The sequence below is a fragment of the Ruminococcus sp. RTP21484sp1_RTP21281st1_A8_RTP21281_210402 genome (assembly GCF_040914025.1).
GTDB lineage: Bacteria > Bacillota > Clostridia > Lachnospirales > Lachnospiraceae > Blautia_A > Blautia_A faecis.
Genome location: NZ_JBCPGE010000004.1, coordinates 1 through 57,506 on the forward strand (window position 1 = coordinate 1; position 57,506 = coordinate 57,506).

General features: G+C 44.5%; 52 protein-coding genes, 9 tRNA genes, 1 rRNA gene, 2 pseudogenes and 1 riboswitch (1 of these 65 running past the window's edge). Of the genes and pseudogenes, 50 read left to right on the forward strand and 14 right to left on the reverse strand.

Annotation, left to right across the window (positions count from 1 at the left end; translation table 11 throughout):
* Both AB5170_RS02475 and AB5170_RS02480 read left to right on the forward strand, forming a co-directional pair.
* Window positions 1-126 (forward strand): 23S ribosomal RNA (locus AB5170_RS02475); the annotation flags it as partial.
* 283 nt (window positions 127-409) lie between these two features.
* Window positions 410-1,822, forward strand: a complete 1,413-nt coding sequence (locus AB5170_RS02480; protein ID WP_243252137.1) for an MATE family efflux transporter — start codon at window positions 410-412, stop codon at window positions 1,820-1,822.
* A gap of 183 nt (window positions 1,823-2,005) precedes the next feature.
* Here AB5170_RS02480 and AB5170_RS02485 read toward each other — a convergent pair whose 3' ends face one another.
* Window positions 2,006-2,968 (reverse strand): helix-turn-helix transcriptional regulator, encoded by a 963-nt coding sequence (locus tag AB5170_RS02485; protein ID WP_173772151.1) that lies wholly within the window; start codon window positions 2,966-2,968, stop codon window positions 2,006-2,008.
* A complete protein-coding gene (locus AB5170_RS02490; protein WP_118579240.1) occupies window positions 2,961-3,173 on the reverse strand; it encodes a molybdopterin-binding protein in 213 nt (70 codons plus the stop codon). The genes AB5170_RS02485 and AB5170_RS02490 overlap by 8 nt, the downstream gene beginning before the upstream one ends.
* Window positions 3,174-3,560: 387 nt before the next feature.
* On the opposite strand from AB5170_RS02490, the gene modA reads away from it, so the two are divergent.
* The 3 genes from modA to AB5170_RS02505 are packed head-to-tail and all read left to right on the forward strand — an operon-like array spanning window position 3,561 to window position 6,207.
* Entirely contained in the window at window positions 3,561-4,448 is an 888-nt protein-coding gene (gene modA / locus AB5170_RS02495) for a molybdate ABC transporter substrate-binding protein (protein WP_173772149.1), read from the forward strand.
* An 11-nt stretch (window positions 4,449-4,459) separates the two neighbouring features.
* A complete protein-coding gene (modB, locus tag AB5170_RS02500) occupies window positions 4,460-5,155 on the forward strand; it encodes a molybdate ABC transporter permease subunit (protein WP_118579234.1) in 696 nt (231 codons plus the stop codon).
* Complete coding sequence (locus tag AB5170_RS02505; protein ID WP_173719644.1) at window positions 5,155-6,207, forward strand: sulfate/molybdate ABC transporter ATP-binding protein; 1,053 nt, start codon at window positions 5,155-5,157, stop codon at window positions 6,205-6,207. The genes modB and AB5170_RS02505 overlap by 1 nt, the downstream gene beginning before the upstream one ends.
* Before the next feature lie 219 nt (window positions 6,208-6,426).
* On the opposite strand, the gene AB5170_RS02510 is transcribed toward AB5170_RS02505, so the two are convergent.
* Window positions 6,427-6,497, reverse strand: a tRNA-Trp gene (locus AB5170_RS02510).
* An 87-nt stretch (window positions 6,498-6,584) separates the two neighbouring features.
* A tRNA-Ser gene (locus AB5170_RS02515) sits at window positions 6,585-6,672 on the reverse strand.
* A gap of 112 nt (window positions 6,673-6,784) precedes the next feature.
* Here AB5170_RS02515 and epsC point away from each other — a divergent pair.
* Both epsC and AB5170_RS02525 read left to right on the forward strand, forming a co-directional pair.
* Complete coding sequence (gene epsC / locus AB5170_RS02520; protein WP_173716423.1) at window positions 6,785-7,711, forward strand: serine O-acetyltransferase EpsC; 927 nt, start codon at window positions 6,785-6,787, stop codon at window positions 7,709-7,711.
* 151 nt (window positions 7,712-7,862) lie between these two features.
* A pseudogene (locus tag AB5170_RS02525) lies at window positions 7,863-7,970 on the forward strand (DUF6783 domain-containing protein); the annotation flags it as partial.
* Here AB5170_RS02525 and AB5170_RS02530 read toward each other — a convergent pair.
* Window positions 7,923-8,039, reverse strand: coding sequence for a DUF6783 domain-containing protein (locus tag AB5170_RS02530; RefSeq protein WP_306467823.1), 117 nt, complete (start codon window positions 8,037-8,039; stop codon window positions 7,923-7,925). The pseudogene AB5170_RS02525 and the gene AB5170_RS02530 overlap by 48 nt on opposite strands.
* A gap of 106 nt (window positions 8,040-8,145) precedes the next feature.
* On the opposite strand from AB5170_RS02530, the gene AB5170_RS02535 reads away from it, so the two are divergent.
* From AB5170_RS02535 to AB5170_RS02560, 6 genes are all read left to right on the forward strand, one after another.
* Window positions 8,146-8,216: transfer RNA gene (locus AB5170_RS02535), tRNA-Gly, on the forward strand.
* 3 nt (window positions 8,217-8,219) lie between these two features.
* Window positions 8,220-8,292, forward strand: a tRNA-Gly gene (locus AB5170_RS02540).
* 40 nt (window positions 8,293-8,332) lie between these two features.
* A tRNA-Gly gene (locus tag AB5170_RS02545) sits at window positions 8,333-8,403 on the forward strand.
* Between the two features lie 3 nt (window positions 8,404-8,406).
* Window positions 8,407-8,479 (forward strand) — tRNA-Gly (locus tag AB5170_RS02550).
* 40 nt (window positions 8,480-8,519) lie between these two features.
* Window positions 8,520-8,590, forward strand: a tRNA-Gly gene (locus AB5170_RS02555).
* Window positions 8,591-8,593: 3 nt separating this feature from the next.
* A tRNA-Gly gene (locus tag AB5170_RS02560) sits at window positions 8,594-8,666 on the forward strand.
* Between the two features lie 39 nt (window positions 8,667-8,705).
* Here the strand turns inward: AB5170_RS02560 and AB5170_RS02565 are convergent.
* From AB5170_RS02565 to AB5170_RS02575, 3 genes are all read right to left on the reverse strand, one after another.
* Window positions 8,706-8,924, reverse strand: a complete 219-nt coding sequence (locus AB5170_RS02565; RefSeq protein WP_148462795.1) for a DUF378 domain-containing protein — start codon at window positions 8,922-8,924, stop codon at window positions 8,706-8,708.
* Window positions 8,925-9,148: 224 nt separating this feature from the next.
* A complete protein-coding gene (locus AB5170_RS02570; protein WP_368361860.1) occupies window positions 9,149-10,258 on the reverse strand; it encodes a DUF5067 domain-containing protein in 1,110 nt (369 codons plus the stop codon).
* On the reverse strand, window positions 10,240-10,314 hold the full coding sequence (locus AB5170_RS02575; protein ID WP_334297762.1) for a hypothetical protein: 75 nt from the start codon (window positions 10,312-10,314) through the stop codon (window positions 10,240-10,242). The genes AB5170_RS02570 and AB5170_RS02575 overlap by 19 nt, the downstream gene beginning before the upstream one ends.
* A gap of 85 nt (window positions 10,315-10,399) precedes the next feature.
* Here AB5170_RS02575 and AB5170_RS02580 point away from each other — a divergent pair.
* The 12 genes and pseudogenes from AB5170_RS02580 to AB5170_RS02635 form a co-directional block, all read left to right on the forward strand.
* Window positions 10,400-10,471: pseudogene (locus AB5170_RS02580) on the forward strand (hypothetical protein); the annotation flags it as partial.
* 186 nt (window positions 10,472-10,657) lie between these two features.
* Entirely contained in the window at window positions 10,658-11,587 is a 930-nt protein-coding gene (locus tag AB5170_RS02585) for an alpha/beta fold hydrolase (protein ID WP_118579222.1), read from the forward strand.
* Between the two features lie 76 nt (window positions 11,588-11,663).
* Window positions 11,664-11,813, forward strand: coding sequence for a hypothetical protein (locus AB5170_RS02590; protein ID WP_173716424.1), 150 nt, complete (start codon window positions 11,664-11,666; stop codon window positions 11,811-11,813).
* A gap of 380 nt (window positions 11,814-12,193) precedes the next feature.
* Entirely contained in the window at window positions 12,194-13,138 is a 945-nt protein-coding gene (locus AB5170_RS02595; protein ID WP_118579219.1) for an ABC transporter permease, read from the forward strand.
* Between the two features lie 2 nt (window positions 13,139-13,140).
* Window positions 13,141-14,499 (forward strand): ABC transporter permease, encoded by a 1,359-nt coding sequence (locus AB5170_RS02600; RefSeq protein ID WP_118579270.1) that lies wholly within the window; start codon window positions 13,141-13,143, stop codon window positions 14,497-14,499.
* Window positions 14,500-14,514: 15 nt separating this feature from the next.
* A complete protein-coding gene (locus AB5170_RS02605; protein WP_118579216.1) occupies window positions 14,515-15,522 on the forward strand; it encodes an ABC transporter ATP-binding protein in 1,008 nt (335 codons plus the stop codon).
* The gene (locus tag AB5170_RS02610) at window positions 15,523-16,533 is read left to right on the forward strand and encodes an ABC transporter ATP-binding protein (RefSeq protein ID WP_118579213.1); all 1,011 of its coding nucleotides are present in this window, start codon (window positions 15,523-15,525) and stop codon (window positions 16,531-16,533) included.
* A gap of 103 nt (window positions 16,534-16,636) precedes the next feature.
* On the forward strand, window positions 16,637-18,292 hold the full coding sequence (locus AB5170_RS02615; RefSeq protein WP_118579210.1) for a peptide ABC transporter substrate-binding protein: 1,656 nt from the start codon (window positions 16,637-16,639) through the stop codon (window positions 18,290-18,292).
* 209 nt (window positions 18,293-18,501) lie between these two features.
* Window positions 18,502-20,028, forward strand: a complete 1,527-nt coding sequence (gene malQ, locus AB5170_RS02620) for a 4-alpha-glucanotransferase (protein WP_330590200.1) — start codon at window positions 18,502-18,504, stop codon at window positions 20,026-20,028.
* A 1-nt stretch (window position 20,029) separates the two neighbouring features.
* Complete coding sequence (locus AB5170_RS02625) at window positions 20,030-21,763, forward strand: ABC transporter ATP-binding protein (RefSeq protein WP_148462791.1); 1,734 nt, start codon at window positions 20,030-20,032, stop codon at window positions 21,761-21,763.
* Window positions 21,763-23,505, forward strand: coding sequence for an ABC transporter ATP-binding protein (locus AB5170_RS02630; RefSeq protein WP_173718254.1), 1,743 nt, complete (start codon window positions 21,763-21,765; stop codon window positions 23,503-23,505). The genes AB5170_RS02625 and AB5170_RS02630 overlap by 1 nt, the downstream gene beginning before the upstream one ends.
* An 11-nt stretch (window positions 23,506-23,516) precedes the next feature.
* The gene (locus AB5170_RS02635; protein ID WP_173718255.1) at window positions 23,517-23,951 is read left to right on the forward strand and encodes a hypothetical protein; all 435 of its coding nucleotides are present in this window, start codon (window positions 23,517-23,519) and stop codon (window positions 23,949-23,951) included.
* Window positions 23,952-24,190: 239 nt separating this feature from the next.
* Here the strand turns inward: AB5170_RS02635 and AB5170_RS02640 are convergent, their stop codons facing one another.
* Window positions 24,191-24,706, reverse strand: coding sequence for a VanZ family protein (locus tag AB5170_RS02640; protein WP_118579198.1), 516 nt, complete (start codon window positions 24,704-24,706; stop codon window positions 24,191-24,193).
* A gap of 251 nt (window positions 24,707-24,957) precedes the next feature.
* On the opposite strand from AB5170_RS02640, the gene thyA reads away from it, so the two are divergent.
* On the forward strand, window positions 24,958-25,806 hold the full coding sequence (gene thyA, locus AB5170_RS02645) for a thymidylate synthase (RefSeq protein WP_118579195.1): 849 nt from the start codon (window positions 24,958-24,960) through the stop codon (window positions 25,804-25,806).
* Here the strand turns inward: thyA and AB5170_RS02650 are convergent.
* On the reverse strand, window positions 25,781-25,924 hold the full coding sequence (locus AB5170_RS02650; RefSeq protein ID WP_306797087.1) for a DUF6783 domain-containing protein: 144 nt from the start codon (window positions 25,922-25,924) through the stop codon (window positions 25,781-25,783). The two genes, thyA and AB5170_RS02650, sit on opposite strands and share 26 nt — an antisense overlap.
* Here AB5170_RS02650 and AB5170_RS02655 point away from each other — a divergent pair.
* Together AB5170_RS02655 and AB5170_RS02660 are read left to right on the forward strand one after the other, a co-directional pair.
* A complete protein-coding gene (locus AB5170_RS02655) occupies window positions 25,889-26,005 on the forward strand; it encodes a DUF6783 domain-containing protein (RefSeq protein WP_334285858.1) in 117 nt (38 codons plus the stop codon). The genes AB5170_RS02650 and AB5170_RS02655 overlap by 36 nt on opposite strands.
* Window positions 25,983-26,474, forward strand: a complete 492-nt coding sequence (locus AB5170_RS02660) for a dihydrofolate reductase (protein ID WP_148462787.1) — start codon at window positions 25,983-25,985, stop codon at window positions 26,472-26,474. The genes AB5170_RS02655 and AB5170_RS02660 overlap by 23 nt, the downstream gene beginning before the upstream one ends.
* 119 nt (window positions 26,475-26,593) lie before the next feature.
* Here AB5170_RS02660 and AB5170_RS02665 read toward each other — a convergent pair whose 3' ends face one another.
* Window positions 26,594-27,619, reverse strand: coding sequence for a branched-chain amino acid aminotransferase (locus AB5170_RS02665; RefSeq protein ID WP_148462786.1), 1,026 nt, complete (start codon window positions 27,617-27,619; stop codon window positions 26,594-26,596).
* Between the two features lie 243 nt (window positions 27,620-27,862).
* On the opposite strand from AB5170_RS02665, the gene AB5170_RS02670 reads away from it, so the two are divergent.
* From AB5170_RS02670 to AB5170_RS02685, 4 genes are all read left to right on the forward strand, one after another.
* Window positions 27,863-29,329 carry a 5-bromo-4-chloroindolyl phosphate hydrolysis family protein gene (locus AB5170_RS02670; protein WP_173718257.1) on the forward strand — a complete coding sequence of 489 codons (1,467 nt, stop codon included), beginning with the start codon at window positions 27,863-27,865 and terminating at the stop codon, window positions 29,327-29,329.
* Window positions 29,330-29,461: 132 nt separating this feature from the next.
* Window positions 29,462-30,613: a toxic anion resistance protein gene (locus AB5170_RS02675; protein WP_173772145.1), complete on the forward strand. Its 1,152-nt coding sequence runs from the start codon at window positions 29,462-29,464 to the stop codon at window positions 30,611-30,613.
* Between the two features lie 215 nt (window positions 30,614-30,828).
* Window positions 30,829-31,899: a flavodoxin-dependent (E)-4-hydroxy-3-methylbut-2-enyl-diphosphate synthase gene (ispG, locus tag AB5170_RS02680; protein ID WP_173772143.1), complete on the forward strand. Its 1,071-nt coding sequence runs from the start codon at window positions 30,829-30,831 to the stop codon at window positions 31,897-31,899.
* 21 nt (window positions 31,900-31,920) lie between these two features.
* Window positions 31,921-36,432, forward strand: coding sequence for a PolC-type DNA polymerase III (locus tag AB5170_RS02685; RefSeq protein ID WP_368361414.1), 4,512 nt, complete (start codon window positions 31,921-31,923; stop codon window positions 36,430-36,432).
* Here AB5170_RS02685 and AB5170_RS02690 read toward each other — a convergent pair.
* Window positions 36,344-36,529 (reverse strand): DUF6783 domain-containing protein, encoded by a 186-nt coding sequence (locus AB5170_RS02690; protein WP_368361417.1) that lies wholly within the window; start codon window positions 36,527-36,529, stop codon window positions 36,344-36,346. The two genes, AB5170_RS02685 and AB5170_RS02690, sit on opposite strands and share 89 nt — an antisense overlap.
* Between AB5170_RS02690 and AB5170_RS02695 the strand changes: the two genes are divergently transcribed.
* Genes AB5170_RS02695 through AB5170_RS02705 form a run of 3 tightly spaced genes read left to right on the forward strand, consistent with a single transcriptional unit; the run spans window position 36,502 to window position 40,862 of the window.
* Window positions 36,502-38,478, forward strand: a complete 1,977-nt coding sequence (locus AB5170_RS02695) for a fructose-1,6-bisphosphatase (protein ID WP_368361413.1) — start codon at window positions 36,502-36,504, stop codon at window positions 38,476-38,478. The genes AB5170_RS02690 and AB5170_RS02695 overlap by 28 nt on opposite strands.
* Window positions 38,479-38,493: 15 nt before the next feature.
* On the forward strand, window positions 38,494-39,909 hold the full coding sequence (locus AB5170_RS02700; RefSeq protein WP_148462780.1) for an amidophosphoribosyltransferase: 1,416 nt from the start codon (window positions 38,494-38,496) through the stop codon (window positions 39,907-39,909).
* A 17-nt stretch (window positions 39,910-39,926) separates the two neighbouring features.
* On the forward strand, window positions 39,927-40,862 hold the full coding sequence (locus AB5170_RS02705) for a YARHG domain-containing protein (protein ID WP_227198876.1): 936 nt from the start codon (window positions 39,927-39,929) through the stop codon (window positions 40,860-40,862).
* 122 nt (window positions 40,863-40,984) lie between these two features.
* Here AB5170_RS02705 and AB5170_RS02710 read toward each other — a convergent pair whose 3' ends face one another.
* Window positions 40,985-41,197: a helix-turn-helix domain-containing protein gene (locus AB5170_RS02710; protein WP_118579180.1), complete on the reverse strand. Its 213-nt coding sequence runs from the start codon at window positions 41,195-41,197 to the stop codon at window positions 40,985-40,987.
* A 204-nt stretch (window positions 41,198-41,401) separates the two neighbouring features.
* Between AB5170_RS02710 and AB5170_RS02715 the strand changes: the two genes are divergently transcribed.
* The 12 genes from AB5170_RS02715 to AB5170_RS02770 all read left to right on the forward strand — a co-directional run bounded on the left by AB5170_RS02715 (window position 41,402) and on the right by AB5170_RS02770 (window position 54,980).
* On the forward strand, window positions 41,402-42,997 hold the full coding sequence (locus tag AB5170_RS02715) for a YifB family Mg chelatase-like AAA ATPase (RefSeq protein WP_313720640.1): 1,596 nt from the start codon (window positions 41,402-41,404) through the stop codon (window positions 42,995-42,997).
* Window positions 42,998-43,039: 42 nt separating this feature from the next.
* The gene (dprA, locus tag AB5170_RS02720; RefSeq protein ID WP_118579174.1) at window positions 43,040-43,924 is read left to right on the forward strand and encodes a DNA-processing protein DprA; all 885 of its coding nucleotides are present in this window, start codon (window positions 43,040-43,042) and stop codon (window positions 43,922-43,924) included.
* A 42-nt stretch (window positions 43,925-43,966) separates the two neighbouring features.
* Entirely contained in the window at window positions 43,967-46,045 is a 2,079-nt protein-coding gene (topA, locus tag AB5170_RS02725; protein WP_195983261.1) for a type I DNA topoisomerase, read from the forward strand.
* 257 nt (window positions 46,046-46,302) lie between these two features.
* Window positions 46,303-46,419, forward strand: a complete 117-nt coding sequence (locus AB5170_RS02730) for a DUF6783 domain-containing protein (RefSeq protein WP_368361412.1) — start codon at window positions 46,303-46,305, stop codon at window positions 46,417-46,419.
* Complete coding sequence (gene codY / locus AB5170_RS02735; protein WP_118579172.1) at window positions 46,400-47,185, forward strand: GTP-sensing pleiotropic transcriptional regulator CodY; 786 nt, start codon at window positions 46,400-46,402, stop codon at window positions 47,183-47,185. Before AB5170_RS02730 ends, codY begins: the two co-directional genes overlap by 20 nt.
* A 427-nt stretch (window positions 47,186-47,612) precedes the next feature.
* The gene (gene groES / locus AB5170_RS02740) at window positions 47,613-47,897 is read left to right on the forward strand and encodes a co-chaperone GroES (protein ID WP_118579169.1); all 285 of its coding nucleotides are present in this window, start codon (window positions 47,613-47,615) and stop codon (window positions 47,895-47,897) included.
* A 44-nt stretch (window positions 47,898-47,941) separates the two neighbouring features.
* Window positions 47,942-49,564 (forward strand): chaperonin GroEL, encoded by a 1,623-nt coding sequence (gene groL / locus AB5170_RS02745; RefSeq protein ID WP_118579166.1) that lies wholly within the window; start codon window positions 47,942-47,944, stop codon window positions 49,562-49,564.
* A gap of 244 nt (window positions 49,565-49,808) precedes the next feature.
* Window positions 49,809-50,315, forward strand: a complete 507-nt coding sequence (locus AB5170_RS02750; protein ID WP_368361411.1) for a DUF6106 family protein — start codon at window positions 49,809-49,811, stop codon at window positions 50,313-50,315.
* Window positions 50,316-50,396: 81 nt separating this feature from the next.
* Complete coding sequence (guaB, locus tag AB5170_RS02755) at window positions 50,397-51,854, forward strand: IMP dehydrogenase (protein ID WP_118579160.1); 1,458 nt, start codon at window positions 50,397-50,399, stop codon at window positions 51,852-51,854.
* The gene (locus AB5170_RS02760; protein ID WP_227198875.1) at window positions 51,854-52,627 is read left to right on the forward strand and encodes an N-acetylmuramoyl-L-alanine amidase family protein; all 774 of its coding nucleotides are present in this window, start codon (window positions 51,854-51,856) and stop codon (window positions 52,625-52,627) included. The genes guaB and AB5170_RS02760 overlap by 1 nt, the downstream gene beginning before the upstream one ends.
* Window positions 52,628-52,779: 152 nt before the next feature.
* Window positions 52,780-52,862: riboswitch (ZMP/ZTP riboswitch) on the forward strand.
* Window positions 52,863-52,975: 113 nt separating this feature from the next.
* Window positions 52,976-53,689, forward strand: coding sequence for an IMP cyclohydrolase (locus AB5170_RS02765; protein WP_148462774.1), 714 nt, complete (start codon window positions 52,976-52,978; stop codon window positions 53,687-53,689).
* A 106-nt stretch (window positions 53,690-53,795) separates the two neighbouring features.
* Window positions 53,796-54,980, forward strand: a complete 1,185-nt coding sequence (locus AB5170_RS02770; protein ID WP_148462773.1) for a phosphoribosylaminoimidazolecarboxamide formyltransferase — start codon at window positions 53,796-53,798, stop codon at window positions 54,978-54,980.
* Window positions 54,981-55,327: 347 nt separating this feature from the next.
* On the opposite strand, the gene AB5170_RS02775 is transcribed toward AB5170_RS02770, so the two are convergent.
* A tRNA-Gly gene (locus tag AB5170_RS02775) sits at window positions 55,328-55,400 on the reverse strand.
* A 243-nt stretch (window positions 55,401-55,643) separates the two neighbouring features.
* Between AB5170_RS02775 and AB5170_RS02780 the strand changes: the two genes are divergently transcribed.
* From AB5170_RS02780 to AB5170_RS02790, 3 genes are all read left to right on the forward strand, one after another.
* A complete protein-coding gene (locus AB5170_RS02780; protein WP_227198874.1) occupies window positions 55,644-56,564 on the forward strand; it encodes a 3D domain-containing protein in 921 nt (306 codons plus the stop codon).
* 173 nt (window positions 56,565-56,737) lie between these two features.
* Complete coding sequence (locus AB5170_RS02785) at window positions 56,738-57,436, forward strand: CpsD/CapB family tyrosine-protein kinase (RefSeq protein ID WP_195699912.1); 699 nt, start codon at window positions 56,738-56,740, stop codon at window positions 57,434-57,436.
* A gap of 52 nt (window positions 57,437-57,488) precedes the next feature.
* Window positions 57,489-57,506 carry the start of a CpsB/CapC family capsule biosynthesis tyrosine phosphatase gene (locus AB5170_RS02790; protein ID WP_195699911.1) on the forward strand. The gene runs 714 nt beyond the window's last position, so only the first 18 of its 732 coding nucleotides appear in the window; it begins with the start codon at window positions 57,489-57,491; its stop codon lies off the right edge, out of view.

Below are 57,506 nucleotides of genomic sequence, written 5' to 3' on the forward strand. Positions count from 1 at the left end.
CTCAAGATGAGATGTCCCATTCGAAAGAAGTAAACCCCCTTGAAGACGACGAGGTAGATAGGGCAGGGGTGGAAGTGCAGTAATGCATGGAGCTGACTGTTACTAATAGGGTGAGGGCTTGACCAAGAAATGAGAAAGGCGGCTGTAAAGTGGCTGCCGGACTCACGCAAAGGTAAAATGATTCCATTAGGATGTAACATGTATGTAGTTTTGAAGGTACAGAACGGAAACGGTAGCCGGTTGGTTATCGTTTTTTTTGTGTGTAGGTTCCTATTGCAAAATTTTCTCATTTGTTTACATTTACCTATTGCATTATTTCCCAATATGTAGTAACTTAGTATCTACCACGCTGTAATCACAGAACAAATATTCTGTTTTACAGTTTGGAAATGAAGGGGGAAATTGATAAATGGAAAACACAGTAACTAAGGCTGGATTCCGGAAGAAATTTCTGGGAGATAAGGCCTTTTACAAAATGGTACTTGCAATTGCAATACCCATTATGATACAGAATGGTATCACTAATTTTGTCAGCCTTCTGGACAATATTATGATCGGAAGGATTGGCACAGAGCAGATGTCAGGGGCAGCCATTGTAAATCAGCTTCTTTTTGTATACAATCTTTGTCTGTTTGGAGGCGTGTCCGGTGCTGGAATTTTTACAGCTCAGTACGCAGGCCAGAAGGATCATGAAGGTGTACGCCAGACATTTCGCTACAAATTATGGCTGGTAATTGCGCTTACAGTTATAACAATACTGATTTTAATGTGGTCAGGAGAAAACCTGATTGGCATGTATCTGAAAGGCGAAGGAAGTGCGGCTGCACTGGAGGCTACGAGCAGATATGGAATGCAGTATCTGTGGATCATGTTTATTGGATTACCGCCATTTATGATCAGCCAGGCATATTCCAGTACTCTTCGCGAATGTGGAGAGACTGTTCAGCCTATGAAGGCGGGGGTTACTGCAGTACTTGTGAATCTTGTATTCAACTATCTTCTTATTTATGGTAAATTTGGTTTTCCAGAGCTGGGGGTACGAGGAGCTGCTATTGCGACTGTTCTTTCACGCTATGTGGAGGCTGCAATTATAATTGTCTGGTCACATACCCACACAGAAAAAATGCCTTTTGCCAAAGGTCTTTACAGTACTTTGAAGGTACCAGCTAATTTAACAAAGAAGATTTTGATCAAAGGAACTCCGCTGCTGCTTAATGAGACTCTCTGGGCAGCCGGAATGGCAATTCTTACCCAGTGCTATTCTATTCGGGGATTAAACGTAGTAGCTGCACAGAATATTGCAAATACCATTAATAATGTTTTTAATGTTGTATTCATCGCTTTGGGAGATTCAGTTGCCATTGTAGTTGGACAGCTGTTAGGCGCGGGAGATATGAAGAAGGCCCGAGATACAGATAATAAGATGATTGCATTTTCTGTTATGTGCTGTACTGGAGTGGCATTAGTCATGCTGATTGTCGCACCATTTTTCCCAAAGCTGTATAACACCAATCTGGATGCGCAGGAACTGGCGAAATACTTTATTATGATCATGGCAATTTTTATGCCTCAGAATGCATTCCTGCATGCTTCATATTTTACCTTGCGTTCCGGTGGAAAAACGATCATTACATTTTTATTTGACAGTGTATTTGTGTGGTGTGTCAGTGTACCCATTGCGTATTGTCTCAGTCGTTTCACAGGTTTACACGTGTTGGCTGTTTTTGCCATGGTACAGGTGGGAGATATTTTGAAATGTATTGTGGGTTTTGTACTGGTTAAGAAAGGTGTATGGATGCAGAATATTGTTTCCGGAAAATAGGCGGGGAATGCCTGACAATTATTTTTCAAATAGAGTTTTTTGTTAACCGAATGACTTATCTGGAGCGTGTTTGAAAAAGGCTTTTTCAAATGTGCTCTAAGAAAAAATGCTTTTAATTTATTCAAACAGCAGTTCAGAAGCTGCGTAAATAAATTGAAAGCATTTTTATTATCCATGGGTATTTTAAAGAGAAAGCAGTTCTCCGGTCCGTGTCACATCATATCCGGTCTGTCCCTGAAGAATAGTTCGGAAATCTTCAGACCGTACAATTTCAAGAAGAGCAGAGAATCCAGGCTGGGAAAGGGCTTCCGTTTCCATGACCAGATACATAGGAAGTGTCTGAAGCGGAATAAAATCCAGAAGTCCGGACTGGTGTGCTGCGTATTCTTCTCCAAGAGCTGAATCTGCCTTGTGCGTAGCAATAGCTGCGGCAGTGGAAATATCGGATACCAGTTCAGTATGGTAACCAGATATGCTGGCTGGCGAAATTTTTTCTGAGAAAAGAAACTGGTCCAGGTAAATCCGTGGTGTACTTCCTTTTTCCCGATTGGCAATCTTTATGTCTTTACAGGCGAAATCCATCAGACCTGAAAGCTTCAAAGGGTTTCCAGAAGGAACATAAAGCCCTATGGAATACTCATAAAGGCATAAAAGAGAAAGCTGTACACCTGGGACAAGACTGCGGATATGTTCCAGATCCAGACTTGCACATGCTATGTGAGCCTTTTTGAAATAAAGAGAATACAGGCCGTTGTAGCTGTTCATAAAGGATTGAAGGACTGGGATCCCCTGAGGGTGAATGGACATCTGGCTGACCAGAAGTTCGAGAGCCGGGGAAAACTGTCCGCAAAGGATCAGTCCGCTGGAGTGGAGAAGATAATCCCGCTTCAAAAGGGAACTTTCCGGAGGAAGTTCCGGAATCTGCAGATTTCCGTCAGGGGTACTGGAAGAAGCGGCTTTCTGATCTGGCATGTTATTGCCGGAACCGGAACGCTCCAGGTATTGTTTCAGCTGCTGCTCGCTGATGCGAAGCTGCTTTCCTACTTTGGAAGAATATAATTCTCCACGTTTGATCAATTCATAAACAGTGGTCTTTTTAATTTGAAGCTTGTCTGCAATTTCCTGAGCAGTATAAAGTTTATTCATCAATTCCCACCATAACGTTGGTTGCTTTAATGACTGCGTAAGCGTCAGAGCCAACTTCAAGTCCAAGTTCTTCTACGGCTGCACAGGAAATAGTAGCTGTGATAATGTTGCCTCCTCCGATATCAATTGTGACGATGGAGTTTACGGCTCCCTTATTGATATTGATAACTTTTCCCTTTAACTGATTGCGTGCACTTAATTTCATAGTTAAATCCTCTTTTCACTATTTACTACAAAACTCCTGAAAGACAGCCGTGTATTTATTATGTCTATATGCTGAATGGATGGATATCAGACAGATCGGAACATATGAGCAAGTAGGAGATTAGACAGGAGTATGAACGTGTTCCATAGCTGAGAAGCAGCTGCCTTTTGTATTTATTATTGGTAGTATTTAAATATCATAGCATGTTGGAAAGAAAATAACAAGGGCTGTTTCGTTGGAGAAAAAATGAAAAATAAAAAAATTTGTGCGAACTAATAAAAATTGTACAAACAATGCAGGTTCAAATTGACATGTTAAATAAAATTAAGTATAATGAATAAAACTAAACAAAACACAACAAAACATAACAAAAACGGAGGGCGAGAAATGAAAAAAAGAGTTTTTGCAGCACTTATGGCTGGTGTTATGGGAACTATGATGTTTGGAACTACTTTCGTATCTGCTGAAGCAGAGACTCCGGAACTGAAAGGTGAGGTTTATGCATTTATTGCAGCCAGCCTGAATAATGCTATGGAAGAAATTCAGAAGAATTTTAATGAGACTTATCCGGATGTTGAGATTCTTTATAATGCGGACAGTTCAGGAACTTTGCAGACTCAGATTGAGGAAGGCGCCCGCTGCGATATTTTCTTCTCAGCAGCTACGAAACAGATGGATGCATTGGTTGACGAGGGACTTGCTGACAAGGATTCTGTAGTGAATCTTCTCGAGAATAAAGTTGTTCTCATTAAACCAAAGGATGGGGAGACCAAGGTAACCGGATTTGAGAACATCACAGATGCTGCAAACCTTGCCCTTGCCGGAGAGGATGTTCCGGTTGGACAGTATTCCCGCGAGATTTTTGATAATCTCGGAATTACAGATGAAGTAAACAAGATGGAGATCAACGAAGGTAAGAACGTTACCGATGTACTTGCATCTGTAAGTGAGGGCAGCAATGAGGTTGGTATCGTATATGCTACGGATGCGGCTTCTGTGGCAGATTCTGTTGAGGTTATTGCAGAGGCACCGGAGGAAAGCCTTAAAACACCTGTACTTTACCCTGCCGGAATGGTAGAAGATAAAGAAGCAAGTGATGATGATAAAGCAGCAGCAGAAGCATTTCTTGAGTACCTTCAGTCTGATGAAGCTCTTGAAGTATTTGAGAAATATGGATTTGCAGCTTATGTAAATGACGAGAAAACGGATGACATGGCAGCCGCTGAAGAGACCGCAGAGCCGACAGAGGAAGCATCTGAAGACACTGCAGAATAAAGGATAATAATATGGTAGAATTTCTCAGTGAAATAAACTGGAGTCCTTTGTGGATTTCTTTGAAAACCGGTGTGGCAGCAACTATATTTGCTTTTTTTCTGGGTGTATTCTGTGCAAGGAAGATCATGAAACTGAAACCGGGAGCAAGGGCAGTGCTGGATGGGATTCTGACAATGCCTCTTGTTCTGCCTCCTACAGTAGCTGGATTCTGCCTGCTTTTGCTTTTTAGCCTGAAAAGGCCTTTTGGAAGTTTTCTGCTGGACAATTTTGATATTAAAGTAGTTCAGACATGGACCGGATGTGTGATCGCAGCTTCTGTGATCGCGTTTCCACTGATGTATCGAAATGCCAGGGCGGCCTTTGAGCAGGTGGATGTGAATCTGATCTATGCAGGAAGAACTCTGGGAATGAGTGAAAGCCGGATATTCTGGAAGGTAATTATACCTGCAGCAGGACCTGGAATTGCTTCCGGTACTGTACTGGCTTTTGCCCGTGCCATTGGAGAATATGGAGCAACCTCCATGCTTGCCGGCAATATCCTTGGAAAGACAAGGACGGTTTCTGTTGCAATTGCATCAGAGACTGCAGCTGGAAATTATGATATGGCAGGTTTCTGGGTCGTAGTGATCATATTGATCTCATTTCTGGTGGTTGCAGCAATTAATATTGCTTCCGGCAGAGGAATGCAGACCAGAAGGTGGATATAATGGCGATTGAACTTGATATTCAGAAAAATTTTAAAGGTTTTTCCCTGGATGTAAGACTGAAGGGGCAGGATGGACCTATAGGGATCCTGGGCGCTTCCGGAAGCGGAAAGAGTATGACTCTTCGCAGTATTGCCGGAATTGAAACTCCGGATTCCGGAAGAATCATTATTAACGGGAAGACTGTTTTTGATTCTGAGGAAAAAATTAATTTAAAGCCTCAGGAGAGAAGAGTTGGATACCTGTTTCAGAATTATGCCCTTTTCCCAACTATGACTGTGGAAAAGAATATTGCCTGCGGGTATCGAGGGGAAAAAAGCAAGCTTTCACAGAAGGTTGCAGATTACATAAAAAGATATCATTTGGAGGGACTGGAAAAGCATTTTCCGTCGCAGCTTTCTGGCGGTCAGCAGCAGCGGGTGGCTCTTGCGCGTATGATGATCGGAGAGCCGGAGGTGATTCTTCTGGATGAACCTTTTTCTGCGCTGGATGGGTATCTGAAGGATATTTTGCAGCGTGATATGCAGAATTTTTTGAAAGATTACAAAGGCGATATGATTATGGTAACTCACAGTAGGGATGAGGCCTATAAGTTCTGCAGTCAGCTGACCCTGTTGAATAATGGAAAAGATATTCTTACTGGTGAGACCAGGGATATTTTCGAAAATCCTCAGTATCTGGAGGCTGCAAGGCTGACTGGATGTAAGAATTTTTCTGCAGTGCAGAAGATGGGCAGCCATGAGGTTTATGCATTGGATTGGGAGCTTATGCTTCGTTCAGAACAGGAAGTGACAGAGGATATTACCCATGTTGGAATCCGGGGACATTGGATGAGGCCGGCAACTAAGGCTGGTGAGAATACCATGGAAGTGCAGGTTGAGGAGTATATTGAAAATACTTTTGAGCATCAGTATCTGTTTCGTAATAAAGGGGCTGCAGAAAGCGGCACTTTGTGGTGGATGTGCCAGAAAAAGAATTTCCAGGAAACTGCAAAGGACAATATCCCAAAGTATCTGTATTTTCCACCAGAGCATGTGATGTTGTTGAAGAAATAAAACAAGGTGGTTCTGAATGAATAATAAAGGAATATGAGACAGCATGGAATGGTTTGCTGTTTCATATTCCTTATTTTGTATTGCGAAGTCTGCAGAAGACGGATAGTAGAAGAATGTCTTTATTTCAGATATGTTTTAGAACTTTTTTTAAACAAGCTCTGATGCTGCGATAAAAAAACGCCGGAAACCTTGAATTACAAGATTTCTGACGCTTAAGAGCAGGGGATGAGAGAATCGAACTCCCACCAAAGGTTTTGGAGACCCCTATCATACCATTTGACCAATCCCCTATGTTTTGTTTCTGTTGCAATTATACATACAAAAGGAACAGTTGTCAAGGCAAAATTAATAAAATTTGCACGAAAACAATTATGAAACGGAGATGGAGGGATTTGAACCCTCGCACCGGTTACCCGGCCTACCGCATTTCGAGTGCGGACCCTTCAGCCACTTGGGTACATCTCCATGACATTCTCCATTATATCGGGGGATTGGATAAAGGTCAATCTTTTTTTTATTGACGTAAAAAGAATAGTGTAATAATATGAAAGGAAAGCAAAATACGAGGAGACCAGTTATGAGTGACAAAAAGACATCCATAGAGAATGCAGTAGAACGTCTGACTGCCAATTACCGTAAGGAAGAGCTGTTTCTGACAAAGAGCGGAAGACATCTGCCAGTCCGTGCAGCGATTATTAATATTGTGAAAGAAATGAGATCAGTTATTTTTCCGGGATATTTCGATATTGATTCGGGAGCAGCTGTTTTTCCGGAACATTATACCGGATATCTGCTCAATGACCTGTTTGACCGTATGCAGGCGCAGATTGAGACGGCTTTTCTGTATGTTGGCGATGATATGACCAGTGCATGCGGCAAGGCAGCACAGATAACCTCCAGATTTTTTGAGCAGCTTCCGGAAGTGCAGGAGATGCTGCTGAAAGATGTGCAGGCTGGTTTTGATGGTGACCCGGCTGCGAAGAGTAAAGAGGAGATTATTTTCTCCTATCCGGGATTTCTGGCAATTTATGTGTATCGTCTGGCACACATCCTTTATCTGGAGGAGGTTCCGTTTATTCCAAGGATTATGACAGAGTATGCTCATGACCACACAGGAATCGATATTAACCCAGGTGCTACGATTGGGGAATATTTCTTTATTGACCATGGCACTGGCGTAGTAATCGGTGAAACGACTACTATTGGGAATAATGTGAAGCTGTATCAGGGAGTTACCCTTGGCGCGCTTTCTACAAGAAAAGGACAGCAGCTTTCTGGTGTGAAGCGTCATCCTACTATTGAAGATAATGTAACCATTTATTCCAATTCTTCTGTACTTGGTGGAGAAACTGTGATTGGGGAGAATACGATCATCGGCGGAAACACATTTATCACAGAATCGATTCCTGCAAACTCCAAGGTAAGTGCGAAGAGTCCAGAGCTGGTGATCAAGAAACCGCGTACACATGTGGAAGCTTCCAATGTCTGGGATTGGGAAAATTAACGGAATAAAGTGAAAATGGCAGTTAACAGAGCAGGCACGGTGGTGTTTTAGAAAATATCATTTCTGGAAAAACAGAAAGTCGTAGTGTGAATCTGGTAACATGCATCGCTTTGAATATGGTGAACCGTGTAACTGTTGACTGCTCCAGAGCATGTTTGAAAAATCATTCCCCAATCTGCACGCCCCACTTTGCGGTATATTTCGCCCGAATTCAGTTGTCGTAGCCCGCTATGGCTCTTTCATCCGGGCAAAATCTCCCACAAATTGTGACGTACATCTTGCAGAAAGCCTTTTTCAAACATGCTCTAACAGACAAGCAATATTGCATCAATCTTAGAAACAAAAGAAAAAATTAAAAAATTTCAAAAAAGTTGTTGACAAATATTCCAACATCAGATATACTAATCTTCGTTGTGACGGACAAGCACAAATGTGCGGGTGTAGTTCAATGGTAGAACACCAGCCTTCCAAGCTGGATACGTGGGTTCGATTCCCATCACCCGCTTATGCGATAGTGGCGTAGTTGGTAACGCGCGACCTTGCCAAGGTCGAGACCGCGGGTTCGAGCCCCGTCTATCGCTCTTCTGACAAATGTCAGGTAAACACATCTGAATATGATGTGCGGGTGTAGTTCAATGGTAGAACACCAGCCTTCCAAGCTGGATACGTGGGTTCGATTCCCATCACCCGCTTGTGCGATAGTGGCGTAGTTGGTAACGCGCGACCTTGCCAAGGTCGAGACCGCGGGTTCGAGCCCCGTCTATCGCTCTTCTGACAAATGTCAGGTAAACACATCGGAATATGATGTGCGGGTGTAGTTCAATGGTAGAACACCAGCCTTCCAAGCTGGATACGTGGGTTCGATTCCCATCACCCGCTTGTGCGATAGTGGCGTAGTTGGTAACGCGCGACCTTGCCAAGGTCGAGACCGCGGGTTCGAGCCCCGTCTATCGCTCTTTAAAAGCCAGGAATTAAGTTTCCTGGCTTTTTTAACTTATGACGCATTATTTTCATTGGAGCAGAGCGTTCCATAGAAACTGAGCAGATACAGACCCGAAAGTCCGACCAGTGCGTAGATGATTCTGGAAATCCAGCTCATACTGCCAAAGATGAGAGCTACCAGGTTAAAGTTGAAGAACCCGATCAGTCCCCAGTTGACAGCGCCGATTATTGTAAGAGTCAGACAGAAACAATTTAAAAATTTATTTTCCATAAGTCACCATCCTTTCGTAACTATAGTGTTTCTTTTTATCGTGGAAATTATACGAAAAAGCCTGTATAAAATGTGGTAAAAGATGGAATTTTAGCAGCAAAAAACAGGGGGACTGTCTGAAACTGCAAAGAGAGACATAAAAATACGCGAAAGCCTTAAACGGAACTTTCGCGTATAAAAGATTTCATTGTGCTTCCCATATGGTGATGTGCTGGTTGCTTCTTTTACTGGAGATTTAATGTCTGTGCTGCTGTAATTCCAGTATCCAGACCAAATGCGTCTGAAGCATGCAAGGTAACCGGGCTCATATCATTAAGGGAAAAAGCCTGACATACATTTACTGTTTCTCCTGGCTGGATTTCTTTCATAAATGCATCAACAGCCTCATCACTGTTTGCCGGAATAGCTGCTTCAAGAGCCGCATCATTCTGATAAGCGGTAAGATTTACATCTACCATAGCACTGGAAGAACTTTCTCCGTTATTTGTGTAGTCATAGTAGACGAGAAGGCAGGGCTCACCGCCAAAGTCTGTGGAAACTACATTTCTGGTATAGTGGATAGAGAAACGCTGGTTGGAAAGATCAATGGTTCCATCAGATGTGGCAGGCGTCTGGACCACAGAATCAGCTGGACCATCGGTTCCCTCTGCTGTGGAGTCGGAATCCGCCAGAGCCTGGCTGATCTCATCCTCTACACTTTTGAAATTGGCGGACATGATCTTTACTGTTTCATCATCAAGAGCTGTAACCTTCCATTGGCCGTTTACTTTGATCATAGGATAAACAATGTCTGTTTCACTGAATTTGTCTTCCAGGCTGGAGGCTTTTTCCATTAAAATAGAAGCAAGCTTGTCCTGGGTTTCCTGTTCCGTAAGACTCTCGCCGGAAAAGGCGCTGGAAACAATCTGACGAAGGAATTCGGTTACAGTTTCACGGTAGATATCAGATCCGTCTACATAGCGGATCCGCGCAGTGACTTCAGCAGTGCCGTCTTGAAAACTGAAACGTGTCTTTGTGATCTTCCAGGTCATTTTGGCATTGATGGATTTGAAGAAGCTTTCGTAGGTGGCGTTTCGCACATCTGCATTGTCAAGAGCGGAAAGATCGGCGCTCTGGAGCATACTTTCCATTGTGTCGAAATCAAGGCTCTGGATGCCGGTAAGATATTTATCCAATTCTTTGGCTGGCTGTCTGCGTTCGTAGAAATAGTAGCCAATGGCGGCACCGACGATAAGGATAAGAATAAGCAGAAGCAGAATGCGTCCGGCCTTTTCTTTCCTTTTTTTCTTCGGAACAGGGTGTTCATCTGGCATATTTAGTTGTTTTTCTTCCATGTTTCCTCCTTGTTAAGTTTAGAGCGTGTTTGAAAAATCATTCCCGCAATCTGCACGCCCCACTTTGCGGTATATTTCGCCCGAATTCGGTTGCCTTAGCCCGGCTACGGCGCCCTCATCCGGAAAAAATCTCTCACAAATCGTGACGCACATCTTGCAGAAAGTCTTTTTCAAACATGCTCTGGCGATGTCTATGATATTATAATTTCATAAATTGACCGTCTGTAAAAATTTCACATATAAATCTTTGTGACATCTTTTTTATTATAGTATACTCTTGGGAGAGTGTCAAAGTATTTACAGAGTGTTACTGCTCACTCCGTTCAAAGTAACCAGTAACTTTACGGATACCGGTTATTTATGTTAAGATAATAAAAAAAGAAGAAAGGCGGAAAAACTATGGGTGCAAAGTATGAAGCTTATATAGAATCAGAGGCGGATGGACTTGATATTTCCGTTCTGGCAGTGGTTCCGGATGAGACACCGTACAAAGGAATCCTGCAGCTTGTTCATGGGATGAGCGAATACAAGGAGCGCTATCTTCCCTTTATGGAATACATGGCTAAAAAAGGCTATGTATGCGTGATCCACGATCACCGTGGCCATGGGAAAAGTGTGCGGGCGCTGGATGACCTGGGATATATGTATGGCGGCGGCGCGGATGCGATCCTCAAGGATATTGAGGTGGTGAACCGGGAAATGCACCAGCAGCTTCCGGATCTGCCATTGATCTTATTCGGGCATAGTATGGGTTCGCTGGCCGTGCGCGCTTTTGCAAGAGATCATGATGACTGCATGGACATGCTGATCGTTTGTGGTTCTCCAAGCAAGAATGGGGCAAGATCTCTTGGAGAAGCAATTGCCCATATGGAAAGTGCTGTGTTTGGACCAGCTCACAAGAGTAAAGTTATCGAAACCCTTTCCTTTGCCGGAAATGTGATGCGCTTCCGCAAGGACAAAAACTGTACTTCCTGGATCTGTGCCAATAAGGCAGCAGCTCAGGAATACTCCGATTCTGAACTTTGTGGCTTTACGTTTACAGATGATGGCTATCTGGCACTTTTTGAGCTGATGAAGCGTGCTTACGACGTAAAGCACTGGCACTGCACCAGACCGAAAATGCCCGTGCTTTTTGTCAGTGGTTCTGATGATCCCTGTATGATCAACGTGCGTCATTTTGCAAAAGCAGTGCAGGATATGCGGCGCGCCGGTTATGTAGACGTGAAAGGCAAGCTGTATCCGGGAATGCGCCACGAAATTCTGAATGAGACAGACCGGAAGCGGGTTTATCATGACATTGCCTTCTATATAAAGAAAAAGGGTTTTTGAGAAAACACGTCCATTATGCATAATATGCTCTATTTTGCACATACTCACAGAAATACAGTGTGAAATGGAGAACTATATGAGAAAAAAAGGCTGGATTCTGCTGCTGGTTCTTCTGGGTGTGGCTTTTCTTATGAGCTGCGGCAAAGATACGGAGCCGGATGAAGCAAAAGGGGAACTGGTAAGAATTGAGAGAGAAGGATGCCAAGCTGGTATCCTTCTTTTTTGAATTGGAAAATAGATTGGTCCTGTACAGATTACAGGAATGATTTTTAAAACAGGCTCAAAAGTTTTTTTTAAACATGCTGTAGAGTTATGATAAACAATCTGCGCTTGTGAAACAAACAAATGTCTTTGTATAAAATACACAAAAAATATACCATAATAGCACTGAAAAATAGTACAAGCTTAAAAAATTGCACCGTCACCGTTCTAAAGTTTAAAATGTTACTTGAATAAAGCGAATTGAAATGCTATAATTTTTTTCATATATTATAAAAATGAACTCTGGTCAGAAATCAGTCTGATATGGGTGTGGCGTTTTTGACGGCATCGCTCATAAAGGAAACCGAAATAAATGTTTTCGACCGGAAAAAATAAGGAGGAAAAATGGGAAAGTATTTTGCAAAAAGACTTGGAATGGCGATTCTGACTATCTTTCTGGTAGCCTGTCTTACCTTCCTGCTGATGAATGCTGTACCTGGAAGCCCATGGCTCAGTGAAAAAACACCTTCTGAGACCACACTGGCTGCGCTGAATGCCAAATATGGACTGGATAAGCCGGTCTATGTACAGTTGTTTATGTATCTGAAAAATATTCTTCACGGTGACTTCGGTGTATCACTTAAGATGCAGAAGAACCGTGCAGTTCTTGACATTATCGTGGATATGTTCCCGGTATCTGCCAAGGTAGGTGCACTTGCACTTGCATGGGCGATTCTGGTGGGTGTACCTCTTGGCTGTCTTGCCGCATTTAAGAGAGGCAAGCTGACAGACAGCATTCTTCGTGTGATCTGTACACTTGGAATCTCCATGCCAAGCTTCGTTGTGGCATCTGTTCTTCTGGTAACCCTGACTGGAAACAATGCACTGAATCTGTTTCCGTCTATTTTTGATCCGTCGCAGGGATGGCGCGCCTATGTACTGCCATGCTTTGCCCTGGGCTTTTACCCAATGTGCTATACAGCACGTCAGACACGTTCTGCCATGCTGGATTCCTTAAGCCAGGAGTACATTAAGACAGCCCGCGCCAAAGGTCTGAAGAACAAAAAGATTATTTTCAAGCATGCTCTTAGAAATGCACTGATTCCGGTTATTACATACTTAGGACCGCAGGTGGCCTTTACTCTTTGTGGTGGTTTTGTTGTAGAGAGCGTATTCTCAATTCCAGGACTTGGACGTTACTTCGTACAGTCCATCCAGAACCGTGATTATCCGGTTATTATGGGAACTACCATTTTCCTGGCAGCATTTATTATTCTGATGAACCTGGTTGTAGACCTCCTTTATAAGGTTGCTGACCCGAGAATCAGCCTTGCGAAAGGAGGAGAATGATCGTGGCAGAAGATAAGAAGATTAAGAAATGTCCGGTGAGTCTTCAGCCGGATATTGAGAACCTCCTTCAGGATTTAAGTCCGGATGATTTTGCATCTGCGTCCAGACAGGAGAAGGATGATTTTATTCAGGACCGCCAGAGCGTTTCCTACTGGAAAGATGCCTGGAGAAGATTAAAGAAAAATGTGGTGGCTATGGTTGCACTTGGTGTGATCGTATTCCTGTTTTTATTTGCCTTTGTGGGCCCGCTTCTGATCCCATATGGTTATGACGAGTTTAACAAAGGTGCTGAGAACCTTTATCCCTATCACTACACACTGGAGGACACTCAGCGTGTGAACGACGAGATCGCTTCCAGAACCCAGTCCGATGTAGTGGATGTAGATGAAATGATCGCCCAGGCGAAAGCAGAAGCTGAGAAAAAGGGCGAGAAATTTACAAAGAAAGATGAAGCAGTTATCCGTGCAAAAGCAAAAGTCGCTGCAAAACCTTCAGAAGATTCTTCTGAGGAGCAGAGCGTAGATGAGGATTCCATCCGCAAGGAGCTTGGAATCAAGAAGCATATTTTCGGTTATTCCCAGGCAGAGCTTGAGCGCAAGGCAAATGGGGAAAAAGTATTCCCTCATGTATTTGGTACTGACATGTATGGCCGTGATATTCTGGTCCGTGTTATGTATGGTGCCCGTGTTTCCATGTCTGTCGGCGTATTCGCAGCTATCCTGGTACTGGTGATCGGCGCCCTTTATGGTGCTATTTCCGGTTACTGTGGCGGCAAGGTGGACGCAGTGATGCAGCGTATTGTTGAACTTATTTATGCAGTTCCGGAGATGCTGGTTGTCCTTTTGATCGCAACTGCACTGAAACCAATCCTTACTGACTATGTGAATTCATCAGGAACCAGTCCTATGAAATCCTTTGTCAATGTACTTGGACCGAACCTGATCTCCATGTTTATTGCATTTGGTCTGTTATACTGGGTTACCATGAGTCGTATTATCCGTGGCCAGGTACTTCAGCTGAAACAGCAGGAATATGTAACCGCAGCAAGAGCACTTGGTGCATCTGGCGGCAGAATCATCCGCCGTCATCTGCTTCCAAACTGTATCGGACAGATCGTTGTTACTACCTGCCTGCAGATACCGTCTGCAATTTTCCTGGAATCCTTCTTATCCTACCTTGGAGTTGGTGTTTCTGCACCTCTTCCAAGCCTTGGATCCATGGCAACAGACGCACTTAGCGGTATGTACACTTATACTTACAGACTGATCGTACCTTCCGTGATCCTGAGCATTATGATCCTTGCATTCAACCTGTTTGGCGATGGACTTCGCGATGCTCTTGATCCGAAGCTGAAGAAATAAGAGAGGAGGAGAACAATGTCTGAACAGAAAAATAAATTGCTGGAAGTAAAAGACCTGAAAGTCTCCTTCTTTACCCCGGCCGGCGAGGTAAAAGCCGTTGGCGGTATCTCCTATGACCTTGATTATGGCGAAGTTATGGGAGTTGTTGGAGAATCTGGTTCTGGAAAGAGCCAGGAGGCATATTCTATTATGGGGCTTCTTCAGTCCCCAGGTAAAGTTATCGGAGGCTCCATTACCTTCGAGGGAAAAGATGTCCTTTCTTTTTCCAAGGAAGAGATGACTGCGTTCCGCGGAAACAAAGTAGCTATGATTTTCCAGAATCCCATGACCTGTCTGAATCCGGTTTACACCATCGGAAATCAGCTTGTGGAAGCTCTTCGTGCCCATGATAAGAAAATCAGCAAAGAAGAAGCCCAGAAACGTGCCATGGAAATGATGGAACTGGTTGGAATCAATAATGTGGAGAAGCGTATGAAGCAGTATCCACACGAGTTTTCCGGCGGTATGCGACAGCGTGTCATGATCGCTATGGGACTGATCTGCCATCCGCAGCTTCTGATCGCAGATGAGCCGACCACAGCCCTTGATGTTACCATTCAGGCACAGATCCTTGACTTGATGAAGGATCTTCAGAAAAAGACCGGAATGGGAATCATTTTCATCACACACAACCTTGGTGTTGTGGCAGATATCTGTGACAAGGTATCCGTTATGTATGCAGGTAAAATTGTGGAGCAGGGACCTGTAGATGACATTTTCTACGAGCCTGCACATCCATATACAAAGGGTCTTCTTCGTTCCATGCCCCGTGTTGATGCCGAGAGCTATGAAAGACTGATCCCAATCGAGGGAACCCCGGTTGATATGCTGAATCCGCCGGAAGGATGTCCGTTTGCTCCACGTTGTGAGCATTGCATGAAGATCTGTCTGAAGAAAATGCCTCCTTACGTGGAAGTGGGCGAGAAACATCGTTCCGCCTGCTGGCTTCGGGTTCAGGAGCTTATGAACAAGGAGGAGAAATAAATGGCAGAAGAAAAGAAGCTTCTTGAAATTGAGAATTTACGAAAATATTTTCCGGTAAACGGCATAAAAGGTCCGGGGGTACAGGCTGTACAGGATGTTTCCCTTTATATCAAAAAAGGTGAAACACTCGGTCTTGTAGGAGAGTCCGGATGTGGAAAGACCACACTGGGAAGAACGATTCTTCGCCTTTATGAGCCAACCGGAGGAAAGATTATTTATGATGGCGAAACCATTTACGACAATCCTCTGGATAAAGACGGCAAACCTCTTGGAAAAGCCAAAGCTGCCAAAATGCTTCCCTACAGAAGAAAAATGCAGATCATTTTCCAGGATCCGTCCGCTTCCCTGGATCCTCGAATGACAGTTGGTGAGATCATTGGAGAGGCCATTGATATCCACAAGCTTGCAGCGAGTAAGAAAGACCGCGCTGACATGATCAAAGAGCTGCTGGCGCAGGTTGGATTAAATACAGAGCATGCAAACCGTTATCCACATGAGTTTTCCGGCGGTCAGCAGCAGCGTGTTGGTATTGCCCGCGCCCTTGCAGTAAAACCGGAGTTCATCGTCTGTGACGAGCCGATTTCCGCATTGGATGTTTCTATCCAGTCACAGGTGGTAAACATGCTGGAAGACATGCAGGAGCAGATGGGTCTGACTTATCTGTTCATTGCCCATGATCTTTCCGTTGTCCGTCATATTTCCAACAGAATCGGTGTTATGTATCTTGGCTCTCTTGTTGAGTTGGGCGAGAGCTATGAGCTGAACAGACATCCGATCCATCCATATACACAGACCCTGCTTTCCGCAGTTCCGGTTCCGGATCCAAAGCTGAGCCGGACAAGAAAGCGTATTATTCTGGAAGGAGACGTGCCAAGTCCTATGAATCCGCCAAGCGGATGCCGTTTCCACACCAGATGTCCATATGCCACTGAAAAGTGCAGCCAGGTAACTCCTGTGTTCAGAGAGCATGAGCCGGGCCACTGGGCAGCCTGCCATTTGCTGGACAAATAAAGGAAGTTTAGGTATTTCGTTCTTCTTCACGGAAGAGCTGATGAATACAAGCGTCGATTCTCATCTCTCATGCGGCGCAAAAAAGCATAAAGGAGGAAATGTAATGAGAAGAAAATTTATGTCTATGGCACTGACTGCAGCTATGGTATTAAGCATGGCAGCAACTCCTGTATTCGCCGAGGATACAGCATCTGACGAAGGATTCAACCTGAACCTTTGTATCGCATCTGAACCACAGACAATTGACCCTGCACTGAACTCTGCAGTTGATGGAGCTATCATGTGCAACCATATGTTCGAAGGTCTGGCTAAATGGGTAAATGATGGTGAAGGAAATGCTGTCACAGCTCCTGGACAGGCTGAGTCCTGGGAAAAGGCCGAGAACGAAGATGGTACAGTTACTTACACTGTTAAACTTCGTGACGGAATCAAATGGTCTGATGGACAGGCTGTAACAGCTGGTGACTTCGTTTATGCATGGCAGCGTCTAGCAAATCCTGAGACAGCAGCAGATTACTGCTACATGATCGACATGGTAAAAGGATATGACGCAGTTGCTGACGGAAGTGCGGATCCAAGCACTCTTGGAATTACAGCAGTTGATGATCAGACTCTTCAGATCGATCTTACCTATGACTGCCCGTATTTCGAAGAAATCATGGCATTCCCGGCAACCTTCCCGGTTCGTCAGGATATGGTAGAGAGCAGTGACAACTGGACATTTGATCCAAGCACATACATTGGCAATGGACCATACAAAATGACAGAGTGGTCTCACAATGCTTACATCTCCATGGAGAAAAACGAGAACTACTATGACTATGAGAATCTTGGACCGGATACTATCAAGTTTACACTTCTTGATGACAACAACGCAATGCTCAAAGGTTACAACAACGGAGAGCTTGATTTCATCGAGAACCTTCCTGTAGACGAGATCCCGACCTACCTTGCTTCTGGCGAGCTTGAGATTGGTGACTATCTTGGAACCTACTATGTATGCTTCAACACAGAGGACGAAGTTTTCTCTGACCCTAACATCCGTAAAGCGTTCTCACTTGTAATCGACCGTAACTACATCGTAGAGAACGTTTCCCAGGCTGGTGAGGTTCCGGCTGACGGATATGTACCGAACGGTGTAAATGATGCAGCTGGTGCTGGTAGTGATGACTTCCGTACAGTAGGCGGTTCTTACTACAGCATTTCCGATGAGGATTATGAGGCTAACTGCGAAGAGGCCCGTCAGCTTCTTGCAGACGCTGGTTATCCGAACGGCGAAGGCTTCCCGACTGTAGAGTATCTGTACAACACAGCTGATAACCACAAGAAGATCGGTGAGGCTCTTCAGAACATGTGGCAGACAGAGCTTGGTGTAACTGTTAACTTGAACAACCAGGATTGGAACGTATTCCTTCAGAACAGAAAAGATGGTAACTTCCAGATCGCCCGTAACGGCTGGATCGCAGACTACAACGATCCTTGCTCATTCCTGGATATGTGGTACACAGACGGCGGTAACAACGACGCTCAGTACTCTAACCCAGACTATGATGCAGCTATCGATGCAGCAAAAGCTACTTCTGATCCGGAAGAGCGTATGAAAGCATTCCACGAAGCTGAGGATATCCTCATTGGACAGGACAGCGTACTTGCTCCGATCTACTTCTATACACAGCCATATATGCTCAATCCAGACATTGACGGCATGTACTACACACCACTTGGATACTTCTTCTTCGGTTATACAAGTAAGAAATAATCAAGTCAAAAGAATATAAGTCTTTTGGTATTACTTAAATGTGATGCAGAAGAAAATGACAGGCATTCGGAATTTTTCCGGGTGCCTGTTTTTTGAGCAGAAACGAAAGCAGGATAAAATTTGCGAAGCTGTTTTATTCTGTTGACCGATTATGCATGATAGCGGTATAATAAGCAGATAATGGTTATTGAACCAGACAGGAGGAACATATGATGAGAGCCAGCGGTATTTTATTGCCTATATCCAGTATCCCTTCCAACTATGGAATCGGATGTTTTTCTAAAGAAGCTTACGCTTTTGTAGATCAGCTTGCAGAAGCGGGTCAGAAATACTGGCAGATCCTGCCACTTGGACCTACCGGATACGGGGATTCCCCTTACCAGTCTTTTTCCACATTTGCAGGAAATCCTTATTTCATTGATTTGGAGGAATTGATCCAGAGAGACCTTCTCACAGCAGCAGAATGTGCAGAATGTGACTGGGGCGGCAGCAAAAGCTATGTGGACTATGAGAAGGTTTATCTTTCCAGATTTTCCCTTCTTCGGAAGGCTTACAGACGTTTTTACCAAATGGATGGGAAAGAAAAGGAGCTTCAGCTGATCCGTGAGGAGATGGAAGCCTTTGAGAAAGAGCAGGGCTTCTGGCTTGCAGATTATTGTCTTTATATGGCAGTAAAGGACAGCCTGGAGGGAATTTCCTGGAATCAGTGGCCGGAGGACTTAAAGACACGTAAGCCGGAGGCGCTTGCTAAGGCAAGAGAGGAGCTGAAGGAGGATATCAGCTTCTATGCCTTTCAGCAGTTCTGGTTCTACCGCCAGTGGAACCGGCTGAAGAAATATGCAAATGACAGAGGTATTAAGATCATCGGTGATCTTCCTATTTATGTGGCTTTTGATGGCGCAGATGCATGGGCGAACCCGGATCTGTTCCAGTTTGATGAGGAGGCTACACCGGCAGCAGTGGCAGGATGTCCTCCAGACGCTTTTTCCGCAACTGGTCAGCTGTGGGGAAATCCACTTTATAATTGGGAATATCATAAGAAAACAGGTTATAACTGGTGGATCCTTCGTATGGCTCACTGTATGAAGCTGTACGACAAGGTCCGGATCGATCATTTCCGCGGTTTTGACGAGTACTGGTCAGTTCCCTATGGAGATGAGACCGCTGAGAATGGAAAATGGGAAAAAGGTCCTGGAATAGAACTGTTCAAGGTCCTGGAGGAAAAAATTAAGAATCTGGATGTGATCGCAGAGGATCTGGGATTCCTTACAGACAGCGTCAGGGAGCTTCTGGCAGAATCCGGATATCCGGGTATGAAGGTGCTTCAGTTTGCCTTTGATGAAAGCGGCGAGAGCGTATATCTTCCTTTCCGATATGACAAAAACTGTATTGTATACACTGGAACCCACGACAATGAGACTACGAAGGGCTGGCTTGGAAACCTTACCCAGTCAAACAGAGACTATGTGAACCAGTACACAGCCTGTGAGGAGAAAGACACAGATGAATGTGTATGGGGGCTTATCCGGGCGGCACAGTCCTCAGTAGCAGAAGTGTGCGTAGTACCTTTGCAGGATTATCTCTGTCTTGGAAATGAAGCGAGAATGAATACGCCTTCTACTTTGGGAGACAACTGGAAATGGCGTCTTACAAGAGGTCAGCTTACGGATGAGATCATTCATAGAATTAACGCAATGACCAGATTATATGGACGAATCCAGGAGAATAAGAAGTAAGATGAAGAGATTGCTTATATTTTTGAAGGGCTATGAGAAAGAAAGTTTTCTGGCTCCTTTGTTCAAAATGCTGGAGGCCACCTTTGAGCTGATCGTGCCTCTGGTTGTTGCAAGAATCATGGATATCGGCATTAAGAATCAGGACAATGTCTATATCTGGCACCAGTGTGTGATCATGGTACTGCTTGGAGTGATCGGTCTTGCATGTTCCCTGACAGCACAGTATTTCTCTGCAAAGGCAGCCATGGGATTCAGCACTGCCCTTCGCAAGGAGCTTTTTTCCCATATCAGCAGGCTTTCTTACAGAGAACTGGATATGCTTGGAACTCCTACCCTTGTGACAAGGATCACCAATGACGTGAATCAGGCACAGACTGGTGTGAACATGGTACTTCGTCTGTTCCTTCGTTCTCCTTTTATTGTTGTGGGTGCAGTGATCATGTCCTTTACCATTGATGTGAAGATTGGTCTGATCTTCCTGATTGCGGTTCCGGTGATCTCCATTGTAATTTACGGAATTATGCGTACAACAGTGCCAATTTACAAAAAGGCTCAGTCATTTCTGGACCGAATTTCACTGATCACCAGAGAGAATCATGTGGGTGCCAGAGTGGTAAGGGCTTTTGGAAGACAGCAGGAAGAATATAAAGAATTTTCAGAAGTAAACGACGATTACACCAAGGTGCAGGTAAGAGCGGGAAAAATTTCCGCACTTCTGAATCCTGCCACTACGGTTATCATGAACTTTGCCATTATCGGAATCCTCTGGTATGGAAGCAAGGAAGTGTCTGTGGGTATTCTTACACAGGGGGAAGTGGTTGCCCTTGTAAACTATATGAACCAGATCCTGATCGCACTGATCGCTCTTGCAAACCTGATCGTGGCAGTGACAAAGGCTATGGCTTCCGGTGTGCGTCTGAATGAGGTGCTGGATACACAGCCGTCTCTCACGGATCAGGGCAATAGTGTTCAGAAAGAAAATGCAGGCGCTGCAAGAGTTGTCTTTGAAGATGTGAGCTTTACCTATGCAGGCAGCAAGGAGCCGGCGCTTTCCCATATTTCCTTTACGGCAAAACCAGGTGAGACCATCGGCATCATTGGTGGTACCGGATGTGGTAAATCCACTCTGGTCAATCTGATCCCACGCTTCTATGACGTAACTTCCGGTAATGTGGTAATTGATGGAAATAATGTAAAAGAATATCCATTTTCACAGCTTCGTAAAAAGGTGGGGATGGTACCACAACAGGCAGTTCTGTTTAAGGGAACCATCCGTGACAATATGAAATGGGGCAAAGAGGACGCTTCCGAAGAAGAAATCCAACGGGCTCTTTCCATTGCGCAGGCAAGTGGTTTTGTAAAAAGTAAGCCGGAGGGCTTAAATACCATGGTAAGTCAGGGCGGCGCCAATCTTTCCGGCGGACAGCGCCAGCGTCTTACCATAGCAAGAGCACTGGTGGGAGATCCGGAGATCCTGATCATGGATGACAGTGCTTCTGCCCTTGACTTTGCCACAGATGCGGCTCTTCGTCATGCCATTCATGAGCAGACAAAGGGAATGACTGTGTTTATCGTTTCCCAGAGAGCAACCTCCATCAAGCAGGCAGATAAGATCCTGGTTCTGGATGATGGTGAGCTGGCTGGTGTGGGAACACACAAAGAGCTTATGGAATCCTGTGAGGTCTACAGAGAAATCTGCCTGTCACAGCTTTCCGAACAGGAGGTGAACCGCTGATGGGAAGGAATAAAGAGACTATGAAGAGGGTACTGAAATTTATCAGCCCTTACAAAGCAAAAATTATCATTATGCTTCTGACAGCGCTTGTCACCGTTGGATTTACCCTGTATACACCCATTCTGATTGGTAATGGTGTAGATAATATCGTAGGTCCGGGAAATGTAAATACAGCCGGACTTTTGAAGGTGCTTGGAGCTCTGGCTGTGATCGTTGTGGGAAATGCAGTTTCCCAGTGGGTGATGAACCTTCTTACCAATCAGGTTACCTACAGCGTGGTGCAGGATGTGCGAAGCCAGGCGTTTGCCCATCTTCAGGAGGTGCCGGTATCTTATATAGATGCCAATCAGCCAGGAGATATTTTAAGCCGTATTGTTTCTGATGTCAGTCAGTTTTCAGATGGTCTCCTTATGGGCTTTACCCAGCTGTTTACCGGTGTGCTGACCATCTTTGGAACCATTGGATTTATGCTTTCCATCAGTGTGAAGATCACAGTGATCGTTATTTTGCTCACTCCGATTTCCCTGTTCGTGGCAAGCTTTATCGCAGGCAGAACCTTCCGCATGTTTCAGGAGCAGTCCGAGAAGAGAGCGGAGATGACTTCTATTGTGGAAGAGCTTGTTGGAAATCAGAAGATCGTGCAGGCTTTTTCCTATGAGGAGAGAGCTAATGAAAGGTTTGGAAAAGTAAATGAAGAGCTTCGCGTCTGCGGAATCAAAGCGATTTTCTTTTCCTCTATTACAAACCCATCCACACGCTTTGTAAATGGTCTTGTTTACACAGCAGTTGGAATTTTTGGTGCATTTACAGTAATTAAGGGCGGTATGACTGTGGGACAGCTGACCAGCTTCCTGAACTATGCAAATCAGTATACCAAGCCGTTTAATGAGATTTCCGGCGTTATCACAGAGCTGGAGAATGCGCTGGCATGTGCAAAACGTCTCTTTGACTTTATTGATACACCGGCACAGGAGCCAGATGCGCCAGATGCTTGGGAGCTGGAGAAAGCAGACGGCCGTGTAAGCGTGGAGAGTGTTTCCTTTTCTTACAGAAAAGAAGTTCCGCTTCTTACTGATATTTCCATTGACGTAAAACCTGGACAGAGGATCGCCATCGTCGGACCTACCGGATGCGGTAAGACCACTATGATCAACCTTCTTATGAGATTCTATGATGTAGATAAGGGACAGATTAAGGTAAGCGGTTATCCGGTAAGAGAGCTGACAAGAGACAGCCTGAGACGAAACTTTGGTATGGTGCTTCAGGAGACCTGGCTGAAGGCAGGAACCATCCGCGAGAACATTGCCTATGGAAAGCCGGATGCGACTTTGGAAAAGGTTATGGAGGCAGCTAAGCATGCACATGCCCACAGTTTTATCAAGCGTATGCCAAACGGCTATGATACCGTGATTTCAGAGGGAGGCGGAAATATTTCCCAGGGACAGAAGCAGCTTCTTTGCATTGCAAGGGTTATGCTGATGCACCCGGCTATGTTGATCCTGGATGAGGCCACTTCTTCCATTGATACCCGTACTGAGGTGAAGGTGCAGAAGGCTTTTGCAGAGTTGATGGAAGGAAGAACCAGCTTTATTGTAGCACATCGTCTTTCCACTATTCAGGAGGCAGATCTGATCCTGGTCATGAAGGACGGAAATATTATCGAGCAGGGCAGACATGAGGAATTGCTGGCGAAGAAGGGCTTCTATGCGAATCTGTATGAGAGTCAGTTTGCTATTTCATAAGGGGGATGAATATGGAAAATAAGAATCTGGAAGAGACTGATGTAAATGAGAAGCAGAAAGCCAGAAATGGGAAGTCTGCTATGCCTATGAGAACCTGCCTGGTTATGATTCTGGCAGGGGTTTATGTGGCTTATCTTGGTGTTTCACTTTGCCAGAATGTAATAAATGGTGCTGAGGGCAGCAGTCCTGGCTTTATGGTTGCGGGAGTGATTTTTATTGTGCTTGGCGTGGCTTTCGTGATCAATGGAATCCGCGGCAGCATAAAGGCTGGCAAGATTCAGAAGGAGTCGAATGCAGAAAGTGAAGCGCAGGCTTCTGAGACAGAAACTTCAAGGACAGTTGAATCTAAAATGGAAAGTACTTCATCCTTGAATAAGAAAATGTCTATTGCTGACCGCGCTAATCTGGTTAGCCAGTTAGGGGATGCGACAGAGGATGAAGAATAGAGAGTATTGTTTTTTGAAAAGAAATTGATATATTAGATAGTGTTAATATATGTATGAAAAATGAGTGGTGTAGTTATTTCGAGAACGATGTACTAGTTTGCAGACCGGGCGGTTACTTTTGCGTTTTATGATTATAACAGCACGAAATTACGAATACAATACTAAATATAAAAAAATAAACAGACTTCCGAATGAGTGATAATCAATCAGAAGTCTGTTTTTTTGTTGAAATACACGCTCTAGCGCCGTTTCCTGCGCCTGCGTTTCCCGCTTGGGTTATGTAGAGTGGACCAGCAGAATGCCTGCACCAACAGGATTCCCGCTGTGACTCCGATGCTGTCGATTCCCACATCACGTACAGAAGGTCCGCGGTCTGCCACAAAGGACTGGTGGTATTCATCAAAGCCTGCGAAGCCTACGCATATGGCGCCTGCCAGCAGGATCAGCCAGATACCTCTTACTCCGTAAACATAAAGTGGGAAAGAAATGGCAATGGCAAGCAGACAGTACTCTGTCATGTGAGCTGCTTTTCGCACATAAAATTCGATGGAGCTGGCAGAATAGGCGAGCTCGTCATAAGTTTTGTTTTCGTTGAGAACTTCATTCTTGGTTTCCACAATCTGGTAGCTGACTTCATAGCTTAGGGCTCCGGACACCTCCCCTGTCTGGGCTGAAAATGAATAGATCAGATACATCATCAGAATTGCAGGAAGAAAAGAAAGAGGTTTCAGTAAATGGATTAAAATTTTCTTCATGGGGTTTACTATAACACGGGAAAATAAGATTGTAAAGAAAAAGGTGATTTGACAAGGCTTTGAAAAAACAATAAAACCAGAGCAAGCAGAAGGGAGACAGGAGGGCAAAGAACTTGTTATTTACAGGAATCTATGCTAAAATTGTTGAAGTATGAAAAGCAGCGAGATACTTGGTGGGGAGAGACTCTGGCAGCCAGGTATCGTGTTGCTATAAAGAACGCACAATGGAGACCAGGAGGAAAAAGACAGGTATGAGTTTAGCTGATCATATTTTTATAGATATGTGTAAAGACGTAATTGAGAACGGAACCAGTACAGAAGGGGAGAAGGTCCGGCCAGTGTGGGAGGATGGCACTTCTGCTTATACGATCAAACGTTTTGGTGTTGTGAACCGTTATGATCTGAGAAAGGAATTTCCAGCGCTGACCCTTCGCAAGACCGCATTAAAGAGCGCTATGGATGAGATCCTCTGGATCTGGCAGAAGAAATCAAACAACATTCATGACCTTCACAGCCATATCTGGGATAGCTGGGCTGACGAGAATGGCTCCATTGGAAAAGCGTATGGTTATCAGCTGGGTGTGAAGCATCAGTACAAAGAAGGCATGATGGATCAGGTAGACCGTGTTCTTTATGATCTGAAGAATAATCCATACAGCCGTCGTATTATGACCAATATTTATGTGCATGAAGATCTTCATGAGATGAATCTTTACCCATGTGCTTACTCTATGACCTTCAATGTAACAAAGGAGCCTGGAAAGGACAAGCTGACTTTAAATGCCATTTTGAACCAGCGCTCCCAGGATATCCTGGCTGCAAATAACTGGAATGTATGCCAGTACTCCCTTCTTCTTATGATGATCGCACAATGCTGTGACATGGAAGCCGGTGAGCTGGTACATGTGATCGCGGATTGTCATATTTATGACAGACATGTTCCGGTTATCAAGGAGCTGATTTCCAGGACACCTTATCCGGCACCGACTGTGAAACTGAATCCGAATGTGAAGAATTTCTATGATTTTACCACGGATGATCTGATCGTGGAGAATTATCAGACCTGGCCTCAGATTAAAAATATTCCGATTGCCATTTAAACATGGAGTAAATGAGAAAGGGTTCCAATGCCGCATGCGTTTCAGATATGGTGAGGCTGCTGTAGCGGGCTACGGCAACCGAATTTGGGCAAAATCTCCCGCAAAGTGGGGCGTGCAGATTGCGGGAATGATTTTTAGACATGCTCTAGGAGTTCGTATAAAGGAGATTATAAGAAATGAAAATAATAGTAGCTGCTGACAAAAACTGGGGAATTGGAAAAGACAATAAGCTTCTTGTAAGCATTCCGGCGGATATGAAAATGTTTCGTCAGGAGACCACTGGCAAGGTTTGTGTTATGGGAAGAAAGAACCTGGAGAGTTTCCCAGGAGGGCTTCCTCTTAAAAACCGCATAAACATCGTTCTTACCAGAAATGAGAATTACAAGGTGAAAGATGCCATAATCGTTCATTCTATTGAAGAGCTTATGGAAGAATTGAAAAAGTATCCGGCAGAAGATGTATACTGCATCGGCGGCGACACTATCTATAAGCAGCTTCTTCCTTATTGCGATGCTGCTCAGGTGACCAAGATTGATTTTGCTTATATTGCAGACAGTTATTTTCCGAATCTGGATGAAGATCCACAGTGGCATGTGGCAGCAGAGAGTGAAGAGCAGACATATTTTGATCTGGAATATAAGTTTGTGAGATATGAGAGAAATAAATAAGCGGGAAAATATAATGTGTTTTTAAAAAAATCAGTTCTGCCATCACGACAGAACTGATTTTTGTTATATGCTGTGTAGAGTGTGTTTGAAAAAATACGAAAAATGGGAAGCTTAAGAAATTACTCAATAACCTTCAGCCATCCCTCTGGAGCCTGGATGCGTCCCATCTGGATTCCGGTAAGGGTTTCATACAGCTTCTTGGTGATCGGTCCCATCTCGTTCATGCCGCTTGGGAAGCAAATCTCTTTGCCGTGGTCCACGATCTTTCCAACAGGAGAGATAACAGCAGCAGTACCGCAAAGACCGCACTCTGCGAAATCCTTCACTTCGTCGAAGTATACTTCTCTTTCCTCAGCCTCAAGTCCAAGGTACTCTTTCGCAACGTAGATCAGAGAACGACGTGTGATGGATGGAAGGATACTGTCAGACTTCGGAGTAACAACCTTGCCGTCTTTTGTTACGAATAAGAAGTTTGCTCCGCCTGTCTCCTCAACCTTGGTACGAGTTTTGGAATCAAGATACATGTTCTCATCGAATCCGTTCTTATGAGCGTCAACGATCGCATGAAGGCTCATTGCGTAGTTAAGACCAGCTTTGATATGACCGGTACCATTTGGTGCAGCACGGTCAAAGTCGCTGACACGGATTGTGATCGGCTTAGCGCCGCCTTTGAAGTATGGTCCGACAGGTGTGGTGAATACACGGAACTGATACTCGCTGGCAGGTTTTACACCGATAACAGCGTCGCTTCCGAACATGTACGGACGTACATATAAAGTAGCACCAGAACCATATGGCGGAACATATGCTGCATTTGCTTTAATTGTCTGAACAACTGCGTCAACAAAACGGTCTTTCGGGAATACAGGCATTTCCAGTCTTGCGGCGGAATGCTCCATACGCTCACCGTTCAGGTCAGGACGGAAAGTAACGATATGTCCGTCTTCTGTAGTATATGCTTTCATACCCTCAAAAACAGTCTGTGCATACTGAAGGACACCTGCACACTCACTGATGGTAACCATATCATCTGTGGTAAGGCCTCCCTCATCCCACTTGCCGTCTTTATAATTGGATACATAACGGTAGTCTGTTTTTACATAACCAAAGCCCAGGTTTCCCCAGTCAATGTTCTTTTTTTCCATAACAATTTCCTCCTAGCGTGGTTTTTGGGGGGAGATTCTTATTGTGAATCCCCAATGTTTTTACTATTGTAAAACTTTTACGTGTGAAATTCAATGGGAAAAGCAGATTTTTTAAGTGATTTTCCTGTGAAAAAGGTTACAAAAAGTATAATGTGTTTATATTTTATGGTGTCTTGTTTTTTGAGGGGGATTTTTGTATAATGATAAAACAAGCGTTGTGAAATAAAATATCCGGAGGAAAAGATGGGATATAACGAATTTGATGAACTTGGAGATAAGATCCAGAGCATCATTGACAGTGCAGTAAATGAAAAAAATTACCAGAAACTGAGCCAGAGTATTAATCAGGCGCTGAATAAGGCTATTGATAATGGGAGTGATGCCCTTCGGGATGCGCTTAATAATACTGTGGGCAGTGGGAAATATACCAATTACCGCAGCGGCAGTTCTTATGATTACAGAGAGAATCGGTCCTGGGATTTTCAGAAGGATGGAAAGAAAAACCGGAGTACCGGGGAGGATCATGGAACTGGTTATCAAGGATATGCCGATGCGAAAGGGAATGATTCGCGTAATGGAAATTTCCAGAGAAATGGTACAGGCAGGCAGGATACCAATCACCAGAATTCGGATCTGGCATTGTATTTACCGACGAATGGAATCAAGGTCGGGGGAATTCTGAAGACAGTGTTTGGTGGGATTCTTACTGGAGTATTTGGAATTGCTACAATGGTAGTTGGTGGAATTGGAGCTGGCTTTAGCAGCAGTGTAATGCTTGGAATTTCGGCAGTGCTGGCGGCATTTACGGTCGGCGGAGGTATTCTTCTTGGACAGGGCTGCAGCAGTCTTACCAGTTTAAGCCGCCGAAACAAGTATATCAAGGCTCTTGGCACTCACACCTACTGCAATTTCCAGCAGCTGGCACAGGCAGTCGGCAAGCCGGTGAAATTTGTAAAAAAAGATATCAAACGTATGATAAGCAAAGGCTGGTTCCTTCAGGGACATGTTGATAAACAGGAAACTTGTCTGATCACAAGTAATGAGACTTACGACCAATATGTAAGCACTCAGAAGCGGCTGGAAGAAAGAGATCATCAGCAGGATGAAGAGCGTGCACGCCAGGAGGCAGCGCTTCGTCAGCAGGCAGAGGAAAAAGAAAGGCAGAAATTTAACCAGCATGAACAGGCAGATGCCCGGGCGTGTGTGGAAGCAGAACGGGATGCTGCGGAAAGAATCAGACTTTCCCCGGAAGTCCGGCAGGTTCTGGATAAGGGAAATGACTTTCTTGATAAAATCCACCGCAGCAATGATGCCATTCCAGGAGAAGAGATTTCCAGAAAAATCTCCCGTATGGAGCTGATCATAGCGAAGATTTTTGAACGCGCCAAGGCTCATCCGGAGATTATTCCGGATTTGAACCGCCTTATGGATTATTATCTTCCTATGACTGTGAAGCTTTTGAATGCATATGAAGAAATGGACAGCCAGCCGGTTCAGGGAGAGAATATTACTTCTTCCAAGAAAGAAATCGAAGAGACTATTGATACGTTGAATGTGGCTTTTGAGAAGCTTCTGGATTCCATATTTGAAGACACGGCTATGGATGTATCCAGTGATATTTCTGTTCTGAATACAGTTTTGGCACAGGAAGGGCTGACTGAGGACGAGCTTACCCGTATGAGAAAAGAGGCTGAAAAAAACAGGCTCTAGCAGTGTGCGGAATGTTAAGTATATGAAAAGATAAGATTTGCAGCGGGGTTAGAGCGTGTTATAAAAATAACGAAAATGCCAAACTGAAGGCTGCTGATAAATATGGGCAGACCTATACACAAGGAGGATGCTATGGGAAACGAATTTACAGGTTTTGAAGATAACGCACCTACACTTACATTAGAACCGGATTTGGGAGAGTCAAAGGCAGAGATTGCAGCAGAGCCGGAAGCCGAAGCTGTGAAAAAGGAAATGGAACAGACCGTTCTCTCCCCGGAAGAACAGCAGATGGTAGACAGCTTTGCTAAGAAAATTGACATTGAGAATACCAGCCAGATCCTCCAGTACGGTGCCGGAACCCAGAAGAAAATGGCTGATTTTTCCGATGCAGCTCTTGAAAATGTACGGACACAGGATCTGGGTGAGGTTGGAGAGCTGATCACCCAGGTGGTAGGCGAGCTTCGCGATTTTGATGCTGCTGAGGAGGAGAAAGGCTTTCTTGGCTTTTTCAAGAAACAGGGCAGCAAGATTGAAAATATGAAGAACCGCTACGCCAAGGCTGAGGTAAATGTGCAGAAGATCACTACCTCCCTTCAGGATCACCAGATGCGTCTCATGAAGGATTCCGCAGTTCTGGAAAAAATGTATGCTCAGAACCTGAACTATTATAAAGAACTGACCATGTACATCCTTGCAGGAAAACAGAAGCTGCAGGAAGTACGGGAGGGAAAATTAAAAGATCTGGAGGCAAAAGCAGCAGTCAGCGGACTTCCGGAGGATGCGCAGGAAGCCAAGGATCTGGACAGCAAGTGCAATCGTTTCGAGAAGAAGCTACATGATCTGGAACTGACCAGAACCATTTCCCTGCAGACAGCACCGCAGATTCGTCTGGTGCAGAACAATGACACCCTTATGGTAGAAAAAATCCAGACAACCATTGTAAATACCATTCCACTTTGGAAGAGCCAGATGGTACTGGCACTTGGAATCGCCCATTCCACAGAAGCAGCCCAGGCCCAGCGCCAGGTAACAGACCTGACAAATGAGCTTTTGAAGAAAAATGCGGAGGCACTTCACCTTGCATCCACAGAGACTGCCAGGGAATCTGAGCGCGGAATCGTGGATATTGAGACTCTGAAGCAGACCAATCAGGAGCTGATCGCTACTTTGGATGATGTCATGAATATTCAGAAAGAGGGCCGCGCCAAGAGAGCCCAGGCAGAACTGGAAATGCGCAAGATGGAAGAAGACTTGAAGAATAAATTGTTGGAAATCCAGCATTAAATTGCAAAGAAAACAGGCTCTGGAGCCTGTTTGAAAATACTTGCAGAATGCTGTGAAAATAACTGTACAGCAGGGGTGTCAGAGACATCCCTTTTGTGCCTTTTTGCATAGAAAAGTTTGATAAGCGCCTGCGGTGTAAAAGTGAACCGCAAAGAATGCTATCAGTGAACAGTAACCAAAGAATACCATGTTCATAATATATGGAGGAATTTCGTATGTACAGAGACCATACCAAAGTAATTCAGATAGGAAATAAGAAGATTGGAGGCGGAAATCCCATCCTGATCCAGTCTATGACCAATACAAAAACAGAGGATGTGCAGGCAACCGTAGAGCAGATCCTTGCCCTGGAGGCTGCTGGCTGCGACATTATCCGCTGTGCAGTGCCGACCATGGAAGCGGCAAAGGCTCTGAAAGAGATCAAAAAACAAATTCACATTCCGCTGGTAGCAGATATTCATTTTGATTATCGTCTTGCGATTGCGGCCATGGAGAACGGTGCCGACAAGATCCGTATCAATCCCGGAAATATTGGAAGCACAGAGCGTATCAAGGCAGTTGTAGATGTGGCGAAGGAGCGGAATATTCCCATCCGTGTTGGGGTAAACAGCGGTTCTCTTGAGAAAGAACTGGTGGAGAAATATCACGGTGTTACCGCAGAAGGTCTGGTAGAAAGCGCCCTTAACAAGGTGCACATTATTGAAGAGCTTGGCTACGACAATCTGGTGATCAGCATCAAATCTTCTAATGTTATGATGTGCGCCAGGGCTCACGAACTGATTGCGGAACAGACCAGTTATCCTCTCCATGTGGGAATTACAGAGGCAGGAACCCTTTATTCTGGAAATATCAAATCTGCCATAGGGCTTGGTATTATTTTATACCAGGGAATCGGTGACACGATCCGCGTCTCCCTGACTGGTGCCCCTCTGGAAGAGATAAAATCTGCCAGACGTATCCTAAAAACCCTTGGACTTCGCAAAGGCGGCGTGGAAGTAGTATCCTGTCCAACCTGCGGGCGCACCCAGATCGATCTGATCGGTCTTGCAAATAAAGTAGAAACTATGGTGCAGGATATCCCTCTTGACATTAAAGTAGCTGTTATGGGCTGTGTGGTAAATGGCCCGGGAGAAGCGAAAGAAGCCGATATCGGAATTGCAGGCGGCGTAGGTGTAGGTCTTCTGATCAAAGGCGGTGAGATTGTGAAGAAAGTGCCGGAAGACCAGCTGCTGGATACCTTGAGAGAAGAATTGATGAACTGGGATAGCAATAAGACACAGAAATGACAGAAGGTGTATATTCTATAAATGGAAAAAGAATTTTTTGACGTATTTCCAAACTTAAAATTAAAACAGGAATTAAGTGAACTTCTGGAAGAGGTGATCGTCACCAAGGTTGCCTGCAACTCTGCCAAAACCTGTGTCCGGGTTTACCTGAAAAGCGACCGCTGGATCCACAAAAAGCATATTTTCAGCCTGGAAGAGCAGATTCAGAGACAGTGCTTTCCAGGTCTTGAAGTGAGTGTGAAGGTAATCGAGAAGTTCCATCTGTCCAGACAGTACACGCCAAAGAATTTCCTGGATACCTATCGCTCCAGCATGGAACTGGAGCTTCGCAATTACAACATGCTGGAATACAATCTGTTCAAGCAGGCACAGATCACATTTCCAGAAGATGACTGCCTGAATATGGTACTTCCGGATTCTGTGATTTCCAGACAGAAAAGTGAGATACTTATTGAATATCTTCACAAAGTATTCTGCGAGCGTTGTGGAATGGACCTGAAAGTTTCTCTGGATTATGTGCAGACGGAGGAGAGCAGGTACCGCAAAAATGCAGCTATCCAGATCCGTCAGGAAGTAGCCAATGTGCTGAAGCATGCCAGACTTTCCACAGAAGAAGAGAGCGTAGCACCAGCTTCTGCAGCTGAGGAAAAAACAGGAAAAGAGGCAGCAGCCGGCAAGACAGCCGCTGCCAGACCGGAGAAGAAAGCAGAGGCAGCCAGTGAAAAGAAGCCTTTCGAGAAAAAGCCATTCGAAAAGAAAGGCAAATGGGGTGATTTCCGTGGTGGCTTCCGCAAGGATCCAAATCCGGATGTTATTTATGGAAGAGATTTCGAGGACGAGCCTATTCCATTGGAAAATATTGTGCAGGAAATGGGAGAGGTTATCATCCGCTGCCAGGTTATGGATGTGGAAGCGAGAGAGATTCGAAATGAGAAGACCATACTGATTTTCCCGGTTACGGACTTCACAGATTCCATCACAGTAAAAATGTTCCTGCGCAACGAGCAGGTGCCGGAGATCAAAGAGCATGTGAAAAAAGGTGCCTTCCTGAAAATTAAAGGCGTTACTTCTATTGACCGTTTCGATGGTGAGCTTACCATAGGTTCCATCTCCGGAATTAAGAAAATCTCCGATTTCCGCAGCTCCAGAGTGGACACCAGCCCTCAGAAGCGTGTTGAGCTTCACTGTCATACGAAAATGAGCGATATGGATGGTGTAACCGAGGCAAAAGCGCTGGTAAAACGTGCCTACGAGTGGGGCCATCCTGCCATTGCCATCACAGATCATGGCGTGGTGCAGGCTTTCCCGGAGGCAAACCATTGCTTTGATGCGTGGGGAGGCTGCGTGCCAAAGGATTCTGATTTTAAGGTGCTTTACGGTATGGAGGCCTATCTGGTAGACGACTTAAAGGGGATGGTCACCAACCCGAAAAAACAGTCCCTGGACGGCAGATTCGTGGTTTTCGATATTGAGACCACAGGATTTTCCCCACTTACCTGCAAGATCATTGAAATTGGTGCCGTATTGGTGGAAAACGGAAAGATCACAGATCGTTTTTCCACATTTGTCAATCCTCAGGTTCCAATTCCATTTCGAATTGAGCAGCTGACCAGTATTAATGACAGCATGGTTATGGATGCCCGTCCAATTGAAGAAATTTTACCGGAATTTCTGAAATTTTGTGAAGGAGCTACAATGGTAGCCCACAACGCAGATTTCGATATGAGTTTTATTATAGAGAATTGTAACCGCATGGGAATCCCAAATGATTTCACCTATGTGGATACGGTAGGTATGGCACGATTCCTGCTGCCTGCGCTGAACCGTTTTAAGCTGGATACCGTTGCCAAGGCAGTTGGCGTTTCCCTGGATCATCACCATCGTGCGGTTGATGACGCAGAGTGTACGGCATGTATTTTCGAGAAATTTGTGGAAATGTGCAGGGAAAGAGATATTACGGATGTAGACAAGCTGAATGAGCAGGGAAAGGTTTCCTCGGACACCATTAAGAAGCTGCCCACTTACCATGCCGTTATTTTCATGCGAAATGAGACCGGCCGTATCAATCTGTACAAGCTGGTAAGCAAGTCTCATATCAAGTATTTTAACCACAGACCCCGTGTGCCAAAGAGCGTGTTTGAGGCACATCGGGAGGGACTTCTTATTGGAAGTGCCTGTGAGGCTGGTGAGCTTTACCAGGCTCTTTTGCGCAATGCACCGGAGCAGGAAATCGCAAGACTGGTAAGCTTTTATGATTATCTGGAAATCCAGCCCCTTGGGAACAACATGTTCATGGTGGAGGATGAAAAGAATGACACGATTCATTCGAAAGAGGATCTGATTGAGATCAACAAAAAGATTGTAAAGCTTGGTGAACAGTTTAACAAGCCGGTTGTTGCTACCTGTGACGTTCACTTTATGGATCCCCAGGACGAAATCTACCGCCGTATTATCATGGCTGGAAGCGGCTTCAAGGATGCTGACAATCAGGCACCTCTTTATCTTCGCACTACTGAGGAAATGCTGGAGGAGTTTTCTTATCTGGGAAGTGAGAAGGCAGAGGAAGTGGTAATTACAAATACAGTGAAGATTGCGGATATGATAGAGAAAATGTCACCGATCCATCCGGATAAATATCCGCCGGTTATTGAGAATTCTGACCAGGACTTAAAGGATATGTGCTTCCAGAAAGCTCATGAAATGTACGGTGAAGTGCTTCCCAAGATCGTGGAAGACCGTCTGGATAAAGAGCTGAATTCCATTATCTCCAATGGATATGCGGTGATGTATATCATTGCCCAGAAGCTGGTGTGGAAGTCCAATGCAGATGGTTATCTGGTGGGCTCCAGAGGGTCTGTAGGTTCTTCCTTAGCGGCTACCATGTCTGGTATTACAGAGGTAAATCCTCTGCCGCCCCATTATCTGTGCCCCAATCCGGAGTGTAAGTACAGTGACTTTGATTCTCCGGAGATCAAGGCATTTTCCGGCATGGCAGGATGCGATATGCCAGACAGGATCTGTCCAAAGTGCGGCACCAGGATGACTAAACAGGGTTTTGACATTCCTTTTGAGACCTTCCTTGGATTCAAAGGAGACAAGGAGCCTGATATCGACCTGAACTTCTCAGGAGAGTATCAGTCCAATGCCCATCATTATACAGAGGTTATATTCGGAAAAGGTCAGACCTTCAAGGCGGGAACCATCGGTACCCTTGCGGAGAAGACCGCATTCGGATATGTAAAGAACTATTTTGAAGAGCGGGGGCAGCACAAGCGTTCCTGCGAGATCAACCGTATTGTACAGGGGTGTACCGGTATCCGGCGAAGCACCGGTCAGCATCCTGGCGGAATTATTGTACTCCCAATGGGAGAGGAAATAGAGAAATTTACCCCGGTCCAGTACCCGGCGAACGATTCCAGCAGTGGATTTATCACCACCCATTTTGACTACCATTCCATTGATGGAAACCTGCTGAAGCTGGATATTCTGGGACACGATGATCCCACCATGATCCGTACCCTTGAGGATATGACAGACCTGAATGCAAGAGAGGTTCCTCTTGATGACAAGGCGGTTATGTCACTTTTTGCCAGTACAGAAGCTCTTGGAATTGATCCGAAGGATATCGGCGGCTGCAAGCTTGGCTGTCTGGGAATTCCAGAGTTTGGTACTGATTTTGCCATGCAGATGCTTGTGGATACCAAGCCGAAATATTTTTCTGATCTGGTCCGTATTGCCGGACTTTCCCATGGTACTGACGTGTGGCTGGGAAATGCCCAGACTCTGATCGAAGAAGGAAAGGCTACCATTTCTACAGCAATCTGTACCCGAGATGATATTATGATCTATCTCATTGGCCAGGGAGTGGAGAGTGGTCTGGCATTTACCATCATGGAGAGTGTCCGTAAGGGAAAAGGTCTTCGTGATGAATGGATCACAACCATGAAGGAACATGGCGTTCCGGACTGGTACATCTGGTCCTGCAAAAAAATCAAATATATGTTCCCGAAAGCCCATGCGGCAGCTTACGTTATGATGGCATACAGAATCGCCTGGTTTAAGGTATTCCAGCCGTTGGCTTATTACGGTGCATACTTCAGTATCCGTGCCACAGCTTTTTCCTATGAACTGATGTGTATGGGAAAAGAAAAGCTGGAGTTTTATATGGCAGAGATACGCAAGAAAGGGGACGCTGCGTCCAAAAAAGAGCAGGATACCCTGAAAGATATGCGTATTGTTCAGGAAATGTATGCAAGAGGTTATGATTTTATGCCCATTGATATTTACCGTGCGAAGGCACATCGCTTCCAGATCATAGAAGGAAAACTGATGCCGTCCATTGATTCTATAGAAGGTCTTGGAGATAAGGCGGCAGATGCTGTAGTGGATGCTGCTGTACAGGGAAGATTTCTTTCCAAGGATGATTTCCGTGACAGGACCAAGGTCAGCAAGACTGTAATTGATCTGATGGATAAACTTGGATTATTTGGAGATATTCCACAATCCAACCAGATTTCATTGTTTGATTTCTAGAGCATGTTTGAAAAAGGCTTTCTGCAAGATGTGCGTCACAATTACTAACGCTGGTTAAATAAGAGTAATATGAATTTAGGAGGTTCCATGAAAACAGAAGAACTGCGCTACCTACAACGTCTGGCGGAGCTCTACCCCACCATCGGGAAGGCTTCTACAGAGATCATCAACCTTCAGTCCATTCTCAATCTTCCAAAGGGCACCGAGCATTTTCTTTCCGATATCCACGGAGAGTACGAAGCTTTTTCCCATGTGCTTCGAAACGGCTCGGGAGCTGTGCGAAAGAAGATAGATGATGTATTTGGACATACCTTAAGCAACAGTGACAAGCGTTCCCTGGCAACCCTTGTGTATTACCCGAAGGAAAAAATTGCCTATGTGAAGAAGAAAGAGTCTGATATGCAGAACTGGTACAAGATCACCCTGTACCGTCTCATTGAGGTGTGCAAGACAACTGCCTCTAAATATACCAGATCCAAGGTTCGTAAGGCATTGCCTTCTGATTATGCATATGTGATCGAAGAGCTGATCACAGAGAAAGCAGAAGTTCTGGATAAAGAGGCTTATTACGATTCCATTGTGGATACCATTATAGATATCGGCAGGGCAGAGAACTTCATTATCGCTCTTGCTGAACTGATCCAGAGACTGGTTGTAGACCATCTTCATGTGCTTGGAGATATATATGACAGAGGTCCAGGTCCTCATTTTATTATGGACAGACTGATGGATTATCATTCTCTGGATATTCAGTGGGGAAACCATGATGTGGTATGGATGGGCGCCGCTGTAGGACAGGCTGCCTGTATGGCCACAGTGATCCGTAACAGTATCCGTTACGGCAATCTGGATATTCTGGAGGATGGTTATGGAATCAATATGATGCCTCTTGCTGCTTTTGCCATGGAGGTTTACGGGGATGATCCCTGCCAGGTATTTGAAGTACATGGCAATCCTTCCAATTACAATGCTCTTGAGAAAGAGCTGAGCAGGAAAATGCACAAAGCCATTTCCATTATCCAGTTTAAGCTGGAAGGGGTACTGGCGAAAGAACATCCGGATTTTCATATGGAGAATCGATGCGTTATGGAGGGGATTGATCCGGAGAAGGGCACTGTGCAGCTGCCGGATGGAAGTGTGCATAATCTTCTGGACACCCATTTTCCAACCATTGACTGGGGACATCCTTATGAGCTGACAGATGGGGAAAAAGAAGTAGTGGAGCGCCTGAGCTCAGCATTTCGAAACTGCGAGAAGCTTCAGAACCACATGCAGCTGCTTCTGGATAAAGGCGGCCTTTATAAGACCTATAACGGGAACCTTCTTTTCCATGGAAGTATTCCGCTGAACGAGGATGGAACTCTGAAAGAAGTTGAGATTTACGGTGAGACTTGTAAAGGCAAGGCACTTTATGATAAACTGGAAGCCTACGTAAGAAAAGCTTTTTTTACCGTAGATGAGAAGGAGAAGAAAGCAAGCCAGGATATTCTGTGGTATATCTGGGCCGGGCCTAATTCTCCCCTTTATGGAAAAGATAAAATGACTACCTTCGAGCGTTATTTTATCGCAGATAAAGAGACACACAAAGAGAAAAAGAATGCCTACTATCACCTCTGGGAAAAAGAAGAGGTAGTAAATCGTATGCTGGAAGAATTCGGGCTGGATCCGGATGAGGGGCATATTATCAATGGTCACGTGCCTGTTCATCAGCTGGAGGGAGAGAATCCGGTGAAATGTGATGGCAAGGTGATCGTAATTGACGGTGGTTTTTGTGAGGCATACCGGAATGTGACCGGTATTGCCGGATATACTCTTGTTTACAGTTCCTATGGTCTGAGCCTGACTGCCCATGAGCCTTTTACTTCGGCGGAAGATGCAGTGGAAACAGAGAGGGACATTGTGTCCAACCGTGTGGCTGTCCGCTATAATCCAAGGCGTGCACTTGTGGGAGATACGGATAATGGTAAGGCACTGAAAGAACGAATTCAGGAGCTGAAACAGCTTTTGGATGCCTACAGAAAAGGCGTTATAAAGGAGAAAAAATAAGGAGACTAAGGAAAAATGGGTGGAATTTTTGGTGTTGCGTCAAAGTCTGATTGTGTAATGGATCTTTTTTTTGGAATTGATTATCACTCCCATCTGGGTACAAGAAGGGGCGGAATGACCGTTTATAGCAGGAGCAGTGGATTTAACCGCGTGATCCATAATATTGAGAACTCACCGTTCCGTACCAAATTTGACAAAGATGTGGCAGAGATGGAAGGCAATCTTGGAATAGGCTGTATTTCTGACAATGAACCGCAGCCTCTTCTGGTGCGCTCCCATCTGGGAAATTTTGCAATTACAACAGTAGGTAAGATCAATAATATAGAAGCTTTGGTAGAGAAATGCTTCAAAGACGGGCATACCCATTTTCTGGAGATGAGCGGTGGCAGTGTGAATCCTACAGAGGTAACGGCAGCGCTGATCAATCAGAAAGACAGTATTGTTGAGGGAATCCGCTATGCCCAGGAAATGATCGAGGGCTCTATGACCCTTCTTCTTATGACAGGGGAGGGCATTTACGCAGCACGCGACCGTTATGGAAGAACTCCTCTTGTAATCGGCAAGAAGGAAGATGCATGTTGTGCTTCTTTTGAAAGTCATGCCTACATTAATCTTGGCTATGAAGACTTGAAAGAGCTGGGACCTGGAGAGATTGATTTTATCACCCCGGAGGGCGCACAGGTTCTGCAGAAGCCAGGAGACAAGATGCGAATCTGTTCTTTCCTCTGGGTATATTATGGATATCCAACCTCCACTTATGAGGGGGTAAATGTAGAGGAAATGCGTTACAAATGCGGCGATATTCTGGCAGGAAGAGATGCCGGAGAAGTGAATCCGGATCTGGTTGCAGGAGTACCGGATTCCGGTATTGCACATGCCATCGGCTATGCTAACCGCTCTGGTGTGCCGTTTGCCCGTCCGTTTATTAAATATACGCCCACATGGCCAAGATCTTTTATGCCGACTCAGCAGAGCCAGCGAAATCTTATCGCCAGAATGAAACTGATCCCAGTACATAAACTGATCAAAGATAAAAGCCTCCTTATGATTGACGACTCTATCGTAAGAGGTACCCAGCTTCGTGAGACAACAGAATTCCTCTATAACAATGGTGCTAAGGAGGTTCATATCAGACCTGCCTGCCCGCCGCTTTTATATGGATGTAAGTACCTGAATTTCTCACGCTCTAAGTCAGAGATGGATCTGATCACAAGAAGGATCATTGCGAAACGTGAAGGGGACAATGTATCAGACAGGATTTTGCAGGATTATGCAAATCCGGATTCTACAAACTACAAAGAAATGCTGGAAGAAATCCGCAAGGAACTGAATTTTACATCCCTGAAATATCATCGTCTGGATGATCTGAAGAAGTCAATTGATATTGAACCGTGCAAGCTTTGCACTTATTGCTGGAACGGACAGGAATAAACAGGAGGTGACTGCCTGTGAAAAAGCACAACAAAGATGTACTAAAAGCAACGCTGTTTGCCCTGATTGCCATATTTATCATGATTGGAGCAGCGGGGCTTCTGTTTGCCGAACATAAGAAAAAGATTCAGAAGGAGCAGCAGAAGAAGGCTGCCATTGAGGCTCTGGAAAGGGTGCCCACAGTGACACCGACTCCAGCGGCTACAGCTACGCCCACACCGGAGCCTACAGCCACAGTGACACCGACTCCAGTGATTACCAGGGCACCGGCGTTCATGGCTAGTGATTATATGGGAACCTGGTACAGCAAGGATGGACTGGTGACACTGTCTATAGACGACCTTACCCTGAAGTCTGTTACTTTTACTTTTTCTCAGGCTGGTGACAATGCCGGCACTGAGGTTTCGGAAGCTTCGGACACTGCAAAAGTGGCTGGAAATGCAGCAAAGCTTTCCTTTACAGATTCCTGGGGAAACCAGGTGCGTGGAAATATGACCTTTGATCAGGGCAAACTTTATCTGCGCCTTAATACAGCTTCCGCTGCAGAGGGTGCCGGGGTGACACCAAAGGTAGATGGGGTCCTTACAAGGGAGAAAGCCGCTTCTGTGACACAGGCACCTTCCGTGACTCCGGCTGATAATACAGATAAAACGGATCTCTCTTCTAGGGATTATATATTCCCGGACAGCAACAGCCGATACCTTACAGATGAGGATTTGTCAGGCTATTCATCTGACCAGCTGGAACTGGCGAAAAATGAGATTTATGCCCGACATGGCAGGAAATTTGTGACACAGAGAATTGCGGATTATTTTAACAGTAAATCCTGGTATAAGGGAACTGTGGAGCCGGAGACCTTTGATGCAGATACTTCTGTGTTTAATGAATATGAAGTCGCAAATATTCAGAAAATTGCAGATACGGAAGGAAAGCTTCGAAGTGAAGGAAAGTAACGGATATATGAAAAATACTTTACGGAATGTTACGAGTGAATGGTAATAACTTTATTTATGGTATACAAAATGAGGGGGAAATCGCATCCCCCTCATTTTGTACCTGTTCAGTACCTTTGCAATTACGGCATTTTTTTATTATCAGTACGGCCAACCAGATAGTCAATGCTGGTTTCATAATAATTTGCAAGGCGGATCAGCATTTCGATTGGAATGTTCCTGGAGCCAGTTTCGTAGTGGGAGTAGGAACGCTGGCTGATGTGAAGGATATCACTGATCTGCTTCTGGGACAGATCAGCGTCTGTCCGAAGGTCTTGAATTCTCTGAAATTTCATAGGTTCACCTCTTTTTCTTCTGTAGAGTCTGCAGGGACCAAATGTAACGAACAACGAAAAACGTCTGGCCCCGAATCCTTTCAGAAAGTATAAATCAGAACGAAATGCACTATTGCAATTCAGAGCAAAATGGGCTATAATGAATTTTGTATATCTTTTAATCATATCTTTTTTACTTTTATTCTTTTTTATTCCAGAGACACATTGAAATGGCAGAGCAGGTTCGCATATGGGGAAGAACTGTATCTGCAGAAAGGGATAAGATTGTTTGCAAGTGTTTTATCAGCGGCGATTTCAGGAATGGAAGTCTGCCCGGTTCAGGTGGAAGCTGATGTAAGCAGCGGTCTGCCTTGTTTTACTATGGTTGGATTTCCCAGCACCCAGGTGAAAGAAGCACAGGACAGAGTGCGCACAGCGTTAAAAAATAATGGGATCAGTCTGCCGCCTAAGAAGGTGACGGTGAATCTGGCACCTGCTGATCTGCGAAAAGAAGGGGCCGGTTTTGACCTGCCCGTGGCAGCAGCAGTGCTGGCAGCATCGGGATTTATAGAACCACAGCTTCTTCGGAATGTAATGGTGGTTGGCGAACTCAGTCTGAATGGGGAGGTAAGGAGTGTATCCGGAGTGCTGCCAAGAGTGATCCGGGCAAGGGAACTGGGATGCCGGTATTGTATCATTCCGTTTGAAAATCTGGCAGAAGGAGCTCTGGTGAAGGATATGAAAGTGGTCGGAGTCCAAAATATAAAAGAAGTTTTGAAGCTTGTCTCAGATCCGGATGCATTTGGAAAAGAAAATCAGTTTTCAGAGGAAAATTCAGAAGAGAATCAGGCAGAAGAGAATCTGGTGGATTTCGGGGAAATCTGTGGTCAGGAGAGTGCCAGAAGAGCTGCTGAGATTGCAGTCAGCGGGTTTCACAACATCCTGTTTATCGGCCCTCCGGGCACTGGGAAGACCATGCTTGCCAAAAGAATACCTACGATCATGCCCTCTCTTACTTTTGAGGAAAGCCTGGAGCTTACAAAAATCTACAGCATTGCTGGACTTTTAAGTCCAAAGAGACCATTAATTAAGGCAAGACCCTTTCGAAGTCCGCATCATACCAGTTCGTCTGCAGCTCTGGCTGGAGGCGGAAGGATCCCGGGTCCCGGTGAAGTGACCCTGGCTCACAGAGGCGTTCTGTTTCTGGATGAAATGCCGGAATTTGCAAGAGGCAGCCTGGAAGTGCTGCGACAGCCCCTGGAGGACAAGCAGATCCAGCTGTCAAGGGCAAGTGGAACGTACGTGTTTCCGGCGGGATTTATTCTGGTAGCAGCCATGAACCCTTGTCCCTGCGGCTATTATCCGGATATGAATAAATGCAGGTGCACACCTGGCGAGGTGAGTCATTATCTTCATAAGCTGAGCCAGCCCCTTCTGGAGCGGATCGATCTATGTGCAGATGTGCCGCCTGTTAATTTTTCCCAGATCTCAGGAGAAAAGTCAGGAGAAAGTTCTGCCCTTATCCGGAAAAGAGTGGAAAAAGCCAGAAGAATACAGCAGAAACGCTACCAGAATGAGAAAATCTGTTTCAACGGAGAACTGTCCGGGAAGCAGATACGGAAATACTGTGTGCTGACAGAGAATGCCTTTCAGGTGGCAAAAAATGCTTTTGAGCTTATGGAACTCAGTGCAAGATCCTATCACCGGATTCTGAAGGTTTCACGCACCATTGCGGATATGGAAGGGGAGGAACTGATACACACAAGACATGTTGCAGAAGCCCTTACTTACAAAGCATTTGATAAGAAGTACAGAAGCTGAATGAATTTATTCATAAAACCGCACGCAGGGAGGTATTTTAGTATGGAAGCAATGCAGAAAATCAAATGTTTAACTATAGAGGATTCCAATTTTCCAGATCGTTTGAGAAAACTTTCCGGAATGCCAAAAAAACTGTACTACATCGGAAACCTGCCAGATCCGAAGAAGCCTGCTGCAGCAGTGGTAGGTGCTCGCATGTGCAGTCCTTATGGCAGATGTCAGGCATTTAAATATGCAAGAACCATGGCAAGCTACGGTGTGCAGATCATCAGTGGAATGGCAAGAGGAATTGATGCAGAGGGGCATAAAGGTGCACTGGATACGGACACTCCTACTTTTGCAGTGCTGGGAAGCGGAGTGGACGTGTGTTATCCCAATTCCAACAGATGGCTTTATCAGCGGATCCTGGAAAAAGGCGGCGGGATCATCAGCGAGCTTCCCCCGGGCTCTCCGCCTGTGAACTGGGCTTTTCCGGCAAGAAACCGGATCATCAGCGGACTTTCCGATGCTGTTCTTGTGGTAGAAGCCAAGGAACAGAGCGGTTCCCTGATCACTGCAAACTTTGCCCTGGAACATGGACACAGTGTTTATGCCCTTCCGGGAGCTGTGACAGAGGAACTGAGCAGAGGCTGCAACAAGCTGATTTTCGATGGTGCAGGAATCGCTTACAGCCCGGAAATCATGCTTATGGAATGGGGAATCGAGGCAAAAAACAGACCTCAAAATGTGGAAAAAAAGAAGTTGGGGCTTGCGCCGGATTTGGATTTGGTGTATAGTGGTCTCGATTTACGACCTGAAAATCTGGATAATTTAATACGAAAAACCGGTTTTTCAGCATCAAAAGTCTGTGCTCTTCTGACAGAACTTCAGCTAATGGGGCTTGTGGGAGAGACAGGCAGACAATACTACAGAATATCAGGGGGATAATTTGTAGTGTATGTAGACTGAATACAAAGTAGGAGAGGTAGTATGGCTAAATATCTGGTGATAGTTGAGTCACCTGCAAAAGTAAAGACAATAAAGAAATTTCTTGGGGCAAATTATGAGGTAGAGGCATCTAACGGACATGTCCGTGATTTTCCCAAGAGTCAGTTTGGAATAGATGTGGAGAATGATTTCGAGCCGAAATATATAACCATCCGTGGTAAGGGGGAATTGCTTGCCAAACTTCGCAAGGCAGCCAAAAAAGCTGATAAGATTTATCTTGCCACTGACCCTGACCGTGAAGGAGAAGCAATTTCCTGGCACTTGATGCAGGCTCTGAAAGAAGATCCGGATAAAATGCACCGAATCACTTTCAATGAGATCACAAAGACTGCTGTAAAGGATTCCTTGAAGCATGCACGCGGTCTGAATATGAATCTTGTAGATGCACAGCAGGCGAGAAGAATGCTGGACCGTATGGTGGGTTATACCATCAGTCCGCTTCTCTGGGCGAAAGTAAAGAGAGGCTTAAGTGCCGGCCGTGTGCAGTCTGTTGCACTTCGCATCATCTGTGACAGGGAGGAGGAGATTAATTCTTTTATCCCGGAAGAATACTGGAGCCTGAATGGTGAATTCCTTGTGGATGGCGAGAAAAAGCCTCTGGAGGCTAAATTCTACGGAACAGACAAGAAGATGGATATCCACAATAAAGCTGAGATGGATGAGATTCTTAAGGTTCTTGAGAACGAAGAATTTGAGATCTCTGAGGTGAAAAAAGGCGAGAGAATCAAGAATGCTCCGCTTCCTTTTACTACCAGTACCCTGCAGCAGGAGGCATCCAAAACACTGAATTTTTCCACCCAGAAGACTATGCGTCTGGCACAGCAGCTTTATGAGGGTGTTGATATCAAGGGCAACGGTACTGTAGGTGTGATCACATACCTTCGTACTGATTCTGTACGTATTTCTGACGAGGCAGATGCGGCAGCAAGAAGCTACATCAGCAGCCAGTATGGAGAAGAATATGTGTCAGAAACAGCCAAGACAGTGAAGAAGGGACAGAAGATCCAGGATGCTCATGAGGCTATCCGCCCAACTGATATCAGCCGTACACCTGTACAGATAAAAGAATCCCTTACACGAGATCAGTTCCGTTTGTATCAGCTGATCTGGAAGCGTTTTGCGGCCAGCCGTATGGCTCCTGCGAAGTATGAGACTACCTCTGTAAAAGTGGCTGGTGGAGACTATACGTTCACTGTGTCCGCTTCCAAGGTAGCATTTGAAGGCTTCCTTTCGGTATATATGCAGGAAGAGGATATGAAGAAGGGAAATGTGTTAAGCCAAAGCCTGAGTAAAGGCATGAAGCTGAAACTGAAAGAGTTAAAGCCGGAACAGCATTTTACCCAGCCGCCGGCACATTATACAGAGGCTTCCCTGGTAAAGACCATGGAGGAGCTTGGAATCGGCCGTCCGAGTACTTATGCGCCGACCATCACCACCATTATCAGCCGCCGCTATGTTTCCAAGGAGCAGCGTAACCTTTATGTGACAGAGCTGGGCGAGGTGGTAAACAGTATTATGAAGCAGGCGTTCCCAAGCATTGTGGACGTGAATTTCACGGCTACCATGGAGGGACTTCTGGACTGTGTGGAGAATGGTACGGTACAGTGGAAGACAGTAGTCCGGAACTTCTATCCGGATCTGAAACATGATGTGGATGCGGCTCAGGAAGAGCTGGAGAAAGTAGACATCCATGATGAAGAGACCGATGTGATCTGTGATAACTGTGGTCGTCATATGGTGATTAAATATGGTCCTCACGGACGTTTCCTTGCATGCCCGGGATTTCCGGAATGCCGCAATACCAAGCCTTACTATGAAAAGATTGGTGTAGCCTGCCCGAAGTGTGGTAAGGAAGTGGTGCTTAAGAAGACGAAGAAAGGCCGTAAGTATTACGGTTGTGAAGATAATCCGGAATGTGACTTTATGTCATGGCAGAAGCCCTCGGATAAGAAATGTCCGGTGTGCGGAAGCTACATGGTGGAAAAAGGAAATAAACTGGTGTGCAGCCAGGAGACCTGTGGCTATGTAGAAGCCAGGCCGAAGGATGAAAAAGAAAATTAAGGTTGCTGTGAAGGGTGCGAGCAGTAACAAATTAAGGAATTTCCGGGGAAAATCTCCTGCAAGGCAGCTGTATTATGTTTTGCAGGGGATTTTTTAAATAAAAGCTCTATTACTTCCATTGTTTGATGAATAGTTTCAAAAACGTGATATTTTCAGAAAAGCTAAACAAAATTGAAAAATAGTAAAAAATAGCTTGTAAATAGTTTGAAAAACGTGTAGTATTAGAATAACAGGTAAAGTCAGAGCATGCCTGAAAAATGCTTTCTGCAAAATCTCCTGCAAAGTGGAGCGTACAGATTGCGGGAGTGGGTTTTCAAACAGGCTCTCATGTAACAAAAGCGAAGGGAGGACAAAATGAGCGTTCAGTTACTTGATAAAACAAGAAAAATCAATAAACTTCTCCATAACAGCAGTTCCAGTAAGGTGGTTTTTAATGATATCTGCCAGGTTCTGATGGATACTTTAAGTTCTAATATCCTGGTTCTCAGCAAGAAAGGCAAGGTGCTTGGTGTAAGCTTTTGCCCGGGAGTTGAGGAAATCCAGGAGCTGATAGCTGATGAGGTGGGCGGTCATGTTGACCCTCTGCTGAATGAGCGTTTTTTAGGGGTATTATCTACCAAAGAGAACGTGAATCTTCAGACACTTGGCTTTGAGCATGTTTCCAGCAGCTATCAGGGAATCATCAATCCTATTGATATTGCAGGAGAACGTCTTGGAACGGTGTTTATGTACCGCAAGGATCGTCCATATGATATTGAGGATATTATTGTCAGTGAATACGGCACTACAGTTGTAGGTCTTGAGATGATGCGGGCTGTACATGAAGAGAATGCTGAGGAAGACCGAAAGAAACAGGTTGTAAAATCTGCTTTTAACACACTTTCTTTCTCTGAACTGGAAGCTATCATCCACATTTTTGATGAGCTTGACGGAGATGAGGGAATTCTTGTTGCCAGCAAGATTGCAGACAGAGTAGGTATTACCAGATCAGTAATCGTAAATGCACTCCGCAAGTTCGAGAGCGCAGGCGTTATTGAGTCCAGGTCATCCGGTATGAAGGGAACCTATATCAAGGTTCTCAATGAAGTGATCTTTGATGAATTGGAAGAGATTAAGGCCCAGAGAAATAAAAAGGCCTGAATGAATTCAATAAATAATAAACAAGTGTACAGAAGAACTGTTTTCCTTCGAACGTGTTTGAAAAAGGCTTTCTGCAAATTGTGAAGTTGCAGATTGCAGGAACGCTTTTTCAAACACGCTCTGGAGGGCAGTTCTTTTTTGTGTATAACAGGAAACTTCGTTGGAATTCATGATTTCACAAAAAAACTTTACCAGGCAGTCTTCAGAAGCTTCGAAATAGAAAAAAATTCAGAAAATTTTTAAAGTGAGAAAACAAGAGAAAAAAAGAGCATAAAAGAGAATAAAAAAGAATATACTTAAAAATGCAACTATGAAAAGAGTTGCACAAATAACGATAATTCAATAATATAATGGACAGTGATTAGCACTCGGCAATAATGAGTGCTAGCAAGGAAAAGAAAAGCAATTCTAAAGGAGGACATAGATCATGAAATTAGTTCCATTAGGCGACAGAGTTGTATTAAAACAGTTAGAAGCAGAAGAGACAACAAAATCCGGTATCGTTCTTCCGGGACAGGCACAGGAGAAACCACAGCAGGCAGAGGTAATCGCTGTAGGACCTGGCGGAGTCGTTGACGGCAAAGAAGTGAAAATGGAAGTTACTGTAGGCGACAAGGTTATCTATTCAAAATATTCAGGAACAGAGGTTAAGCTTGACGGTGAAGAGTATATCATCGTAAAACAGAGCGATATTCTTGCAATTGTGAAATAAGACATAACCTTATAAATAACTTGAAATCAGGAGGATGATTCATTATGGCAAAAGAGATTAAATATGGCGCAGAAGCCAGAACAGCATTGGAGGCTGGTGTAAATAAACTTGCTGATACCGTAAGAGTAACACTTGGACCGAAAGGAAGAAACGTAGTACTTGATAAACAGTTTGGTGCTCCGCTTATCACAAACGATGGTGTTACAATCGCAAAAGAGATCGAGCTTGAGGATGCTTTCGAGAACATGGGAGCTCAGCTGATCAAGGAAGTTGCATCCAAGACAAACGATGTAGCTGGTGACGGTACTACAACTGCTACTGTACTTGCCCAGGCAATGGTTCATGAAGGAATGAAGAATCTGGCAGCAGGTGCTAACCCGATCGTTATGAGACGCGGTATGAAGAAAGCTACAGATGCTGCTGTAGAAGCAATTAAGAACATGAGCCAGAAAGTAAGCGGAAAGAAACAGATCGCAAACGTTGCATCTATTTCCGCTGGAGATAAAGAAGTCGGAGAGCTTGTTGCAAATGCAATGGAAAAAGTTTCCAACGACGGTGTTATTACTGTAGAAGAGTCCAAGACCATGCACACAGAGCTTGACCTTGTAGAAGGTATGCAGTTTGACCGTGGATATATTTCCGCATACATGTCCACTGATATGGAGAAGATGGAAGCAAACCTTGAGGATCCATATATTCTGATCACAGACAAGAAAATCTCCAACATTCAGGAAGTTCTTCCGCTGCTGGAGCAGATCGTACAGGCTGGAGCAAAACTTCTTATCATCGCTGAAGATGTTGAGGGTGAGGCTCTTACCACTCTGATCGTAAACAAATTAAGAGGAACCTTCCAGGTAGTAGCTGTAAAAGCTCCTGGCTATGGTGACAGAAGAAAAGAAATGCTTCAGGATATCGCAATTCTGACAGGTGGTACTGTAATTTCTGACGAGGTAGGTCTTGAACTGAAAGATGCTACAATGGCTCAGTTAGGACGTGCAAAATCTGTTAAAGTTGCAAAAGAGAATACTGTTATTGTCGATGGTATGGGAGATAAAGAAGCAATTGCCAATCGTGTTGCCCAGATCCGTGCTCAGATTGAGGAGACAAAATCTGATTTCGACAGAGAGAAGCTTCAGGAAAGACTTGCAAAACTTGCAGGCGGTGTAGCAGTGGTTCGTGTTGGTGCAGCTACTGAGACTGAGATGAAAGAAGCAAAACTTCGTATGGAAGATGCTCTTGCAGCTACCAGAGCAGCTGTTGAAGAAGGAATCATTGCAGGAGGCGGTTCTGCATATATCCACGCTTCCAAAGAGGTTGCAAAACTTGCGGCAGATCTTGAGGGAGATGAGAAGACTGGTGCAAACATCATCCTGAAAGCACTGGAAGCTCCGCTGTTCCGTATTGCTGCTAATGCAGGTCTTGAAGGTGCAGTTATCATCAACAAAGTAAGAGAGTCTGAGCCAGGTGTTGGTTTTGATGCTCTGAACGAGAAATATGTAAACATGGTAGACGAGGGAATCCTTGATCCTGCAAAGGTTACAAGAAGTGCTCTTCAGAACGCAACAAGTGTTGCTTCTACTCTGCTTACAACTGAGTCTGTTGTTGCAAATATCAAAGAAGATACTCCGGCCATGCCAGCTGGCGGTCAGGGTATGGGAATGATGTAATTTCCGGCAGCGGAAAACAGAACGGAAAATCCATGAAAGGATTTTTGAAGGTATAATTCAGAACTCATAAGGGTCGGTGTCAAAGACGCTGGCCCTTTTGCATTCAATAAAAGTCATTTTTTACTGTTACTGTGTATTGGCAATATTCCGTGTTTTATCAGGAACAATGTTCACAGGAAAACTTTTGTGTGTTATACTTAGAACAACATGCCGGCTGGCAAAAAAAACAAAGGAGAATTGTAATATGAGCGATTTGTATTCCGAGCTGCTTGTAAAAAAAGAGCGGACCGCAAAGGACAGGCTGATAAAAGGCAGTATCATTGCACTGATCGTGCTTCTGGTACTCGCAGGTCTGTTTATCATGCCCCTGCTTCTGATCGCGGCAATTGTGCTGGGAGTCTGTGCCTATCTTTTTATCTTTCCAGGCACTGATCTGGAATTTGAGTACCTGTTTGTAAACGGAGAACTTGACATTGACAAGATCATGGCAAAGTCCAAGAGAAAAAGAGTAAAAAGCCTGAACATCACAGAATGTGATATTATGGCACCTCTTAACTCACATAGAATGGACTATTACAACAGCAACCAGAAGCTGAAAGTACAGGATTTTTCCTCCGGAAATCCGGAACATAAGCGTTTTGCAATTGTCTGCCGCGATGGCGCAGATACCTGCAAAGTAATTATCGAGCCAGATGAAATATTGGCAAAAACCATGAGAAATACTGCTCCGAGCAAAGTATTTTTAGATTAATTTACTAGATTGACACACTTTTAGTTTTTTGCTACACTAATCTACAAACCAAAGACACAATAAGACAAGGGAGGAAAAGCAATGGGTACTATCATTGGTGAAGGCATTACTTTCGACGACGTCCTTTTAGTTCCGGCGTACTCCAAAGTAATCCCGAATCAAGTTGACGTTTCAACTTACCTTACAAAGAAGATTAAACTGAACATTCCCATGATGAGTGCAGGAATGGACACCGTTACTGAGTACAATATGGCGATTGCCATGGCACGTCAGGGAGGTATCGGTATCATTCACAAGAACATGTCTATCGAGGCGCAGGCAGAAGAGGTGGACAAGGTTAAGCGTTCTGAGAATGGTGTTATCACAGATCCATTTTTCTTATCTCCGGAACATACATTGAAGGATGCCAATGACTTAATGGCGAAATTCCGTATTTCCGGTGTCCCGATCACAGAAGGCAAGAAACTGGTAGGTATTATTACCAACCGTGATCTGAAGTTTGAGACAGATTTCAGCAAGAAGATCAAAGAGTCCATGACATCTGAGGGACTGATCACAGCCAAAGAAGGTATTACACTGGAAGAGGCGAAAGAAATCCTTGCGAAATCCCGTAAAGAGAAATTACCCATTGTAGATGATGATTTTAACTTAAAAGGACTTATCACCATCAAGGATATTGAGAAACAGATCAAATATCCTCTGGCTGCCAAAGATGAACAGGGACGTCTTCTCTGTGGGGCTGCTGTTGGTATTACCGCCAACGTGCTTGCCCGTGTAGACGCACTTGTGAAGGCAAATGTTGATGTCATCGTTGTTGATTCTGCTCATGGTCATTCTGAGAATATCCTCCGTGCTGTACGAGAAATCAAGGCTGCATATCCGGAGCTGCAGGTTATCGCAGGAAACGTTGCCACAGGAGCCGCTACCAAGGCTCTGATCGATGCTGGTGTAGATGCAGTTAAGGTCGGAATCGGACCTGGTTCTATCTGTACCACCCGTGTAGTTGCAGGTATTGGTGTACCGCAGATTACAGCAGTCATGGATTGCTATGAGGTTGCCAAGAGATATGGTATTCCGATTATTGCAGACGGTGGTATCAAATATTCTGGCGATGTTACCAAGGCAATCGCAGCTGGTGCAAACGTTTGTATGATGGGAAGCATGTTCGCCGGATGCGATGAGAGCCCGGGAACTTTCGAGTTATATCAGGGAAGAAAATATAAAGTATACCGTGGAATGGGATCCATTGCAGCTATGGAGAATGGCAGCAAGGACCGTTACTTCCAGGAGAATGCCAAGAAGCTTGTTCCAGAAGGTGTGGAAGGACGTGTTGCATACAAGGGACACCTTGAGGACACTGTATTCCAGCTGATCGGAGGACTTCGCTCCGGTATGGGATACTGTGGAGCTGAGAATATTGAAGCACTGAAACAGAATGGTAAATTCGTGAAGATTTCTGCTGCTTCCCTGAAAGAGTCTCACCCACATGACATTCACATTACAAAAGAAGCACCGAACTACAGTGTGGATGACAAATAATGAAAAGAAAATCTGCAAGGCCGTCTTTTTCAAGGCGGCCTTCTTTTAACAAAAGAGAAAAAACAGATAAGGGTGGCAGGATCCGTCAGAGAAATCAGCGTCTGGCATTACTGGTGCTTCTTTTACTTCTGGTTGTGACAGGAATGGTTCTTCTGATGGTAAGGAATGGACAGAAGCAGGAGGAAAGTGCAGAGACATTCCAGGAAACGAATGATCATACGAATTATGGACCGGAAGAATGGATGTCCCAGGGTGCTCCCTACATAGATGTACAATTATTGACACCAAATGAGTATTCCAGGCCTCAGCTGCCCCTGAATAGAGCAGATTACATAGCAATTCATTATACAGCCAATCCTGGTGCTACAGCCCAGAATAACAGGGATTATTTTGAGAATCTTTCCATTTCCCATGAGGCGAAAGTAAGCAGCCATTTTGTGATAGGTCTGGAGGGTGAAGTGATCCAGTGTATTCCTACCTCGGAGATGTCTTATGCGACTAACTCAAGGAATGTGGACAGTATTTCCATTGAGTGCTGTCATAAAGATGATACCGGCGTTTTTGAACAGGAAACTTATGATTCTGTAGTAAAGCTGGCTGCATGGCTGTGCGCCCGATTTGGGCTGACTTCAGAGCAGGTGATCCGGCATTATGATGTGACAGGCAAGGAATGCCCCAAGTATTATGTGGATCATCCGGATGCCTGGGAGCGGATGAAGGCGGATATCAGTGCACAGATCACAATAGATCAGGGCCTGATGGGGATTTCCTGAGAAGAGAGTACGGATTATATCCATAAATTCGCTCATGCAGGCATTCCGAAGTGCACTGTTGCGAAGGGTGTGAACAGTGGCTACAAAAAAATTGTACATAAAAGAAAAAGATTTCCCATCTTGAAATAACGAAAAAAATATTGTAGTATAAAAAAGAACTGCATGACTGGCGGATCGTGGGAATACCCACAGGGAGTGCAGTAATATCATTGTGTCGACCGCCTGGGCAGCCTGGAAGAGAGGCTTCCCAGGCGTTTTTTTATACACGCAGTCAACATTTATACTATTGATGAAAATCTGGTGGCTGCGGTAATATACTCATGTAAATTTCGAAAGGAGAACATCTGCATGGAAATGATAGCATTGGACAAAGAACTGAAGGAAAATTCTTACCCGGGACGAGGAATCATCATTGGCCGCAGCGCTGATGGAACGAAGGCAGTTACTGCTTACTTTATTATGGGAAGAAGTGAAAACAGCCGAAACCGTGTATTTGTGGAGGATGGCGAGGGAATCCGCACACAGGCATTTGACCCTTCCAAACTGGTAGATCCAAGCCTGATCATTTATGCACCTGTCCGCGTACTTGGAAATAAAACAATCGTGACAAACGGTGACCAGACAGACACTATTTACGAAGGAATGGATCATCAGCTCACTTTCGAGCAGTCTTTACGTTCCAGAGAGTTTGAGCCAGATGCACCAAACTATACACCACGTATTTCCGGAATTATGCATGTGGAGAACGGCTCTTACAGTTATGCAATGTCCATTTTAAAGAGCAATAATGGAGATCCTTCTTCCTGCAACCGTTACACTTTTGCATATCAGAATGCAAAGGCTGGTGAGGGACATTTTATCCATACTTATAAATGTGATGGAAACCCGCTGCCAAGCTTTGAGGGCGAGCCGAAGCTTGTTCAGATTCCGGATAACATGGATGAGTTTGCAGATATGTTGTGGGAGAGCCTGAATGAAGACAATAAGGTTTCACTTTTTGTGAGATACATTGATATCGAGACTGGTAAATATGAATCAAAAATTATCAACAAGAATCACTGAAAATAAAGCTTTCCGTTTTGGGTAAATTATATTCACAAAACGGAATGCCTCACGGAATAGTACCTACTGAATCGTTACCTTAAAAGATAAAATGGAGGAGATAACCATGAAAGAGTTAGAATTAAAATACGGCTGTAACCCAAATCAGAAACCATCTAAAATATACATGGAAGATGGAAGTGAACTGCCAATTAAAGTACTTTCCGGAAAACCTGGATATATTAATTTTCTGGATGCCTTTAACGGCTGGCAGCTGGTGCGTGATCTGAAAAAGGCAACCGGACTTCCTGCAGCTACTTCATTTAAACATGTTTCCCCGGCAGGTGCTTCCATTGGTCTTCCGCTCACAGAGACGCTTGCAAAAATTTACTGGGTAGAGGATATGGACTGGCAGAATTTTTCGCCACTTGCCTGTGCATATGCCCGTGCAAGAGGCGCAGACAGAATGTCTTCCTTCGGTGATTTTATTTCCCTTTCTGATGTATGTGACAAAGACACAGCACTTCTGATCAAGAGAGAAGTTTCCGACGGTGTGATCGCTCCTGGTTATACAGAGGAGGCACTTGAGATTCTGAAACAGAAGAAAAAAGGCAACTACAATGTAATTCAGATCGATCCGGAATATGTACCGGCTCCATTAGAGCATAAGCAGGTGTTCGGCGTTACTTTTGAGCAGGGAAGACAGGAGCTTGCAATTGATGATGAGCTGATTTCTAACATCGTAACTGAAAATAAAGAATTATCTGAGGAAGCAAAGCGTGATATGAAAGTTTCCCTGATCATTCTGAAATACACCCAGTCCAATTCCGTATGCTATGTAAAAGATGGACAGGCAATCGGAGTTGGTGCAGGACAGCAGTCAAGAGTTCACTGTACACGTCTTGCAGGACAGAAAGCAGATAACTGGTTCCTTCGCCAAAGCCCGAAAGTATTGAATCTTCCATTTAAGGAAAGTATTTCAAGAGCTGAGCGCGACAATGCTATCGACGTTTACATTGGTGATGAGTATATGGATGTTCTGGCGGATGGAAACTGGGAAAAGACATTCACAGAGAAACCTGCAGTTTTCACAAAGGAAGAGAAGAGAGCATGGCTGGATCAGATGACAGATGTAACATTAGGATCTGATGCGTTCTTTCCATTCAGCGACAATATTGAGCGAGCTTACAAAAGTGGCGTGAAATATATTGCACAGCCAGGCGGTTCGGTGAGAGATGCAGACGTAATCGATACCTGCAATAAATACAATATAGCAATGGCATTTACCGGAATTAGATTATTCCATCACTAAATCGTAGCTGAAAAATCATTCCTGCAATTGAGACGCACATCTTGCGGAAAGTTTTTTTACATGTTTTAAGAAAAATATTGGATTCTGGACAGAATAATAAAATGAAGTAATAAAAGGTCTTGTACAAAGTGCAAAGAACTGAAAATTCTTATTGGAAGATGAGTCAATAGAGAATCTTCAGATAGAAAAGCAAATTGTACAAGGCTTTTTTGTTTAAAATAAGATGTCCTTTATAAATTATTTCCGAAAGAATAAGCGGGATTTTCTTATGAAGTATACAAAAGACAGTGACCGCTTTGTAAGGCGGATTCAGACACAAAAAAGCTCCGACTAAATCGGAGCTTCAGAGCGATAGACGGGGCTCGAACCCGCGGTCTCGACCTTGGCAAGGTCGCGCGTTACCAACTACGCCACTATCGCATTTATTGCTGTCAACTGTTTTCCTCAGCGACAAAACATATGATACAGTATAAAATCTATTTTGTCAAATGTTTTTTTGAAAAAAATGAAATAATGTTTTTTTTAATGAAAAAATAAAAAAGCTACAATAATAAATGTGAAAAATTTCTAAAAAGCCTGATGGGATTTGAAATAAGAAAATAGCTGTGCTATGATAAACAAAGAGTAGAGGGGAAAATTGAACAGATCAGGAGATATAAATTTATGAAAAAAAGATTTCTGGTTATGGCAGTATGTGTTTCCGCATGTATGCCTGTTTCTGCGCTTGGAGCGGAAATAGCCGGTCCGGCCATTTCAGGTACAGCACAGGAAAATACTGATAATAAAGAAGAAACAGTTTCAGAAGAAGCTATCGAAAAAAAGAATTCCGGGAAAATCGAGGACGAGATTACGGAAGTCCAGGATACTGTCACAGTAGCGGCAGATACAGATGTATTAGATTATCCTGGCAGAAAAGAGGGTTCTGTGATCGGTGAAGTGCTGGAAGAAGATGAAATCAGCCGGACAGGTACTATTGATGATATCTGGAGCAGGATTCTGTTTGAAGATGATAATGGAGAAGAACAGGTGGGATATATTCCAACCTCTGTTTTGGAGGGGTATGAAGATAAGGATCAGGTAACTTCAGATGCAACCTCAGATGGAGCTGTAGAAGCAGGAATTATACATAAAAGTACAGGAGAGGGCGTATTTGCAGAAGCAGTAGAAGGTGTTACACAGACGGGTGGAAATGCAGGTGTTCTTGAAGGACAGCCGATTATGGTTTCCGCAGACAGCAGCCTTCGTCCACTTGGTGTTTTCCATATTACCCATTACTGCCAGTGCAGCATTTGCTGCGGTCCGTGGGCAAACGGAATCACATCCACAGGTGTGACAGCTACCACGAACCGCACTATTGCAGTAGATCCAACTGTAATTCCTTATGGCTCTAAAGTAGTCATCAATGGACAGGTCTATGTGGCCGAAGACTGCGGCGGCGCCATCAAGAACAACCGCATTGATATTTATATGGGAAGTCACGCGGAAGCATTGAACAGCGGTGTATTTGATGTAGAAGTATATCTTTTGGAAGAGGGGTCATCCGTCCAGAATATAGAAGGGATTCAGGAAGAGAACCAAGAATAATATGAAATTTTTGTGAAAAATTGTGCATATTTAGTTCGAAAATGTACTAGCCAATGCGGTACTTCTAGTGTATAATATTTAGGCAGACACTGCCATGACGTGATTTGTGGGAAATTAGAAGGAAAATATGGCAGATTTACAGGATAACAAATAGATAAGGTGAAAACAAAATTATGGTAAAAGTAAAAATTAGCGACTGGAAAGCTGATTCATCCATGGATGAGGCTTATAAGGCACTTCGTACAAACATTCAGTTTTGCGGTGCTGACAAAAAGGTGATTGCATTTACAAGCTGTACCCCGAACGAAGGAAAGAGTAATGTGACTTTCCATCTTGCAGCTTCCCTTGCAGAGAGTGGTAAATCTGTACTTTTGATTGATGCAGATCTTCGTAAATCCGTTCTTATGGGACGTGTACAGGTTGAGGAAGAGGTGAAGGGCCTGACCCACTACCTGTCCAAGCAGGCGAAACTGCAGGACGTTATCTGCGCAACTAATCTCCCCAAGTTTCACATTATTTTTTCAGGCGTTGTACCGCCGAACCCGGCAGAGCTTTTAGGAAGCAGACAGTTTAAAGACATGATCCGTGTTGTAAGAGATGTATATGATTACATTATCGTAGATACACCGCCTCTTGGACGAGTAATCGACTGTGCAGTTGTGGCGGATTCCTGCGATGGAACTGTCATTGTAATCGAATCCGGCAGTATCAGCTACCATTTTGTACAGGAGATCAAGGGTCAGCTGGAGAAGACCAACTGTCCGATCATCGGTGCGATTTTGAACAAGGTAGATACCAAGGAATATGGTAAATACGGTAAGTATGGTAAATATGGCAAATATGGCAAGTACGGAGAATACGGAAAATACTGATTCGGCATTATTCGAGATTGTTATATGAAGAGATTGGAAATGGGCGAAGCGAATGAAAGGTATTTATGAT

What these genes read in the sequence shown, in the direction of transcription:
- thyA (WP_118579195.1), top strand. Translation starts at nt 24,958, where the DNA reads ATGAGTTTAGCTGATCATATTTTTATAGATATGTGTAAAGACGTAATT.
- AB5170_RS02765 (WP_148462774.1), top strand. Translation starts at nt 52,976, where the DNA reads ATGGAAATGATAGCATTGGACAAAGAACTGAAGGAAAATTCTTACCCG.
- AB5170_RS02595 (WP_118579219.1), top strand. Translation starts at nt 12,194, where the DNA reads ATGGGAAAGTATTTTGCAAAAAGACTTGGAATGGCGATTCTGACTATC.
- AB5170_RS02480 (WP_243252137.1), top strand. Translation starts at nt 410, where the DNA reads ATGGAAAACACAGTAACTAAGGCTGGATTCCGGAAGAAATTTCTGGGA.
- AB5170_RS02665 (WP_148462786.1), bottom strand. Translation starts at nt 27,619, where the DNA reads ATGGAAAAAAAGAACATTGACTGGGGAAACCTGGGCTTTGGTTATGTA.
- dprA (WP_118579174.1), top strand. Translation starts at nt 43,040, where the DNA reads ATGGAAGCAATGCAGAAAATCAAATGTTTAACTATAGAGGATTCCAAT.
- groES (WP_118579169.1), top strand. Translation starts at nt 47,613, where the DNA reads ATGAAATTAGTTCCATTAGGCGACAGAGTTGTATTAAAACAGTTAGAA.
- AB5170_RS02640 (WP_118579198.1), bottom strand. Translation starts at nt 24,706, where the DNA reads ATGAAGAAAATTTTAATCCATTTACTGAAACCTCTTTCTTTTCTTCCT.
- AB5170_RS02490 (WP_118579240.1), bottom strand. Translation starts at nt 3,173, where the DNA reads ATGAAATTAAGTGCACGCAATCAGTTAAAGGGAAAAGTTATCAATATC.
- AB5170_RS02780 (WP_227198874.1), top strand. Translation starts at nt 55,644, where the DNA reads ATGAAAAAAAGATTTCTGGTTATGGCAGTATGTGTTTCCGCATGTATG.
- AB5170_RS02530 (WP_306467823.1), bottom strand. Translation starts at nt 8,039, where the DNA reads ATGCAATATTGCTTGTCTGTTAGAGCATGTTTGAAAAAGGCTTTCTGC.
- AB5170_RS02730 (WP_368361412.1), top strand. Translation starts at nt 46,303, where the DNA reads ATGCTTTCTGCAAAATCTCCTGCAAAGTGGAGCGTACAGATTGCGGGA.
- modA (WP_173772149.1), top strand. Translation starts at nt 3,561, where the DNA reads ATGAAAAAAAGAGTTTTTGCAGCACTTATGGCTGGTGTTATGGGAACT.
- AB5170_RS02685 (WP_368361414.1), top strand. Translation starts at nt 31,921, where the DNA reads ATGGAAAAAGAATTTTTTGACGTATTTCCAAACTTAAAATTAAAACAG.
- AB5170_RS02570 (WP_368361860.1), bottom strand. Translation starts at nt 10,258, where the DNA reads ATGGAAGAAAAACAACTAAATATGCCAGATGAACACCCTGTTCCGAAG.
- codY (WP_118579172.1), top strand. Translation starts at nt 46,400, where the DNA reads ATGAGCGTTCAGTTACTTGATAAAACAAGAAAAATCAATAAACTTCTC.
- AB5170_RS02585 (WP_118579222.1), top strand. Translation starts at nt 10,658, where the DNA reads ATGGGTGCAAAGTATGAAGCTTATATAGAATCAGAGGCGGATGGACTT.
- AB5170_RS02695 (WP_368361413.1), top strand. Translation starts at nt 36,502, where the DNA reads ATGAATTTAGGAGGTTCCATGAAAACAGAAGAACTGCGCTACCTACAA.
- AB5170_RS02660 (WP_148462787.1), top strand. Translation starts at nt 25,983, where the DNA reads ATGAAAATAATAGTAGCTGCTGACAAAAACTGGGGAATTGGAAAAGAC.
- AB5170_RS02625 (WP_148462791.1), top strand. Translation starts at nt 20,030, where the DNA reads ATGAAGAGATTGCTTATATTTTTGAAGGGCTATGAGAAAGAAAGTTTT.
- AB5170_RS02505 (WP_173719644.1), top strand. Translation starts at nt 5,155, where the DNA reads ATGGCGATTGAACTTGATATTCAGAAAAATTTTAAAGGTTTTTCCCTG.
- AB5170_RS02610 (WP_118579213.1), top strand. Translation starts at nt 15,523, where the DNA reads ATGGCAGAAGAAAAGAAGCTTCTTGAAATTGAGAATTTACGAAAATAT.
- AB5170_RS02635 (WP_173718255.1), top strand. Translation starts at nt 23,517, where the DNA reads ATGGAAAATAAGAATCTGGAAGAGACTGATGTAAATGAGAAGCAGAAA.
- AB5170_RS02750 (WP_368361411.1), top strand. Translation starts at nt 49,809, where the DNA reads ATGAGCGATTTGTATTCCGAGCTGCTTGTAAAAAAAGAGCGGACCGCA.
- AB5170_RS02785 (WP_195699912.1), top strand. Translation starts at nt 56,738, where the DNA reads ATGGTAAAAGTAAAAATTAGCGACTGGAAAGCTGATTCATCCATGGAT.
- modB (WP_118579234.1), top strand. Translation starts at nt 4,460, where the DNA reads ATGGTAGAATTTCTCAGTGAAATAAACTGGAGTCCTTTGTGGATTTCT.
- AB5170_RS02630 (WP_173718254.1), top strand. Translation starts at nt 21,763, where the DNA reads ATGGGAAGGAATAAAGAGACTATGAAGAGGGTACTGAAATTTATCAGC.
- AB5170_RS02700 (WP_148462780.1), top strand. Translation starts at nt 38,494, where the DNA reads ATGGGTGGAATTTTTGGTGTTGCGTCAAAGTCTGATTGTGTAATGGAT.
- AB5170_RS02605 (WP_118579216.1), top strand. Translation starts at nt 14,515, where the DNA reads ATGTCTGAACAGAAAAATAAATTGCTGGAAGTAAAAGACCTGAAAGTC.
- AB5170_RS02615 (WP_118579210.1), top strand. Translation starts at nt 16,637, where the DNA reads ATGAGAAGAAAATTTATGTCTATGGCACTGACTGCAGCTATGGTATTA.
- guaB (WP_118579160.1), top strand. Translation starts at nt 50,397, where the DNA reads ATGGGTACTATCATTGGTGAAGGCATTACTTTCGACGACGTCCTTTTA.
- epsC (WP_173716423.1), top strand. Translation starts at nt 6,785, where the DNA reads ATGAGTGACAAAAAGACATCCATAGAGAATGCAGTAGAACGTCTGACT.
- AB5170_RS02770 (WP_148462773.1), top strand. Translation starts at nt 53,796, where the DNA reads ATGAAAGAGTTAGAATTAAAATACGGCTGTAACCCAAATCAGAAACCA.
- malQ (WP_330590200.1), top strand. Translation starts at nt 18,502, where the DNA reads ATGATGAGAGCCAGCGGTATTTTATTGCCTATATCCAGTATCCCTTCC.
- AB5170_RS02675 (WP_173772145.1), top strand. Translation starts at nt 29,462, where the DNA reads ATGGGAAACGAATTTACAGGTTTTGAAGATAACGCACCTACACTTACA.
- AB5170_RS02670 (WP_173718257.1), top strand. Translation starts at nt 27,863, where the DNA reads ATGGGATATAACGAATTTGATGAACTTGGAGATAAGATCCAGAGCATC.
- ispG (WP_173772143.1), top strand. Translation starts at nt 30,829, where the DNA reads ATGTACAGAGACCATACCAAAGTAATTCAGATAGGAAATAAGAAGATT.
- AB5170_RS02760 (WP_227198875.1), top strand. Translation starts at nt 51,854, where the DNA reads ATGAAAAGAAAATCTGCAAGGCCGTCTTTTTCAAGGCGGCCTTCTTTT.
- AB5170_RS02590 (WP_173716424.1), top strand. Translation starts at nt 11,664, where the DNA reads ATGAGAAAAAAAGGCTGGATTCTGCTGCTGGTTCTTCTGGGTGTGGCT.
- groL (WP_118579166.1), top strand. Translation starts at nt 47,942, where the DNA reads ATGGCAAAAGAGATTAAATATGGCGCAGAAGCCAGAACAGCATTGGAG.
- AB5170_RS02565 (WP_148462795.1), bottom strand. Translation starts at nt 8,924, where the DNA reads ATGGAAAATAAATTTTTAAATTGTTTCTGTCTGACTCTTACAATAATC.
- AB5170_RS02710 (WP_118579180.1), bottom strand. Translation starts at nt 41,197, where the DNA reads ATGAAATTTCAGAGAATTCAAGACCTTCGGACAGACGCTGATCTGTCC.
- topA (WP_195983261.1), top strand. Translation starts at nt 43,967, where the DNA reads ATGGCTAAATATCTGGTGATAGTTGAGTCACCTGCAAAAGTAAAGACA.
- AB5170_RS02485 (WP_173772151.1), bottom strand. Translation starts at nt 2,968, where the DNA reads ATGAATAAACTTTATACTGCTCAGGAAATTGCAGACAAGCTTCAAATT.